The sequence below is a fragment of the Vibrio sp. 10N.239.312.C11 genome (genome assembly GCF_041466065.1).
Classification (GTDB): Bacteria; Pseudomonadota; Gammaproteobacteria; order Enterobacterales; family Vibrionaceae; genus Vibrio; species Vibrio tasmaniensis_A.
Genome location: NZ_JBFSRZ010000017.1, coordinates 1 through 57,671 on the forward strand (window position 1 = coordinate 1; position 57,671 = coordinate 57,671).

47 protein-coding genes (1 of these 47 running past the window's edge) are annotated in these 57,671 nt (G+C 43.2%); 21 read left to right on the forward strand and 26 right to left on the reverse strand.

All coding sequences use genetic code 11. The features are described 5' to 3' along the window. Positions 1-256: 256 nt before the first annotated feature. Both yciH and AB6D07_RS09630 read right to left on the reverse strand, forming a co-directional pair. Positions 257-568 carry a stress response translation initiation inhibitor YciH gene (gene yciH, locus AB6D07_RS09625; protein ID WP_009845368.1) on the reverse strand — a complete coding sequence of 104 codons (312 nt, stop codon included), beginning with the start codon at positions 566-568 and terminating at the stop codon, positions 257-259. Between the two features lie 4 nt (positions 569-572). Further along, positions 573-944, reverse strand: a complete 372-nt coding sequence (locus AB6D07_RS09630; RefSeq protein ID WP_029222765.1) for a DUF3319 domain-containing protein — start codon at positions 942-944, stop codon at positions 573-575. 100 nt (positions 945-1,044) lie between these two features. On the opposite strand from AB6D07_RS09630, the gene AB6D07_RS09635 reads away from it, so the two are divergent. Next, positions 1,045-2,013, forward strand: coding sequence for a tyrosine-type recombinase/integrase (locus tag AB6D07_RS09635; RefSeq protein WP_017102133.1), 969 nt, complete (start codon positions 1,045-1,047; stop codon positions 2,011-2,013). A gap of 199 nt (positions 2,014-2,212) precedes the next feature. Here the strand turns inward: AB6D07_RS09635 and AB6D07_RS09640 are convergent, their stop codons facing one another. Together AB6D07_RS09640 and AB6D07_RS09645 are read right to left on the reverse strand one after the other, a co-directional pair. Then, entirely contained in the window at positions 2,213-3,208 is a 996-nt protein-coding gene (locus AB6D07_RS09640) for a D-alanine--D-alanine ligase (protein ID WP_017102134.1), read from the reverse strand. A 179-nt stretch (positions 3,209-3,387) separates the two neighbouring features. Further along, positions 3,388-3,951, reverse strand: coding sequence for an SPOR domain-containing protein (locus AB6D07_RS09645; protein ID WP_009845372.1), 564 nt, complete (start codon positions 3,949-3,951; stop codon positions 3,388-3,390). Between the two features lie 216 nt (positions 3,952-4,167). On the opposite strand from AB6D07_RS09645, the gene AB6D07_RS09650 reads away from it, so the two are divergent. Next, positions 4,168-6,849 carry a bifunctional acetate--CoA ligase family protein/GNAT family N-acetyltransferase gene (locus tag AB6D07_RS09650; protein WP_017102135.1) on the forward strand — a complete coding sequence of 894 codons (2,682 nt, stop codon included), beginning with the start codon at positions 4,168-4,170 and terminating at the stop codon, positions 6,847-6,849. On the opposite strand, the gene AB6D07_RS09655 is transcribed toward AB6D07_RS09650, so the two are convergent. Beyond that, on the reverse strand, positions 6,841-7,728 hold the full coding sequence (locus tag AB6D07_RS09655; RefSeq protein WP_017102136.1) for a LysR family transcriptional regulator: 888 nt from the start codon (positions 7,726-7,728) through the stop codon (positions 6,841-6,843). The genes AB6D07_RS09650 and AB6D07_RS09655 overlap by 9 nt on opposite strands. A gap of 224 nt (positions 7,729-7,952) precedes the next feature. Between AB6D07_RS09655 and AB6D07_RS09660 the strand changes: the two genes are divergently transcribed. Beyond that, on the forward strand, positions 7,953-10,091 hold the full coding sequence (locus AB6D07_RS09660) for a TonB-dependent hemoglobin/transferrin/lactoferrin family receptor (RefSeq protein WP_017102137.1): 2,139 nt from the start codon (positions 7,953-7,955) through the stop codon (positions 10,089-10,091). A gap of 424 nt (positions 10,092-10,515) precedes the next feature. Here AB6D07_RS09660 and galE read toward each other — a convergent pair whose 3' ends face one another. Beyond that, positions 10,516-11,529 (reverse strand): UDP-glucose 4-epimerase GalE, encoded by a 1,014-nt coding sequence (gene galE / locus AB6D07_RS09665; RefSeq protein WP_017102138.1) that lies wholly within the window; start codon positions 11,527-11,529, stop codon positions 10,516-10,518. Positions 11,530-11,990: 461 nt separating this feature from the next. Between galE and AB6D07_RS09670 the strand changes: the two genes are divergently transcribed. The 3 genes from AB6D07_RS09670 to AB6D07_RS09680 all read left to right on the forward strand — a co-directional run bounded on the left by AB6D07_RS09670 (position 11,991) and on the right by AB6D07_RS09680 (position 14,606). Next, positions 11,991-12,734, forward strand: a complete 744-nt coding sequence (locus tag AB6D07_RS09670) for a 5-oxoprolinase subunit PxpA (RefSeq protein WP_029222766.1) — start codon at positions 11,991-11,993, stop codon at positions 12,732-12,734. A gap of 152 nt (positions 12,735-12,886) precedes the next feature. Continuing rightward, entirely contained in the window at positions 12,887-13,663 is a 777-nt protein-coding gene (locus AB6D07_RS09675) for an allophanate hydrolase subunit 1 (RefSeq protein WP_017100551.1), read from the forward strand. Beyond that, entirely contained in the window at positions 13,656-14,606 is a 951-nt protein-coding gene (locus AB6D07_RS09680) for a biotin-dependent carboxyltransferase family protein (RefSeq protein WP_029222767.1), read from the forward strand. Before AB6D07_RS09675 ends, AB6D07_RS09680 begins: the two co-directional genes overlap by 8 nt. A gap of 146 nt (positions 14,607-14,752) precedes the next feature. Here the strand turns inward: AB6D07_RS09680 and AB6D07_RS09685 are convergent, their stop codons facing one another. From AB6D07_RS09685 to AB6D07_RS09695, 3 genes are all read right to left on the reverse strand, one after another. After that, positions 14,753-16,207 carry an FAD-dependent oxidoreductase gene (locus AB6D07_RS09685; protein ID WP_017100549.1) on the reverse strand — a complete coding sequence of 485 codons (1,455 nt, stop codon included), beginning with the start codon at positions 16,205-16,207 and terminating at the stop codon, positions 14,753-14,755. A 531-nt stretch (positions 16,208-16,738) separates the two neighbouring features. Then, on the reverse strand, positions 16,739-19,177 hold the full coding sequence (locus AB6D07_RS09690; RefSeq protein ID WP_017100548.1) for an ABC transporter permease: 2,439 nt from the start codon (positions 19,175-19,177) through the stop codon (positions 16,739-16,741). Between the two features lies 1 nt (position 19,178). After that, positions 19,179-19,853 (reverse strand): ABC transporter ATP-binding protein, encoded by a 675-nt coding sequence (locus tag AB6D07_RS09695; RefSeq protein ID WP_009845334.1) that lies wholly within the window; start codon positions 19,851-19,853, stop codon positions 19,179-19,181. Here AB6D07_RS09695 and AB6D07_RS09700 point away from each other — a divergent pair. The 5 genes from AB6D07_RS09700 (at position 19,852) to mrdA (ending at position 27,770) form a co-directional block, all read left to right on the forward strand. Continuing rightward, positions 19,852-20,469, forward strand: a complete 618-nt coding sequence (locus AB6D07_RS09700; RefSeq protein WP_009845333.1) for an arylesterase — start codon at positions 19,852-19,854, stop codon at positions 20,467-20,469. The two genes, AB6D07_RS09695 and AB6D07_RS09700, sit on opposite strands and share 2 nt — an antisense overlap. An 81-nt stretch (positions 20,470-20,550) precedes the next feature. Next, entirely contained in the window at positions 20,551-21,750 is a 1,200-nt protein-coding gene (gene fabV / locus AB6D07_RS09705; protein ID WP_017097928.1) for an enoyl-ACP reductase FabV, read from the forward strand. Between the two features lie 178 nt (positions 21,751-21,928). Beyond that, positions 21,929-23,836 (forward strand): GGDEF and EAL domain-containing protein, encoded by a 1,908-nt coding sequence (locus AB6D07_RS09710; RefSeq protein WP_017100546.1) that lies wholly within the window; start codon positions 21,929-21,931, stop codon positions 23,834-23,836. Between the two features lie 118 nt (positions 23,837-23,954). Beyond that, positions 23,955-25,628 carry an ABC-ATPase domain-containing protein gene (locus AB6D07_RS09715; protein WP_017102140.1) on the forward strand — a complete coding sequence of 558 codons (1,674 nt, stop codon included), beginning with the start codon at positions 23,955-23,957 and terminating at the stop codon, positions 25,626-25,628. A gap of 243 nt (positions 25,629-25,871) precedes the next feature. Beyond that, entirely contained in the window at positions 25,872-27,770 is a 1,899-nt protein-coding gene (gene mrdA, locus AB6D07_RS09720; RefSeq protein WP_017102141.1) for a penicillin-binding protein 2, read from the forward strand. Between the two features lie 165 nt (positions 27,771-27,935). On the opposite strand, the gene AB6D07_RS09725 is transcribed toward mrdA, so the two are convergent. Continuing rightward, on the reverse strand, positions 27,936-28,556 hold the full coding sequence (locus tag AB6D07_RS09725) for a DNA-J related domain-containing protein (RefSeq protein ID WP_017102142.1): 621 nt from the start codon (positions 28,554-28,556) through the stop codon (positions 27,936-27,938). A gap of 289 nt (positions 28,557-28,845) precedes the next feature. Next, positions 28,846-29,685, reverse strand: a complete 840-nt coding sequence (locus AB6D07_RS09730; protein ID WP_029222768.1) for an isopenicillin N synthase family oxygenase — start codon at positions 29,683-29,685, stop codon at positions 28,846-28,848. A gap of 200 nt (positions 29,686-29,885) precedes the next feature. Between AB6D07_RS09730 and AB6D07_RS09735 the strand changes: the two genes are divergently transcribed. Next, positions 29,886-30,494: a DUF2238 domain-containing protein gene (locus AB6D07_RS09735; RefSeq protein ID WP_029222769.1), complete on the forward strand. Its 609-nt coding sequence runs from the start codon at positions 29,886-29,888 to the stop codon at positions 30,492-30,494. Positions 30,495-30,572: 78 nt separating this feature from the next. On the opposite strand, the gene AB6D07_RS09740 is transcribed toward AB6D07_RS09735, so the two are convergent. The 5 genes from AB6D07_RS09740 to AB6D07_RS09760 all read right to left on the reverse strand — a co-directional run bounded on the left by AB6D07_RS09740 (position 30,573) and on the right by AB6D07_RS09760 (position 34,362). Then, entirely contained in the window at positions 30,573-30,824 is a 252-nt protein-coding gene (locus AB6D07_RS09740; protein WP_009845325.1) for a hypothetical protein, read from the reverse strand. A gap of 21 nt (positions 30,825-30,845) precedes the next feature. Further along, positions 30,846-31,754, reverse strand: coding sequence for a DMT family transporter (locus AB6D07_RS09745; protein WP_017102144.1), 909 nt, complete (start codon positions 31,752-31,754; stop codon positions 30,846-30,848). 30 nt (positions 31,755-31,784) lie between these two features. Next, the gene (locus AB6D07_RS09750) at positions 31,785-33,476 is read right to left on the reverse strand and encodes an SgrR family transcriptional regulator (RefSeq protein ID WP_017102145.1); all 1,692 of its coding nucleotides are present in this window, start codon (positions 33,474-33,476) and stop codon (positions 31,785-31,787) included. 153 nt (positions 33,477-33,629) lie between these two features. Then, positions 33,630-33,863: a DUF3389 domain-containing protein gene (locus AB6D07_RS09755; RefSeq protein ID WP_017102146.1), complete on the reverse strand. Its 234-nt coding sequence runs from the start codon at positions 33,861-33,863 to the stop codon at positions 33,630-33,632. A gap of 73 nt (positions 33,864-33,936) precedes the next feature. Then, positions 33,937-34,362: a hotdog fold thioesterase gene (locus AB6D07_RS09760; RefSeq protein ID WP_017097935.1), complete on the reverse strand. Its 426-nt coding sequence runs from the start codon at positions 34,360-34,362 to the stop codon at positions 33,937-33,939. A gap of 184 nt (positions 34,363-34,546) precedes the next feature. Here AB6D07_RS09760 and AB6D07_RS09765 point away from each other — a divergent pair, with 184 nt between their 5' ends. Next, the gene (locus AB6D07_RS09765; RefSeq protein ID WP_017102147.1) at positions 34,547-35,335 is read left to right on the forward strand and encodes a M48 family metallopeptidase; all 789 of its coding nucleotides are present in this window, start codon (positions 34,547-34,549) and stop codon (positions 35,333-35,335) included. A gap of 84 nt (positions 35,336-35,419) precedes the next feature. On the opposite strand, the gene AB6D07_RS09770 is transcribed toward AB6D07_RS09765, so the two are convergent. Then, positions 35,420-36,502 (reverse strand): site-2 protease family protein, encoded by a 1,083-nt coding sequence (locus tag AB6D07_RS09770; RefSeq protein WP_029222770.1) that lies wholly within the window; start codon positions 36,500-36,502, stop codon positions 35,420-35,422. Between the two features lie 357 nt (positions 36,503-36,859). Here AB6D07_RS09770 and AB6D07_RS09775 point away from each other — a divergent pair, with 357 nt between their 5' ends. The 3 genes from AB6D07_RS09775 to AB6D07_RS09785 all read left to right on the forward strand — a co-directional run bounded on the left by AB6D07_RS09775 (position 36,860) and on the right by AB6D07_RS09785 (position 41,349). Beyond that, positions 36,860-38,119 carry an outer membrane protein transport protein gene (locus AB6D07_RS09775; protein ID WP_017102148.1) on the forward strand — a complete coding sequence of 420 codons (1,260 nt, stop codon included), beginning with the start codon at positions 36,860-36,862 and terminating at the stop codon, positions 38,117-38,119. 13 nt (positions 38,120-38,132) lie between these two features. Then, positions 38,133-40,571 carry a VolA/Pla-1 family phospholipase gene (locus AB6D07_RS09780; RefSeq protein ID WP_017102149.1) on the forward strand — a complete coding sequence of 813 codons (2,439 nt, stop codon included), beginning with the start codon at positions 38,133-38,135 and terminating at the stop codon, positions 40,569-40,571. 220 nt (positions 40,572-40,791) lie between these two features. Next, the gene (locus tag AB6D07_RS09785; RefSeq protein ID WP_009845316.1) at positions 40,792-41,349 is read left to right on the forward strand and encodes a PhnA domain-containing protein; all 558 of its coding nucleotides are present in this window, start codon (positions 40,792-40,794) and stop codon (positions 41,347-41,349) included. Positions 41,350-41,420: 71 nt separating this feature from the next. On the opposite strand, the gene AB6D07_RS09790 is transcribed toward AB6D07_RS09785, so the two are convergent. Further along, entirely contained in the window at positions 41,421-42,335 is a 915-nt protein-coding gene (locus tag AB6D07_RS09790) for a LysR family transcriptional regulator (protein ID WP_017100536.1), read from the reverse strand. 237 nt (positions 42,336-42,572) lie between these two features. On the opposite strand from AB6D07_RS09790, the gene AB6D07_RS09795 reads away from it, so the two are divergent. The 3 genes from AB6D07_RS09795 to AB6D07_RS09805 are packed head-to-tail and all read left to right on the forward strand — an operon-like array spanning position 42,573 to position 45,025. Then, positions 42,573-42,785, forward strand: a complete 213-nt coding sequence (locus AB6D07_RS09795) for a DUF1656 domain-containing protein (protein ID WP_004730923.1) — start codon at positions 42,573-42,575, stop codon at positions 42,783-42,785. 10 nt (positions 42,786-42,795) lie between these two features. Then, positions 42,796-43,656 (forward strand): HlyD family secretion protein, encoded by an 861-nt coding sequence (locus tag AB6D07_RS09800; protein WP_017100535.1) that lies wholly within the window; start codon positions 42,796-42,798, stop codon positions 43,654-43,656. Between the two features lie 13 nt (positions 43,657-43,669). Continuing rightward, positions 43,670-45,025 carry an FUSC family protein gene (locus tag AB6D07_RS09805; RefSeq protein WP_017102150.1) on the forward strand — a complete coding sequence of 452 codons (1,356 nt, stop codon included), beginning with the start codon at positions 43,670-43,672 and terminating at the stop codon, positions 45,023-45,025. 90 nt (positions 45,026-45,115) lie between these two features. On the opposite strand, the gene AB6D07_RS09810 is transcribed toward AB6D07_RS09805, so the two are convergent. The 5 genes from AB6D07_RS09810 to AB6D07_RS09830 form a co-directional block, all read right to left on the reverse strand. Continuing rightward, entirely contained in the window at positions 45,116-46,402 is a 1,287-nt protein-coding gene (locus AB6D07_RS09810; RefSeq protein WP_029222771.1) for a DEAD/DEAH box helicase, read from the reverse strand. Positions 46,403-46,543: 141 nt separating this feature from the next. After that, positions 46,544-47,284 carry a DUF1223 domain-containing protein gene (locus AB6D07_RS09815; RefSeq protein WP_029222772.1) on the reverse strand — a complete coding sequence of 247 codons (741 nt, stop codon included), beginning with the start codon at positions 47,282-47,284 and terminating at the stop codon, positions 46,544-46,546. Between the two features lie 211 nt (positions 47,285-47,495). Beyond that, complete coding sequence (locus AB6D07_RS09820; RefSeq protein ID WP_009845310.1) at positions 47,496-47,684, reverse strand: hypothetical protein; 189 nt, start codon at positions 47,682-47,684, stop codon at positions 47,496-47,498. Positions 47,685-47,997: 313 nt separating this feature from the next. Continuing rightward, complete coding sequence (locus AB6D07_RS09825) at positions 47,998-48,999, reverse strand: TerC/Alx family metal homeostasis membrane protein (protein ID WP_029222773.1); 1,002 nt, start codon at positions 48,997-48,999, stop codon at positions 47,998-48,000. Positions 49,000-49,608: 609 nt separating this feature from the next. After that, positions 49,609-51,348 carry a bifunctional UDP-sugar hydrolase/5'-nucleotidase gene (locus AB6D07_RS09830; protein ID WP_029222774.1) on the reverse strand — a complete coding sequence of 580 codons (1,740 nt, stop codon included), beginning with the start codon at positions 51,346-51,348 and terminating at the stop codon, positions 49,609-49,611. A gap of 238 nt (positions 51,349-51,586) precedes the next feature. Here AB6D07_RS09830 and AB6D07_RS09835 point away from each other — a divergent pair, with 238 nt between their 5' ends. Continuing rightward, positions 51,587-53,353, forward strand: a complete 1,767-nt coding sequence (locus AB6D07_RS09835; RefSeq protein ID WP_017100531.1) for an ATP-dependent endonuclease — start codon at positions 51,587-51,589, stop codon at positions 53,351-53,353. Between the two features lie 97 nt (positions 53,354-53,450). On the opposite strand, the gene AB6D07_RS09840 is transcribed toward AB6D07_RS09835, so the two are convergent. From AB6D07_RS09840 to AB6D07_RS09850, 3 genes are all read right to left on the reverse strand, one after another. Further along, positions 53,451-54,688 (reverse strand): IS3 family transposase gene (locus AB6D07_RS09840; RefSeq protein WP_139137516.1). Its coding sequence is split into 2 segments (ribosomal slippage): positions 53,451-54,316 and positions 54,316-54,688, totalling 1,239 coding nucleotides; the frame shifts between segments, so codons are not numbered across the junction. A 171-nt stretch (positions 54,689-54,859) separates the two neighbouring features. Next, positions 54,860-55,354 (reverse strand): DUF1097 domain-containing protein, encoded by a 495-nt coding sequence (locus AB6D07_RS09845; RefSeq protein ID WP_017102152.1) that lies wholly within the window; start codon positions 55,352-55,354, stop codon positions 54,860-54,862. Positions 55,355-55,821: 467 nt separating this feature from the next. Beyond that, positions 55,822-56,727 carry a LysR substrate-binding domain-containing protein gene (locus tag AB6D07_RS09850; RefSeq protein ID WP_009845304.1) on the reverse strand — a complete coding sequence of 302 codons (906 nt, stop codon included), beginning with the start codon at positions 56,725-56,727 and terminating at the stop codon, positions 55,822-55,824. A 272-nt stretch (positions 56,728-56,999) separates the two neighbouring features. Between AB6D07_RS09850 and focA the strand changes: the two genes are divergently transcribed. Then, positions 57,000-57,671, forward strand: the beginning of a protein-coding gene (focA, locus tag AB6D07_RS09855) for a formate transporter FocA (RefSeq protein WP_017102153.1). The gene runs 780 nt beyond the window's last position; the window shows 672 of its 1,452 coding nt (coding positions 1-672); the start codon lies at positions 57,000-57,002; its stop codon lies off the right edge, out of view.

A 57,671-nucleotide genomic window follows, 5' to 3' on the forward strand; every position in this document is an offset into this window, starting at 1 on the left:
AAAAAAGAGACATTTTAACTTTGCTAAAAAGTGACATTACAACTTTGCGCCTACAGCGCTAGTGCGTATTATGTACGTTATGTTAAATTGATTTCGGTGTTTATAAGGCAGGTATCTTTATGCGATGCCCTGCCTTTATGTTGTATCGGTACTCTCTGAATTCTACTGTGTATTTAACCAGAGTGGCTATTTACCATAAAATACCTAATAACCAGTGATAATAATCTTCGATTTTACCCCTAGCATTAGTTAGAGCTTAACCGCCAGCAAATTTAACTTTGTAGCCTTTCTTTTCAAGATGCGCTTTGAGCTTGTCACGAGCGTCGCCTTGAATCTCGATGTTGCCATCTTTTACTGAGCCGCCACAACCACATACTTTTTTGAGTTCCGCAGCCATGAGTTTTAATGGTGCGTCATCTAGGTCTAAGCCTGTTACGATAGAAACGCCTTTGCCTTTACGGCCTTTGGTTTCTTTTTGGATTCGAACAATACCATCACCTTTAGGGCGCTGGACTTTCTCTTCTTCAGGTTTAATACGACCTGTTTCAGTTGAATATACTAGGCTCATAATTTTACTTCTTTTGCTGTGCTGCTTTTTGTTTTGCGAGTAAGAAAGCCTCTATATGACGCTGGATTGCAATCTTGCCACCTTTAATTAGGCGCCCGTTAAACATGCAATACCAAGCGTTAGGCTCACCGCTATCATTTTTAATTTGGTAACCATGGAAGTTTTCAGCTAAGCCACCACCAGACGCTCTCGACTTGTTTAACGCTGTGAATTCTTTCGGGTCAATAAGGGTCGCAGTATCAATCCACCAATCAATACTCTTTTTCACAGCAGGTAAATTGCCTTGAATAATGTTGTTTTTTAGCTTGGCACGCCAAACGGTGTTGTTTGCATCCGCTGATTGTAGAGGAACGCCTCGGTAAACTGAATTTGCCATATCCATTGATCATCGTTTTGTTTTCATTACGTTAATCATAAGTATACTTCTAATGATATCAAGCATAATATGGCAAAAACACCTGTTGAGGTACGGTAATTTGAGAAAAAAAGTCCCTATTTTATCGGACTCTGTGATAATTAATTCATTTGTTGAAAAATTAAACAGCCACGCGACAATTGAAATTATAGATGAGTTAACAGGATATCAGTACTCTCGAAACTCCTTGTTGGGTATCTACAGTGATTGGAATCGCTACCATGCGTTCTGTACTAAAAATCGTATCAACACACTCCCAGCATCCATCACTGCTGTTCGGCGTTTTCTTGAGACTGAATCCAGTGAAAGAAAATTCTCGTCTTTGAAACGTTACACTGCAACACTTAGCTTGTTGCATACTGTGTTGAGCTTTGCTAACCCAATCAAGCATAGGCAAGTTCGTTTTACCCTGCTCCACTTGCAATCTCGAATGTCTGGCGACTCTAAACAAACCAATGCCATGACATCCGCACACCTTACTGAGTTAAACACGTTACTTTCCCATGAGAAATCGAGCTTAAAAGAGATCAGAGATATCGCGATTTATAATGTGATGTTCGAGTGTGCTTTAAAGCGATCTGAACTAAGGGCGTTGTCGATGGATAATGTGGAGAGCGTTGAGAATGAGTACCAGATTACAATAAAAAATTCAGTGTATAGGCTATCGCGAGTAGCAAGCGCCGCACTTGAGCGTTGGTTTTCGTTTACTGGAACACAAGACGAGTTGCCTGTATTTCGTGCGATAGACAAACATGAAAATATCAGTCTGCAACCTTTAGATGATTCGTCGATCTACAGAATATTGAGAAGAGCAAGTGACTTACTTCAATTGGCTGACAACCACCATTTCTCCGGGAACTCTATTCGTGTAGGTGCCGCACAAGAACTGTCGAAACAAGGCCTTAAGGTGAGAGAAATCCAAGATTTTGGTCGTTGGCTCAGCCCTGCAATGCCTGCACAATATGTGGGTTATTCGGGTACCTCTGAGAGTGAGAAGATGAAGTTTAAAGCACTAATCCCTTGGCAATGAGCTGATGGCTTTGTTAAGAGGCGGCTTGTTTATCTACGGTTTTTTATAGGCAGATTGTTAATAAACTGCTTAGTCAATCAACTGACTTTGCAAACCAAAAACTTCCGACTTAAAAACAAATAGCGCCTTGGCAGGTAAGCTCAAGGCGCTATTTGTTATCTAATGAGTTATATAAAACGGCTAAGATATTTTGGGTGAACTAAGAAAGGCTCGTTCTCACGCAGTTCTCTAAGAACTGGCTGAATTTGTGGCCGTCATGTTCAACCATTTTTGGGAACATGGAAATTGGCGTCATACCTGGGAAGGTATTCACCTCGTTCAGGTAGATCTCATTGTCTTGTGTTAAGAAGAAATCGATACGAGACAAGTGACGAAGCTTCATCTGCGTGAATACCTTGCGGGCGCTGTCTGCAATCAATTCACGCTGTTCATCGGTTAAGTTAGTTGCTTCAACTTCAGTAATTGAGTGGCTGTCTGCACTGTACTTCTCTTCGTAAGAGTAAAATGCGCCATTAGGTGCAATCACCTCGCCTGGCTTGCTTATCTGTAGTTCGCCATCAATTTCATAAGCGGCAACTTCTAGCTCTCTTGGCACCACGGATTTCTCAATAAGCACTTGATCAGAGAAGGTAAATGCCTTGTTGATTGCTTCACTTAATTCTTCTGCTTGATTGACTTGGTAACAGCCAACGGAAGATCCCTGACGAGCCGCTTTGACGAACACTTTTCCCCAACTTTCAAAGGCTTGTGTCGCCTGCGCATGAGCTTGTTCAGTGTTGTCGGATAAGAACAGATAAGGCGTATTTGGGATACCCAGAGCGTCGTACCAAAGTTTTGATGTGATTTTATTGAAGCTGTTGTTGCTTGCTTCAGAACCACAACCTAGGTACGGAATCTTAGCCATTTCAAACAGTGATTGAATGTCACCTGTTTCGCCCGGGAAACCATGAATACATGGAACAATGAAATCGACTTTTGATTCTAAGTTGTCGCCACGTAAGGTTTGATCGTTAATATCAAGATAAACCAACTCACCAGAATCAAGACACCAGCCTTCGTTTTTAATTTCAACTCTCACAACGTTAAAATCTGCAACGCTATTAAGTTGTTCAAAAAGGTAATTGGCTGAAACGATCGACACTTCATGCTCTGAAGATCCACCGCCGCAAAGTAGAAGGATGTTTGTGGTGTTCATGGGTAAATTCGGTCCTTGAAACTAGGAATACTGACTTCAATGATAAACAAAAGTCGAAATAGGTACAGTGTTTTGAATGCTAAAATCGTCATCTAAGGAGTGAGCGATTAACTATTAAACAAAACTAACCGTCATAAAACAAAAGAAGGAGCATTTGCTCCTTCTTTATGATTTAAAACTTAGTTTAACTTGTTAAGCGTTGGGTATTCAGAGTTCTTGATATCATCAATGCTCTTAACGAATGGCTTTAAGTTTTGAAAACTGCTCGGCAAAGATGAAATCGCCTTTTTAGCGTCTAAGCGTGTCGCGTAGTCACCGTAAAGTACAGTGAACCACTTCGTGCCGTTAACCATTTTGTAGTTTTCCCAAATTGGCTGGGAAGTGGTTGGTAGCATTTTTACAAAAGAATCGACTTTGGCTTGGCTGCCGACAGCAACAACTTGAACTGTGTAACCAAAGCGTTGGTTCATGTCTTGTTGCTTCTTGGTTGGAGCTGTAATTGTTGCAACCGGCTTAGCTCTAGTCGTGTGAGTGATTTTTTGTTCTACAGGTGTGGTTCTGACAACGTTGACCACGTTCTCTTCAACAACGGCAGTCTGCTCAGATTGAGATACAACTGGAGCTTCAACTTTAGCCGTTTTGAACTCTTCTTGATAGCTATCTGACGTTACATTGGTAACGTAGTTGTCAGATACACATGCAGCCAAGAGCAGTGGCAAAGTCACAATTGCAAGTTTTTTCATGGAAAGCTCTATATCCTTAATAATAATTACTATAAATCATGCCGATACGTCGGTTTAGAATCAAGTTAACTTTGAGATTATACACCATTAGTGGGTGACCTATTTCACAAACTTTATGCAGTGTCTGCTTATTCATCTTAATTCGGTGAATTTGCCATCAACCCGTGAATGAAAAGTAAGTTACGATGAACTTACGTGCATTGCTAGGATATGTCTATGAATCATCTTGATCCCCTACTTAAACCCCGTTCAATCGCTGTTGTTGGTGCATCTCAACGAGAAACGCGTGCAGGATATATCGTCATGAACAATTTGTTGCACGGGGATTTTAAAGGTGCGGTGATGCCGGTAACACCAAAATACGATTCTGTCGCAGGCGTCCTCTCTTACAAAAACATCTTGTCGCTACCTATCGTGCCTGACCTTGCTATTTTGTGCACTAATGCGACACGCAATGTGGCTATTTTTGAAGAGTTGGCCGAGAAAGGCATCGCTTCCGTTATTGTGCTCTCCTCAGACATGCAACAGCAAAGTGATAACAGTGAAACGTTTGATGAGAGATGTATTGCAATCGCCAAAGCAAACAATATTCGGGTACTTGGTTCCAATAGCTTGGGAGTTATTGTCCCGTGGTTAAATTTGAATGCCTCTTTTTCTCCGGTGACGGCGCTGCCAGGTAAAATCGCCTTTGTTTCTCAATCCGCTGCAGTGTGTACAACGATTCTAGATTGGGCGAACGATAAAGAGATCGGCTTCTCGGCGTTTATCTCGATAGGTAATGGCAGTGACATAGAATTCTCGGAGCTGTTGGATTATCTGAGTACCGACTCTCACACCGAAGCAATATTGCTTTATGTTGATAGTATTAAAGATGCGAGGCGCTTTATCTCTGCTGCCCGTGCTGCGTCACGTAATAGACGAATTCTAGTGTTAAAAGGCGGGCGAACCGCTAAAGGCCGGGCGGCGGCCATGCTACATACTGGCGGTGCCGATACGTTAGATATTATCTATGACTCAGCGATCCGACGCAGCGGCATGTTGCGAGTTAAGAACTTACATGAACTGTTTGCAGCGGTAGAGACTCTGACTCATTCAGTACCACTACGTGGAGAGCGCTTGGCTATTGTGACCAATGGGGGCGGCCCAGCGATCATGGCGGTGGATACCCTTTTTGACCGTGGTGGTAAACTTGCCGAGTTTTCTGAAGATACGCTAGAGAAACTCAATAAGGTTTTGCCATTGAGTTGGTCTCAGAGTAATCCAATCGATATAGTTGGTGACGCCGGTGAGCAACGTTATATCGATACGATAAACATCTTGTTAGATGGTGATGAAGCGGATGCGATTCTTATCATGCACAGCCCTTCTGCGATCGCACATTCAGCTAAAACAGCTGAACGAATTATTGAAGCCATTAAAAAGCATCCTCGCCACAAGCGATTTAACATTCTAACGAATTGGTCTGGTGAGCTAACAGCAAAGCCAGCACGAAAGTTGTTTACCGAAGCGGGTTTCCCAACCTATCGAACACCTGAAAGTTCAGTAGTCGCATTCATGCACTTGGTCGAGTACAGGCGTAACCAGCGTCAGTTAATGGAAACGCCAACCACGGCAGAAAAAGTCCATATTGAAGATCTAGCAGATGCAAAAAATTGGATAGAACGACAACTACTGGATAAAGATACAGTCAGCCTTGATACGCATCAAAATAGCCAATTTTTCAAGCACTTCAACCTAGATGTATTACCAACTTGGATAGCTTCTGACCCAAGTGAAGCGGTACATATTGCTGAAACGATTGGTTACCCAGTCGCAGTTAAACTACGCTCGCCAGACATTGCACACAAGTCGGACGTGCAAGGAGTCATGCTTAATTTAAGAAACAGCAATGAAGTCGCCAATGCGGCTCAGGCGATTCTCGATCGCTCTCAACTGTCGTTCCCTACTGCGCATATTCATGGATTGTTAATTCAAGGAATGGCCAAACTCGCCGGCGGGCAGGAGCTACGTGTAAAAGTGACAACGGACGAAACCTTTGGTCCTATCATTTTACTTGGTCAAGGAGGTTCTGAATGGGATGAATCCATTGACGCTGCTGCAGCCTTTCCACCACTCAATATGACACTGGCGCGTTACTTGATCATTCGAGCGATAAAAAGCGGCAAGATTCGTCTGCAAAAACTACCTAACCCGATTGATATTGAAGGTCTCTCTGAATTGTTGGTGCGTATATCTCAGATGGTAGTAGATTGCCCTGAAATACATGATTTGGATATCCATCCAGTACTGGCCAATGGTGACAAGTTCACGATATTAGATGCCGATATCATCTTGAAAGCATACCAAGGCGATCCTCAAGAACGTCTTGCGATTCGCCCTTATCCAGTCGAATTGGAAGAGAATATCGTACTTAAGGACGGCACTGAGGTGTTGTTACGCCCGATCCTTCCTGAAGACGAGCCGCTTCATGCTGATTTTATTCATCGTGTATCCAAAGAAGACCTTTACAAGCGTTTCTTTAGTGATGTGGGTGAATTCAATCATGAGGCGTTGGCTAACTTTACTCAGATTGACTTTGATAGAGAAATTGCATTTGTGGTCGTTCGAAAGGAACAAGGCGTACCCGCGATTATTGGCGTATCGAGAGCGTTGATTAACCCAGAGAACACCGATGCAGAGTTCGCTATTCTGATACGTTCCGATCTGAAAGGCGTCGGATTAGGCCGCATTTTGATGACTAAGGTTATTGACTACTGTCGTACAAAGCAGACCAAGCAGATGTCGGGCATGACGATGCCGACCAACCGAGGGATGCTGACACTAGCCCAGAAGCTGGGCTTTGAGCTAGATATCAGTTTTGAAGACGGCACTGCAGATATGGTGTTGCCGTTACTTTAACGCCCATGTTTTTTTTAGGTGTTGAATACACCAAGACTTGGCGTCGCCCATTTTGTTACGTCGCCAAGCCATTACGATGTCGATAGGCTGTGGTTCGGTACCCGAAATTTGTTGTAGAACGCCAGATTCAATCAAAGGTTTAGCTACACTATTCGGTAAGGTGCCGATCCCTAACCCTGCAGTTAGAGCCTCTACCTTGGCTGGGAAGCTTGTTACGGTTAAACGTGGCTGCTTTTCTAGAATATTGATGCTTAATGCAGGTTGGTCACGCGCTGTATCTGCAATTGCGATAACCCTGTAACTTTCTCTCGCCTTTTGGTCGAAATTACCAGATCGCTTATGAACATAGTGATTCGATGCTGCAACCCATACCATTTCCATCTTACCGATAATGTCACTTTTCATATCGTTTGGTATGGTGTCAACCTTTGGGCACACCAATAAATCAGCTCGGCCGTCTGAAAGAGATTCCCAACATCCAGCTAGAATCTCTTCTTGTAATCGAACCCTAGTTTTACTTATTTTTCCGAGTTCATCGACTAATGGGAAGAAATTAGCAATCGGAATAATGCCATCAAAGGCAATCGTTAAATCCAACTCCCAGCCATTAGCAAGAATACTCGCGTCATTAACGAGCTGTTCAGTGGCACCAAGAATGATCCTTCCTTGCTCTAATATTAACTGCCCCGCTTCCGTGAAATTTGCACGGTGGCCTGAGCGATCAAAAATCATAATATCTAAGTCTTGTTCTAGCTTCTGGATTTGATAACTCAATGAAGAAGGTGCTCGGTCCATTTCATTAGCCGCTGCCGCAAAGCTTCCACGACGATCAATGGCATCTAATATGTGTAAGGCTTCAAGTGTTATTGGGCTATGCATAACTTTCCTACTTTGTAAGTGAGAACTAAATCACAAAAAGAGAAGCATTCACATGGTGAATGGAACTGAAAAACTCTTTTTAATACATGTGTTTAATAACGCTAATTATGAATTAGTTGATAATATTGAAAATTATTTAAATGCAAATAACAGTAATTATCATTTAGATCCAATATCATCTTTCGCAAATCAAGATGATATTATGGAACTAAGGTAACTATCAGATGTATAAGCAATCCCTACTCTCTGCTTCAATCGTTTTAGCGCTTTCATCAACATCAGCCTTTGCTGAAGATTATGCCCTATTTGACGAGGTTGTTGTATCAGCAACGCGTACCGAACAAAACAAAGAAGACGTTTCAAGCTCAATTGAGTCTGTCTCTGCAAAAGACATAGATAATCAAATGTCTAGCGACATAAAGCAAGCTCTTCAATACACGCCAGGAGTAGAAGCTCAAGGCGGTGGCCGTTTTGGTATTTCAGGCTTTAACATCCGCGGTGTTGAAGGTGATCGCGTTAAACTTATGGTAGATGGAGTTCAACAACCTACACCATATAACCCTGGCGCTTCTGAGCAACGTAAATATTCGAATGCGATCGAAGTCGATACATTAAGTGTCATAGAGGTGAATAAAGGCCCTGCTTCTACGCTTTACGGTTCAGATGCCATTGGTGGTGCAGTACTGCTAAGAACTAAAAATCCAGAGGATATGCTTAGAACTGACGGGGATGAAAACCGTTTTGGCATCAAATCTACCTATACATCTGCAGATGAACAGTTCAAGAACACAGTTTCTTGGGCGATGCGTAAAGATAAGTTAGAAACGATCGTTATGGCGACATACGCTCAAGGCCACGAGACAGAAACTCATTCATCAGGAAGCGAAGTTCAAGGTCCTGATCGTGGTGCAGAGAACCCGGCAGATACGGAATTAAGTAATATCCTAGCGAAAGCATTCTACAATGTATCAGATTCAAATAAGGTTGGTATTACGGTTGAGCATTACCAACGTCAATATGATGAAGATGAGCTAAACTACAATGGCTATCAGCTTATGCCAGGCTTTGTATATACTGATAATTACAACAAAGACACCAACAAACGTTTTCGTGCAACATTGGAACAACAGCTTAAACTAAGCTCTTCAATTGCTGACTCTTTAGACTGGTCTCTAAGTTACCAAGACTCAAGTTCTCTGAATAAAAACTACGATACAACTCGCTTCAACGGACGCCGACTTCGTGAGCGTGATGCATCAGATGTAAACATGCAGCTTGATACACAGCTTTCTAAGTTAGTGAATATCGATGGTGCGGATCACGAATTCACATATGGTTTCACATACCTGCAGAATGACTTTGAACTAGAAAATTACGACCATAAGTTTGACCGAGGCACTGTTACACCGGGTAGCACTGGTATCCCTGATGCAGAAATAACGCAATGGGGTGTGTTTGTTCAAGACCAAGCATTTTTCATGGAAGACAAGTTGATTGTAACTGGCGGTCTTCGTTATGACTCATTTGTTGCTGACCCATCAACGGATGAAGGCTACAAGACTCAATATGAGAAGAATAAAGATGACGCCGTCACAGCTAAGCTAGGTTCAGTTTACCACATCAATGATAACCTATCGGTATTTGGTCAAGTTGGGCAAGGGTTTAAAGCACCTTCAGTTTACGACCTCTACTACTTCTATACTCGAGGTGCCATCATTGAAGCTAACCCTAACTTGAAAGCCGAAAGAAGTATCTCTTACGAGCTTGGTCTTCGTGGCAATAATGAACATGCTCGCTTTGAACTAAGCACTTTCTACACTGATTACTCTGATTTCATTAACCAGACGAAAACGGGCAAACAAGGCGGTAAAGACGTATACACCAAAGAGAACTTAGATAAAGTAACTATCTATGGTGCAGAGCTTTCTTCAACGATTAATCTAGACACTTTGTTAGACGCACCATTTGGAACCTACACTCGTTTAGCGGTCGCTTATGCTGATGGTGAAGATAAATCTACGGGTAAATCCATTGATTCTGTAGCACCACTAACGGGTACGCTAGGTCTTGGAATCGAGCGCGAGACTTTTGGTTCTGCTTTAAATGTTAAGATGGTTGCTGCGAAAGATGAGTGGAACTCCGATGACAACGTAAACGTGGCTGGATACACAGTTGTTGATTTGACTGCTTATTACCGCCCTGTCACGGATTTAACCTTACGAGCGGGTCTATTCAACGCATTAGACAAAAAATATTGGCTGTACAATGACATGTCAGGCCGTGGGCACGATTCTAAGTTCAACACCGATATTAAGTCTCAACCGGGTCGTAACTGGGGTATATCTGCAAACTACGAGTTCTAACTGGTTAGAAATCTAGTTCGTTGTTGAGCTAAGTTTATTAAAGGCCTAGGTCATTAAAGATCTAGGTCGTTCCAAAATAAAGCCATACAAAAAAATACTGTAGAAACTAAAAAGCCAGCTTACGATAAGCTGGCTTTTGTTATTTCACTAAAAGTTGTATCAAAAAGGGGTAAAGTGAAATTATTTCTCTGCCATTTCTTTCTTAACCATTACTGCAGCAGCAATGATGAAAGTGATGATTAGGCCTAGTTCCATGATTAACTCCAAAGAAAATTAACATTAAACATATAATTCGCGAGCATGATAACAACAACCGATACAGAATGATACTTTTTAACCACCAAATCACTTTTTATTCGATTTAGATCAAAAAAGATGCCCTAGAGCATCTTTTTGTACGTTAACTATTCATGAAATCACTCAATCAACCAGGGAAACCATCAGGATTTGTTGATTGCCAGCGCCATGTATCTTCAGTCATTTCAGCCAGTGTGCGTGTCGCATTCCACCCCAGTTCTTTCTGAGCTTTCGCTGGGTCGGCCCAACACTCTGCAATATCTCCGGGACGACGCTCAACGAGTTTATAAGGTATCGCTTGGCCGCTCGCTTTCTCGAAGGCTTTAACCATATCTAATACACTTGAACCGTTGCCAGTACCTAGGTTATAGATGTGAAGACCGTCTTTACGCCCTACTTTCTCAAGTGCTGCAATGTGTCCATCAGACAGATCCATAACGTGGATGTAATCACGAACACCAGTGCCATCCTTTGTTGGGTAATCACTACCAAATACAGATAGGAATTCACGTCGGCCAACTGCAACTTGAGATACAAATGGCATTAGGTTGTTTGGAATACCACTTGGGTCTTCACCGAGTTCACCACTTGGGTGTGAACCTACGGGGTTAAAGTAACGTAATAACGTAATGCTCCAATCGGGGTTAGCCTTTTGGAAGTCAGTTAAGCACTCTTCAACCATGAGCTTGCTACGACCGTAAGGATTGGTTGCGCTTGTGGGAAAATCTTCTGTGATAGGAACACTAGCAGGATCGCCATAAACCGTTGCTGAAGAGCTGAATACTAATGTTTTTACGTCAGCGTCACGCATTGCATCGACAAGGACTAACGTGCCATTTACATTGTTATCGTAGTATTCGAGAGGTTTGGCAACAGATTCGCCAACCGCTTTCAGGCCCGCAAAATGAATAACAGCTTCAATATTGTGTTGCTTCATAGTTTCAGTTAAAAGCGCTTTATCACGAATGTCACCTTCAATGAAATCAGGACGAACGCCAGATACTTTTTCGATACGTTCTAAAACGCTTGGTTTACTGTTGTATAAGTTATCGAAAAGCACAGGTGTCATACCTGCGTTAATCATCTGGATACTTGTGTGGCTACCAATGTAACCCATGCCACCTGTAACTAAAACATTCATGTTTAGCGGACCTTTTAATTAAAAACACTCAACCTACCTCTTATGATACAACAGCTTAGGGTTGAGTCACAAACGCCTATGGCAGATACACCGCACGAGAGAACGAAAACTGACCTTTACCTTGAATTTCACTTAGACGTACACCTCACCGCCAACCTTCAGAATTACATTAATGTCGCCATATGAATCATCACCTTACGTTTGCTCCCTAAACCGGAAACAAAATAGATGAAGCGCTGTTTGTCGAACACTTGTTTTTCAATTATCTTTAACCATAGTTTCTATACGTTATTGATGAAAGGAAGCATTGTTCACAATCCGTTCTTTGGCGGGTTTGAGACATGCCGTGACCTTTATAGTAAATGCAGTTTTTAGTGTCGAAAACTTGAATTAGGTCACTGTTTATTTATGGTGTTTATAAGACCGTCATTACTCACCTCAACGTAAAGGGTTAGCACCACGTGACAACGAAGATTTTGCTTAATTGCGACATGGGAGAAAGTTTCGGCAACTGGAAGATGGGCGATGATGAGTCGATCATGGAATGGGTCGATATGGCAAACATCGCTTGTGGCTTTCACGCGTCTGATCCGCACGTTATGTCTAAGACCATAAAACTAGCGCAGTACTATCACACCCAAATTGGTGCCCACCCTGGTTATCAAGATTTAGTCGGGTTTGGTCGCCGTTCTATTCCACATACCATGGACGAGATCAGTGAGCTGGTTTGCTATCAAGTTGGCGCACTACAGGCTCTTTGCCGCTATCACCACACCTCTGTTGGTTATGTGAAACCTCATGGTGCCCTTTACAACGATATGATGGCGAACATTGATGTGTTTAATGCCGTTGCCCAAGCCGTTGCTGAATTTAACATCCCCCTAATGATCCTCTCTTCGTCAGACAATCAGCAGTATTTAGATATTGCTGACGATCATGACTTACCCCTCTTGTTTGAAGCGTTTGCTGACCGTGCATACTTGAATAATGGGCAGTTATCGCCGCGAACTCAAAAAGGCTCGGTTTACGTCAACCAAGACGACATCTACAACCAAGTCATGCAAATCATTAACTATGGCTCTGTTACGACTTTAGAGGGCGAAAGACTGCCTATTGAAGCCGATACCATCTGTGTTCATGGTGATAACCCCCAATCCATCGCATTAATTAGAAAAATCAGACAAGACCTCAACGCTTTTAATTAGTATTGCGAAAGCTAGAAAGCGGTTAGCTAAAAGAAAGCGATAAGATAAGACCACAAAACAAGAAACCATGGCCAATTACCAAAGCTCATTACGCTGTGATTGGCACGAATGGTACTTTAAAGCGTATTTCTTCGTATCAGTATGGAAGCGAAATGAAGATGAACAAGATTGAATTCAATATCGACCCTGTCGCAGAGTGCAGTGTTCTCGTTACATTAACTTCAAGCGTGACGCAAAGTGTAGAGCACAGTTCAAGTGCAGATGATTCTCGATACATGGCCCACTTTTCTGAGGCCATTCGACAACATTTCGCGTCAGTATTAATGAACGTGACACCGGCTTATCACACAATATTGGTGGATTACCTACCTTATCGAATTTCAGAACATCAGCTCATTGAACAACTCAACTCTTTGTTGAGTCATGCTATTTCGTCCTTCTCTAGTGTTAGTAACACGCGTAACACTATCGAGCTTCCCGCTTATTACTCACCAGAAACAGCACTCGATTTAGACCGATATCAAGCCAAAGGCATGTCGCTCGACGATATTATTCAATATCACACCTCACAGACATACAGCGTCAGTGCGATTGGATTTACCCCTGGCTTTGCGTTTATGTCTGATGTGGTCAACGAGCTTGCTTTGCCTCGTCATTCAACCCCTCGCTTAAGAGTACCGAAAGGCAGCATCGCCATCGCGGATACGAAAACGGCGGTGTATCCTTCGGACTCACCGGGCGGTTGGAATATTATTGGCAATTGCCCGCTAGCACTGTTTGATCACAGCCAATTGAAGAACGCTGATACCACGCAAACGCCGCTGTCTCGACTTAATGTCGGTGACACAGTCCGTTTCATCGCGATTTCAAAACAAGAATTTGTTGAGCTTAGTTTTATGGAGATTAGTGGAGATGTCGCTAATGGTTAATACAATAGCTAAACCAACACTAACAGTGATTAAACCCGGCCCGTTGAGTTTGATTCAAGACTTCGGACGATTTGGTGTCGCTCATCTCGGGTTGACACAAGGTGGCCCTGTTGATGATTACTCGTATAGCTGGGCCAATCACCTGCTCGGAAACCCAGTCAACCAAGCAGTGTTGGAAATCACGCTTGGGCAATGCGCGTTACGAATCGATTTTGATTGTGAGATGGCATTATGTGGTGGCGATTTACAAGCGCAGCTCGATGGTAAACCACTGTCGAACTGGCGTACTTTTCAAGCTTTCTCAGGGCAAGTCCTCTCATTTGGTTTACCTAAAAATGGTCTAAGGGCGTATTTAGCCGTTAAGGGTGGCTTCGATGTTCCATCAACTCTTCATAGCTGTTCTACGGTGACTCGTGAAAAGATTGGTGGATTAACGCAAGATGGACAGCCATGCCAGCAAGGGCAACACATTGCTTTTACCCAACACCAACTCTCTCGCCCGTTTAAAGCGTTGAGTGTCACCTTCCGATACACGCCTAATTACAACCTACCAGTGAACCTGCGAGTGATTGAAGGCTATCAAAGCGAGCTGTTCTCAGAGTCAGCAAAAGCGACTTTGTATAACGTACAGTATCACGTTGACCAAAATTCTAATCGCATGGGTTATCGACTGAGTGGCGAATCGGTTGATTCACCTGATATTTCGCTATTGTCAGAAGGCATTGCCTTAGGTGCGATTCAAATCCCCCAAGATGGGCAACCTATCGTGTTGCTTAATGACAGACAGACCATTGGTGGCTATCCGAAGATTGGATGTGTTGCCAGAATCGATTTACCGCGCTTAGCACAAGCCAAACCTGGACATAAAGTCTCGTTTAGTAAAGGCGATCGCTTAGGATTACAAGATGTTTGGTGCCAATGGGCTCAGTTTTTCGGCTATTAGTTCTTGCTCTGTAGCTAAAAGTAATTGCCTAAAGATGTAGTTCGGTTGGTTTTCGGTATATTAGCTGGCGTTTGAATGAAGGTTCGGCTTACCTGTCAAAGTAAGCCGAATTGAAGATGTTTAGCGTAGTAGATTATGACTGAGTATTAAGCGTGATCTTGGCCTGATACCTTTGCAAGGGCTTCTGGGTATCCGCGTTCTTGTGTCAAATCTATCGCTTTATTCTCAATATTCTTTAGATTAAGTGACATTGTCACTGAGTGTGTATTTTCAATCGATACTGACTCTGCGACATCAAACCAATGCTCAGCGACCTTTTGCGCTGCCTCTAAGGTTGAAGATGCTTTGACTACTTCAAGTCGAGCATAGCGATCACCACAGAATGACACGTCTGAAGCTCTTAAGCTCGGATCGGTTCCCGGAATCTGCTGTGCACCGAACAAAGGCTTACCACCTACCAGTGCAGAGCTAAAACTTGGGATGAACTGAGACATATGCGTTATCGCAGCGCGAGTTCTTAATTCGAGCTGCTCTTCACTCCAACCTGATACGATTTTCTTAAGAAGCTTAGAAGGCAACTGAGGCTGTGATGAATCTGTTGATGATGAAACAAGCCCACCCTCAAATAGAGTAATCCCTTCTGTCATACCGTGAAGTTGGAATACACCATCAGCGTACGGTGTTAACTGAGCCATGCCTTGCGGTGTGCCTCTCGGGCCATGGAAGATAACCTCTGGCCACTCTTCCTTACATTCTTGCGAATACGGCCACTGCGTAACGTATGCGGCTTTGAACTCAACAAGCCTTTGTTGCTTAGAACCGACAAAGTCATCCACGATGCCCGTTTCAAAGCCACTTGCATTAATCAAGTAGTCGGTCGTTAGGTGACAGCTTTGGTTCTCAGCGTCTGTATAAGTCAAAGACCAACCTTGCTCTAACGATTCAACAGATTGTAATCGGCTGTTGGTTAACACGGTACAATTAGATTGTTGCCCCAAAGAGAGTTGAGCGGTTGCTGATAAGCGGAATACGCTCCAGCCATACTCTTGAACCATAGCAACAGGATACTTAAGGGTTTCTAGATCCGTATGTTTAGCGAAAGGAATACACCATTCATCAAGCGATGTTGGTTTCAGAGGCTGTGTTTGAGCAGCAAGTGCTAGTAACTCTTCTTTACTATACAGCTTGTAATACTCTTCCGGTTTACCAAGCACTTGGTTGCTTTTATCTTGATTAACAAGCTCAGCATAAGCGTTCTTGATTATCTTTAGGCGCGGAAGAAGATCCAACGGCTCTCCACCATCACTGTGTGGAACAGCGATAATTGTCGGACGAATATTGATCGTATGGGGAAACAAGCGGACGGTATCAATTGACTGAGTGAGCAACTGAAGACACTGCTCTACAGAAATATCTCGATACAAATTGCCACCAGCATGCAGATGGCAAATTGGTGGACCATTAACCAAACTCGGTCCTTTTTCCAAAATAGTGACCTTATAACCCAACTCACTAAAATGAATTGCGCTCGTCGTTCCGGCAATACCACCACCAACAATGGCAATAGAAGGCTGATTTGTATCCGTTTTGTTGTGGTTCATCGTGTTCTGTAGAATATGATTAACTGCCGCTATTCTACTTTTGTTCTGCTACGAATTAAAACACATTTTTATCAAGGTCTTAGATAGGCAGTATTTAATATCTATGTAAAAAACCTAAATAATCTCTTGACTCAATAACTCCAGATTGAGTTTTAAAGGTTATTATAACCGTCACATTTGTCCTAAGTGACGCCACATAAAGGCTGCCTCAGTACTCTTAAAACATAGATGTTAACTTATCCCTAAAGTTATCCACCGTTTTTGTGGATAACTGTTGATAACGTTCTTGCTAAGTTGCGCAAACCCTTTGTTTACAGGGACCAACCGCTGTTCATTAAATCGGCATTATTGCGCAATTAATTTTAAAAAATACTAAAAAAACGGGAAATTAAGGTGCGATGTTCGTAACTTGTGCTACGCATTGGTCAAATAAAAAGCGGTCTAAAGAGACGTCTTATAAATAGTGAACGACTAAGTATAAGTAATGTCACTTTTAGACCGTTTTAAGCATTTGTGAGATCTCGCTAGCGACTAGCCAAAATCCTTGTTTACTGGTGCCAACAAACGTTTGATTAAGCTATTCACTACCGCGGCCAATGTGATAAACGTCAGCACGGGTAGCGCTATCCACAGTATTGGGTGGAGTGAAGGTTCTAACTCAAAGCCAAAGTTCATTACCCCTGCAACACTGAGTTCAGAACCTAGCGCAGCAATTGAGCCAGCTACTAACGCCATCACCCCGTATTCACACCAAATAGTGTTAAGAATACGCTTCTTACTCGCGCCTAAGGTTCGGTACAAGCGTATCTCTTGTTGTCTTTGAGATAAGCTCAGTCGCAACAGAGTGAAGATAAGCAATAGCCCCGCCACTACACCTAACGCGGCAAGTACGGTTATCGACCAAACAATCTGTTTGAGCAACTCTTGGATCTTGCTACCCATTTTACGAATGTCCATCAAACTCACGGTCGGGTGATTTCGAGATAATTCGTTGAGCATTTGGTTGTGTTGCTCTTCTAATCTGAAGCTCACCAACCAAGTAGAAGGAATAGCGCTCAAAACATCGGGAGTAAAAATGAAATAGAAGTTTGGCTTCATTTCACGCCATTCTACTTTTCGGATGCTGTTCACCTTGGCAGAGACGTTCTGGCTGTTGATTGTGAATGAAAGATCATCGCCAATTTTCAAACCAAGTTGCTCTGCGACATCGGATTCCACAGATACGCCCTGCTCTTGTGTCCAGCTGCCTTCTAATACTTCATTGTACTCAGGCAGGCTATCTCCCCAAGTGAAGTTGATCTCACGACTTAGTGCATCTGTTTCTTCTGAGGTCTCGCTGTATTTCGCCGCCTCAACGCCGTTAATGGTTGTGAGCCTTCCTCGTATAATTGGAAACGCTTGAGTACGCTCTACTTCGTTTGCATCAATCGTCTCGAGATAACTGTCTTTCTCATAGCTCGCAATATTCAGCGCAAACGCATTTGGCGCGTTTTCAGGCAAAGTTTGCTGCCAATCTGACAACAAGTCACTTCTCACTAGCCATATGATCGATAACAGCATCAAAGACAGCGCTAAAGAACCAAATTGAATCCCTGTTGCTAATGGTGTGCGATTAATTCGGCTCAATGCCAAGCGCATAGATGTCGACGTCGGCAGTTGACCCACCAAACGCAGAACAAACGTACTGACAATCGCGAGTACTAAGAACAGGCAAGCGATACCCGCTAGAACTATCCATACCAACAGATTGTCACCGTACATCAGCATCATTGGAATAATAGGTACTAGCAACAACAGGTATTTCTTGTAGCTTTCATTAGACTGGTGACTTGATTGAATCACGCTGATTGCCGAAGTGCTTACCAAGCCAATTAACGGAATACCAAGAGCAGGCACACCAATGAGAATGCTTGATAAAATCGCCAAAATGACAGGTTCAATACCATAGCTAGGAAGTGGTGTTGGTAATAAGTCGCCCAGAGGTATACGAAGCAAAAATTCTAAGCCGATACCGATGGTAATTCCCAGTACTGCACCAATAACCACCAACAGAGACACCTGTATAGACAACCATTTAATGATCCATTGTTTGCTTGCCCCTAAACTCTTAAGCATCGCAATGGTTTTACGACGACTCGCAACATAATGTTGGCAAGTGAGTACCAAAGTGGTCGCAGCCATGATCACAACGATAGCAACCGTTAGCGATAAGTATTGAGTCGTACTTTCGAACATCTCGTTGGTACGACTGGCTGAGTCTTGTGTACGCCAGCGATCACTTGGTGTCAGTTCGATACTGTCTTGTGCTGCTTTGAGTTTCGATTCATCACCATTTAAAAACAACCTAAAGCTAACGCGGCTACCTGGTTGGATTGCGCCTGTCGCTTCAACATCATTATTGTGAATCAGAACAGCAGGCATTTGTTGGAAAGGGTTAAAACTCAGGCCCGGTTCTTGCGCGATACGCCCTGTAATTCTTAAATCGGCATCGCCAATAGTGACATTGTCACCAATTTCAACCTCTAGCTGCGCAAATATACGCTCATCAAGCCACAATTCACCCGGTTCAACATGATTGCTTACCGCGCTATCTGCTCCTTGCAGTATCATTTCGCCGCGTAAAGGATAATTGCTCTCTACGGCTTTAACGGTAACCAACTGCATCGAGTTATCACTGAATGCCATGGTTGAGAAGCGAGTTAACTGAGAGCTTTCTAACTGTTCAACCTGAGTCAGATCTAACAAAGGTTGTGGGATTGGGTTTGCCGATACAAATACACTGTCGGCGGTTAACGCATCTTTGCCCTGCTTTACGATCACTTGTTCCATACGCTCAGCTAAAGCTGAAAGCGCGAACACACAAGCTATAATGAGCGTTAGAGCGATGGATACCGGCCATAGCTGACCATGTCGAATCTCTTCGATACTCCATGAAAACAGTCGTTTGTTCAGTCCGTGTGATGAATTCAATTTACACTTCCTCTATGTGACCGACATGCATTTTCAAGGTTCGTTGGCAACGCTGTGCGAGCTTAGGGTCATGCGTGACGAGAACAAGCGTTGTACCGTGCGATGAATTAAGTTCGAACAACAGCTCGACGATTTTCGCTGCCGTTTGTTGGTCTAAGTTGCCTGTAGGTTCATCAGCAAAAAGGATTTTTGGCTTGATCATAAACGCGCGAGCTAAAGCGACTCTTTGTTGTTCACCGCCTGATAGCTGAGATGGCAGGTGATCAAGCCTGTCTTTCAAGCCCACTGATTCAAGCAAAGCCGTCGCGCGTTCGATGTCTTCGTCTTCACCTTTCAACAAACAAGGCAGCGTGACGTTTTGCAGGGCAGAAAGGCTTGGGATCAATAAGAAGCTTTGGAAAACAAACCCAACGGATTCACTGCGGATTTTGGCTCTCGCTTCGTCATCAAGCTGTGATAGAGGTTGGCCTAACAAACTGATTTCGCCAGAAGTTGGCACATCGAGTCCTGCAAGCAGTGTCATTAACGTGGATTTACCAGCACCTGAAGTACCGACGATCGCAACCGTTTCACCCTCACGAATATCGATATCAACATGCTCTAAGATTGTTAAATGTTCTTGATTAGTAGACACTGTCTTCGAAACAGCTTCTGCTTTAATGATGGATGTATGCATGACTCGACTAATTTCCTTTTTATTCTTAATTATATTTTCAACCGCTTCTTTGGCTCAAGATACCGAGTTAGATTCTAAGTTACTGGTGCTTGGTGATAGCTTGAGTGCTGGTTATAACATGGACATCAAACAGAGTTGGCCAAGCCTGTTACCAGACGCGTTAGCAAAGCATGACAAAACGGTAACCGTGGTCAACGGAAGTATTTCTGGTGACACAACTGGCAATGGCTTAGCTCGTTTACCACAATTGCTTGAAGAACACGCCCCAGACACTGTTCTTATCGAACTCGGTGCGAATGATGGTCTTCGTGGATTCCCACCTAAGCTGATGTCTGCGAATCTTGATCAAATCATTAAGCAGATAAAAGCTGCGGGCGCGAAACCTATTATGATGAAGATTAAAATCCCACCGAATTACGGTAAGCGTTACAACCAACAGTTTGAGTACGTTTTTGCAGCGCTTGCTGATCAACAAAACGTGCCACTTTTGCCGTTTTTCCTAGAGCATATCATCCTCAAACCGGAGTGGATGATGAACGATGGACTGCATCCAAAACCAGAAGCTCAGCCTTGGATTGCTGAATTTGTCGCCAAAGAATTATATCAGTATCTTTAGGTTTTAATGGTCTAGCTCAATAAATTTTACACAGCTTTACGTTAGCCTGAGTGCATATCACCGTTAACTGTAAGGTTATTTATGCTGATCGAACCTATTATCAAGGGTGTGGTAGCCAAAAGCGCTCACCCTCTAGGCTGTCAAGAAGCCGTAAAGCAACAAATCAAGTTTGTTAAGAGTGCGCCGCAGATCAAAGATGGCCCTAAGCGAGTACTGATTATCGGTGCTTCCTCTGGCTTTGGACTTGCCGCTCGCATTGCCCTCACCTTTGGCGGTGCAAAAGCTGACACCATCGGCGTCTCATTCGAGCGCGGTCCTAACGAAAAATCCCTAGGCAGCGCTGGTTGGTACAACAACATTTATTTCAAGAAAGAAGCCGAACGAGAGCAACGCACTGCTATCAACATTGTTGGCGACGCATTTTCACAAGAAACACGTTCACAAGTTGTCGAAGCCATTGAAACCTACTTCGAAGGTGAAGTGGATCTAATTATCTATAGCTTAGCCGCTGGCGTAAGACCCAAACCAAATACCGAAGAATTCTGGCGCTCTGCCATTAAGCCAATCGGTGAAAGCGTGACTGGTGCGACTATCTCACTAGAGCACGACAACTGGGTGACCAACACACTTGATGCTGCAACGGAAGAAGAAGCCGAAAGCACACTCAAAGTCATGGGCGGCGAAGATTGGGAACAGTGGATAGATGAGCTGATCAATGCTGAATCTATTGCCCCAGGTTGCAAAACCATTGCTTTTTCTTACGTTGGTCCAGAAGTCACGCACCCTATCTACTTAGACGGTACTTTGGGCCGCGCTAAAATAGACCTTCATCAAACAAGTCACGCACTTAACCTTGAACTAGCTAACTTTGGCGGTAATGCTTACGCGACCGTGTGTAAAGCATTAGTGACCAAAGCGAGTGTGTTCATTCCGGGGCTAAGCCCTTACCTACTCGCTTTATATAGAGTGATGAAAGAAAAAGAGACCCACGAAGGTTGTATCCAACAAATGCAACGCTTATTCAGCAGTAAGCTGTATGGACAAACCAAAGTACCACTTGATGGCGAGCGCCTAATTCGGATGGATGAATGGGAACTCGACCCAGAAACCCAAGCTCATGTGACTGAACTACTTGAAGCTATGGATGAAAACAACTTCCAATCAATCGGTGACTATCAAGGTTTTAAAGAAGAGTTTTTACAGTTGAACGGTTTTGCTCAACCATCGGTAGACTATAAAGAGAAACTTAACACTGATGATTTTATAAAGTTAAAGCCTTAATCGAAACTTATCTCATTACTGAGACCCAGATTCACATTTGAAAACCTCCGCAAAATTGCGGAGGTTTTTTTGTGCAACATTTCTTATACTTAGTTAATGTAATATTCACAGTTTATTTGGTTCATCTTAATTAACACAGGATGTGTTGATGCATTTAGCATAATTGACTCGGAGTCATATGAAGAAGATAAAAACGATAGACTTAGATATCCCTGACGATATGGCCTCCAGCTGGCAAAATATTGTCGACCTCTTAGCTCAAATCACTCAAGTGCCTGCTGCACTTATCATGCGTGTTCATACCAACTACATTGAAGTTTTCTCTACCAGCCACAGTCAGGATAACCCTTATAACAAAGGCGATTCTGAAACATTAGGAAATGGCCTTTACTGCGAAACAGTGATGGAGTCTCAGCAGCAGCTTTTAGTACCCAATGCGCTTGCCGATGCTGATTGGAAAAACAACCCCGACACAAAGCTTGGCTTAATCTCTTATTGTGGCATTCCGCTATTTTGGCCTAACGGCGAATTGTTCGGCACCATTTGTATCTTGGACTCGAAAGAAAATCACTACACGCCTACCTATATTAAGCTATTAGAAAGCTTTCGCACCTCTATAGAATCTCAATTAAAAACCTTGTTTCAACACGCTAAGCTCACTCAAATGAATCGTGACTTAAAAAGCCGAGTTGCGACTCGCACTAAAGATCTCGCGAGTCTTAATTATTCATTAAACCAAGAGATTGATAAGCGCAGAGCGGCAGAACAAGAGATCAATTTCCAAAAAAATCACGATCTCGGCACGGGTTTTTTGAACCGAAGTGCTTTTGAGTCGCGCTTAGATCAGAAGTTGTTGTCACAACAAAGGTTTACTGGTGGCTCACTCGCAGTAATCCATATTGGATTTACTAATGGCAGGCGCATTCAAGCTCGATATGGCTACAACGCGTTAGACCAAGTGCTTGTTGAATACCGACAACGCATCGACAGTATCTCTGATGTCGAGGTATTAACTGCGCGCCCTACTTCGGTTGACCTTGTGTTGGCGTTCAGCGTTAAAGATTTGCACCAACGTATCGAAGAACTATGCCAGACACTGGTAAAAGTCGGTCATTCAGAATTTGACATTGGTAGTGACAAAATTCATCTGCATGCCTTTATAGGGATTGCGATTACTGAGCACGACGATGGTGCTGACAGTATTATCCAAAAATCTTCAGAAGCGATGTTGGCATGTAAAGATTCCGGACAGAAGTTCGCTTACTATTCTCAGTCTCATGCTGAAGAACAAAGTCATATTAATAAGATTGAAGGTTATTTACTCCAAGCGGTTCGTAATGATGACCTTATGCTCTATTTTCAGCCTAAAGTATGCCCGTTGACTCATCGCTGGGTTGGTGCAGAGGCTCTACTGCGTTGGCGACACCCCGTTCTGGGAGACATATCTAACGAAACTTTAATACACATGGCCGAGCAAAACGGATTGATTTTCGAAGTGGGAAATTTTGCTCTGCGCAACGCTATAGAGCAAGCGAAAGAGTGGTCCGAATACGTTGAAGATTTCAAAATAGCCGTAAACGTATCTGCTATTCAATTGAAGAATGTTGATTTCGCAGACCAAATTATTCACCTGTTGGAAACCTATCACCTAGAACCTCATTTCTTAGAACTTGAAGTCACGGAAAGTTGCCTCATTGCAGATGAAGTCGTCGCGAAAAATACATTGGAATCGTTACACAATATTGGCGTTACATTGTCACTGGATGACTTTGGGACGGGCTATGCCTCATTTAGTTACCTTAAGAAATTCCCATTCGATACGATTAAAATTGATAAGAGCTTCATCGACCAAATGCTCAACTCACAGGAAGACTCGGAGATCGTTCGGTCCATAGTCCAAATCGCGAAAAAGCTCGACTTAAAAGTCACAATTGAAGGCATAGAATCGGAAGTTCAAGAGCAATTTATCATCAATGAAGGCTGTGATGTGGGACAAGGTTACCTTTATGGCAAGCCAATGCCGAGCCAAGAATTCGAACACAGCTTAATCAATCAAAACTATTTGGGGACAACTCGTTACGCTTAAGGCGAAAAAGAGCACTTTGTTTTGGATTTAGGCCTACTTTCTCTTTACTCTATAGGTGGTGATTTTTATAATCGCCGCCTTTCTGTTTTATCTTCCCTTTATATAGGCATTCCTCGTTATGGATCAGTTGACTGCAAAGCTTAAAAAGCTCGAAAAACAAAACTTCCGCGCATATCAACAAATTAAAGGTCAATACGACTTTGCTGATTTCGAATTACACATCGACCACGTTCAAGGTGACCCGTATGCATCATCTTCACGTTTTCGCGCAACACGCGCTTGGTCGTTAACAGGGTTAGATTGGCTTAAAGAAAAATCTTACGAATACCAAGTAGCAGCACGTGACTTCATTGCACGTAGCTTCTCTGAATTTGCTAAGCAAGAAGTGACCGTGTCTATCGCACTAACCGGCCAAACTGTTTTGGATAACACATCTGTGGTTTTCACCGAGCACGGTATCGAAATTCGTTTTCGTATCAACCTACCCGCTGATGGTCGTAGTATTCTTGCAAAGAAAGCAATCAACATCATTACATTCTATTTGCCTAAGTTTATTCGTCGCGCAACGCTTGAACGCGAACTCAATATTGAAGCGATGATTAAGCATTGTGAAGCTGTTGAAGACCAAGACGCATTGCGTGCTCAATTGGAAGAAAACAACCTAGCGGCATTCGTAGCAAATGGCAGCGTATTACCTCGTATTGCAGGTAACTGCGACCTGCCAATGAAAGGCGCGGTTCCTTTCCTAGCACCAGAGTCTTTAAGTGTGACGCTAAACGCGCCAAACCAAGGTGATGTGACTGGCCTAGGCATTCCAAAAGGTATCACGCTAATCGTTGGTGGTGGTTTCCATGGTAAATCTACGCTGTTGAACGCTGTTGAACGTTCTATCTACAACCATATTCCTGGTGACGGTCGTGAAGGTATCGTGACGGCGACTGATACGATGAAGATCCGCGCTGAAGATGGCCGCTGTGTTCACAACTTGAACTTATCAAATTACATCAACCATTTGCCGATGCAAAAAGACACATCTGATTTCAGTACACAAGATGCATCAGGTTCTACATCGCAAGCGGCTTGGCTACAAGAATCGATTGAAGCAGGCGTTCAAACACTACTTATTGATGAAGATACGTCAGCGACTAACTTCATGATTCGTGACGAACGTATGCAAGCGCTAGTATCAAAAGGTGCTGAGCCAATCACTCCACTTGTTGACCGTATTGGCCAACTACGTCAAGAAATGGATATCTCTACCATCGTTGTAATGGGTGGATCTGGCGATTACCTAGACGTGGCTGACACTGTGATTCAAATGCACGACTACCAAGCAGTAGACGTAACTGATAAAGCACAAGAAGTGATAGCTCAACACCCTACTCAACGAACTAACGAATGTGAGACCGCATTAGAAACGTTTGTTCCTCGCTCGTTAAACCGCGCTGCATTGATGAACATTCTTACTGACGGCAAATTCCGAGTTAACGCGAAAGGCAAAGAGTCACTGCGTTTTGGTAAGGAATTCGCGGACCTTTCTGCATTAGAGCAGTTAGAATCAACGTCAGAAGTGAACGCGATTGGTTGGGCCTGGTTCCAGTTTGCACAAACTCCAGGTTGGTCAAACAACCCAGCTAAAGAGTTTAGCGCTATCTTAAGCGATGAATGGCATGTGAACATGCCAAACTACGGTGACTTAGCGAAACCAAGAGTTTTAGATGTAATGGCTGCTCTAAACAGAATGCGTAAATCTCAGTTCAAACCTTCGAACTCGAACTCCAACTCGAACTAATATGTCGCGTTAAGTTAACCTTATCTCGTATTACGGCTCTCATTTATGAGAGCCGTTTTTTTGCGTTCAATTCCTATATTTCTATCTGATTCGGCCACTCTTTACGTGACTACATTGTTGGTCAGCGCTTTAATCATAGAAATCCCAAAAATCATGACATAGCTTTTACAAAACTATGGCGATATTCAGATAAAGTTCCGACTCGATAGGTGTAACTAAATGTAACAGACTCTTGAGGCTTCAATGAATCATAAACGCGTTAAGATGCGTGACCATAAAATCGAAGTAAACCTATTCAAAAACCGTGTAATTGTGGCGTTTTGTGGGATCTTACTGTTCACTCTCGTCTTAGTCGCCAACCTGTACCGACTTCAAGTCGACAATTTTGAAAGCTATCAAACTCGTGCTGATGGCAACAGAATCAAAGTATTGCCTATCGCGCCTACTCGCGGGCTAATTTACGATCGTAATGGTGTGTTGCTTGCCGAGAACAAGCTTGTATTTAATCTAACGATGATTCCCGAGCAAACAGATGATGTCGATACCATGCTCGCCAAGTTAGACAAATACATCCCGCGTGATGTTGAGCAGATCGCTCGATTCAAAAAACGTTATCACAACACGCGCCGTTTCAAATCTGTCACTATATTAGAGAACCTAAGTGAAGAAGAGATTGCTAAGTTCTCAGTGCACCAGTACCAATTCCCCGGCTTATCGATTGATACGAACTTAAAGCGCTTTTACCCAAATGGAGAGGTGCTGACACATGTCTTAGGGTATGTGGCACACATCAATGATAGTGACCTAAAGAAGCTAGAAGAAAAAGGCATCGAAGCGAATTATCAAGCGACGACCATTATCGGTAAGCTCGGTGTCGAACGCTATTACGAAGATATCCTACACGGAACCAAAGGCTATCAAGAAGTTGAAGTAAACAGTCGTGGCCGTGTTGTTCGGACTATTGAGTACGTGCCGCCAGTTGCAGGCAAAGACATAGTATTAAATATTGACCTTGAACTGCAAAAATATGTATTTGAGCAACTTGATCACCGAACCGGAAGTGCGGTTATCCTCGATCCAAAAGACAACAGTGTACTGGCGATGGCATCTAGCCCAAGTTATGACCCTAATCTATTTGTCGACGGCATTTCGAGTAAGAACTACCGACGTCTATTGAATGACCCTGCTCACCCGTTGGTGAATCGCACCACACTGGGCGTTTACCCCCCAGCATCCACCATCAAACCATTTATGGCCGTTGCTGGATTACAAGAGCATGTTATATCAGAAAACACCATTCGTGATGATCACGGTTCATGGCAAATTCCCGGTTCCAAACGCAACTCTAAATCATGGCGAGACTGGAAACGCTGGGGTCACGGTCCTGTTGACGTAACTCAAGCGATTGAAGAGTCGGTGGATTCATTCTTCTATCAAACCGCCTTTGATTTAGGTATTGACCGCATCTCAAGTTGGATGAATCGCTTTGGTTTTGGTGAACCTACGGGCATCGATATCTATGAAGAAAGCACCGCCAACATGCCAACTCGAGAATGGAAGATGATGCGTTATCGTACACCTTGGTATCAAGGTGACACCGTCCCTATTGGTATTGGCCAAGGGTATTGGACATCCACGCCAATGCAACTTGCCAAAGCAACCTCGGTACTGGTTAACCATGGGAAGGTAATGTCACCTCATATCTTGAGAGCTACCTTAGATCACGGTGAAGATTTTGATACGCAAAAACTTGTTGAACCTGAGCCGATGCTGTCGATCACTGAAGTACCAGACGAGATATGGGATGTACCTATTAATGCGATGCGACTCGTAAACCACGGCAGTCGAGGTAGCGGCAGACGTGCATTTAAAGGAACTGACTACACTAGTGGCGGTAAATCGGGAACAGCCCAAGTATTTGATCTTGCAAAAGATCAGGTCTATAACTCCAAGAAACTGGCTCGGCATTTACTAGACCATGCGCTTTACACGGCCTTCGCACCTTACGAACACCCTGAATATGTCGCGACTGTGGTCATCGAGCACGGTAATGGTGGTTCCAAGGTCGGTGCTCCTTATATCCGTAAAGTACTCGACTATGCATTCGAACATAAGAGTGGCGAAAGTAAAGATCACTCATAGCATAATAAATGAAGTTGTAACGACGCTTAACCTAGTAACAATACAAGCGTAATGACGACAAAGCCCCACTTGTGTCACTCACAACATGGTGCTTTTCAATTTTATATATAGGGCTTAAATTTCACTCTAAAGAGTCAATAAACAGCGCAGTAAGAGTTACGTCGATCATGAACTTCGTAATACATGCCACGCTTCACAAAGCGTCTGGAATTTTGCCGTATTGCCCTCGTCTCTATCGGGATGCCACCGCAACGCCAGCTGTCGCCAACGCTTTCTTATTTCCTTATGCGTTGCGTCTACAGGGAGATCAAATAACTTCAATGCACGGTTTTTATCTAAATTGAGCGTATCAACGCCAACAAACTTTCTGTACCGAGTCCAAAACTCGTTCAGCAGCCTTTTGACTTCACCTTCATCCGCTTCATAGTTAGTCCAATTAGTGTAGTAGTCTCGAAGTGGCTCTTGGTGATCAATGCTGTGGCTATTTCCATGATAGCTTCCATTCATCAATTCAATATCCATTGCTTGAACTTGAAGCCAACCATCAGGGTGCAACGTTTCTTGAAGCTGATACAGCGCATTCATGATGAGAAAGTTCTTTTTAAATAACTCCTTCTCGGCTGCTGCATCTAATACAGGCATAAACCCAAGGTCGTTTAGATGAGCCGCCAGTGTGTGTACTTTCCATCCACTTGGTTTTCGCTTAAGCACTTCCATAATGGGCCAGAGCAAAGGGTTCTCCATATGGCTATGAAAGCTCGCTCTCACACCTTGATTATTCGACATAGTTGGCTCATTTGGGTTATTAAGTTGTTAGCTTGTTAGGCATGATGAATTGCCCTAGGTCAGTGGGCTGACTTCTCTTAATTGAAAGCGATTTTCTACGATTTGTCGAGCTTAATGGAACACCACATTCAATTGCTTGGCTCAAGAGCCCGTTATCCATCAAAATTACGCAGCTAAGGTGACCAGTAATTGGCTATGATTGGTTTAGCTCTTTGGAAAAACAAAAAAAGGCCAGCAATTTTGCTGACCTCTGATATCTATACCAATTTTAGCACAAGGAACTAGTTAATTAGATAACACCAAGCTCTCTTAGACGTTCCATTAGGTATTCATTTGCGGTGTACTTCTCAGACAGTACAACTTCCGGTTTTGGGTGAAGGAATAGTGGCAAAGAGATACGAGATTTCTCTTGGCGTTCACCTGATGGGTTAATTACACGGTGAGTTGTCGATGGGAAGTAACCACCTGATGCTTCTTGAAGCATGTCACCAATATTAATGATCATATTACCGAAGTCACATGGAACATCTAACCACTCGTCATTCTGAGCTTTAACTTGAAGGCCCGGCTCATTTGCTGCAGGAAGAACAGTCAGTAAGTTGATGTCTTCGTGAGCGGCTGCGCGGATAGCACCTGGCTCTTCATCGCCTTGCATTGGTGGGTAATGAAGAACGCGAAGCAGTGTTTGTTCGCTGCCATTAATCATTTCAGAAAGCGCGATTGAGAACTTCTCTTGTACTTCTTGAGGCGCATGTGCTTCAACCCAACCTAATAGTTCTTGAGCAAAAGCATTAGCACGTTGGTAGTAATCTAGAATCTGTTCTTTTAACTGTTCAGGAATCTGACCCCAAGGGTATACGTGAAAGTATTCTTTGATGTCTTTTACAGTGTGGCCCTTAGCAACTTCAGAAACTGAAGGTGGAAAATATCCATCTTGTGTTTCAACATTGAAGTGGAAGTTCTCTTTCTCTTCAGAAATGAAGAATTGGTACCAGTTCTCGTAAATTGACTCAACAAGCTCTTTTGGGATGGGGTGATTCTTAAGAACACCAAAACCCGTTTCACGTAGAGATTGAACAAATTGTTCTGCTGCGTCGTCAGCAAGGTAATCGACAGTTTCCAGTTTCATGACTTTTCTTTCTTGTTATGTAGTAATGCAATGATTTTAAGGATCGCTTTGTTGTAAATCAAACTTTTGTGAAACTCCGCCAACCGTTTGTCTAGATACTGGGCGATAACACTACTTTTCAACAAATCTAGTGATTAGAACGCAATTGAACACCGTTCATTATTGTGTAACTATACAAAAAACTTATAAAGGATCTGATGATGACAATTACACCACTTGCTCAAAATAGACCTCTACTCTCACTAACTGCTGTCTATCTTGTTATCTTTCTCTTTTCAGCCTTTGCGCCATCTTCAAGAGCCGTTTGGATCGCTGAGATCGTCCCTGCTCTCGGTATTCTTATCGGGATATGGTGGCTATCCACCAAGCTCACCTTTTCTAAGACAGCTTATGCTCTGATGTTTATCTGGCTTATTTTGCACACGATAGGCGCAAAATATACCTTCGCAGAAGTGCCATTTGAATGGTTCAATAACCTTATCGGCTCTGAGCGCAATAACTTTGACCGAGTAGCCCATTTCTCTATTGGTCTTTATGCCTATCCACTCGCAGAGTATTTGATTCGTAAGAAATTGGCTCAGCCGATACCAGCCTGTTTCTTTGCCCTATTTGCGATCATGAGTGTTGCAGCAGGTTATGAAATTATTGAGTGGTGGTATGCAGAGATTGCAGGTGGTGATGAAGGTATCGCGTTCCTTGGCTCACAAGGTGATATTTGGGATGCACAGAAAGACATGCTGTGTGATACAACGGGTGCCATTGTCTCGCTATTACTGTTGCAACTTCAAGGACGAGTTAGAGCTCATTAAGCGCTAACCTTTCTTCTGAATATAAAAAACAATGTCAAATGCCACACGCATGATGTGTTGCGGCATTTTTTTTCTGTACTACTTCATAGTTACCTTGCCCCCCACAAACTTGTAGGCAGGCGTACCTCGAACCAAGGTATCTCGCGCAAATTCAATTCCGCATTCAGGGCACACACAAGGGTCTTTTGTGAAATCTTCGACTATACGTTCCTTAAAACACTTTACGAGCGCCCCTTTGCCGCCTTTCCGATATTTAAAAAGTTGCGTTTTGCATTTCGCACAGAAAATCTGAACCGTTTTAGTCGGTTGTTTTTTGTTTGGTTTAGCCATAGAAGTTAATGATTGAACCCTTTATTTCTTAAGTTTAGGTGCGACAAGAACCAAGCTTATCCCAAGTAAGATAACAGTCGATGAGATAATAAATTGCATAGTAACAGGTTCAGATAACAACAAAACGCCACCAAGTGTCGCGATAACGGGAACAGAAAGCTGTGCAATGGATGCGACCACTGTATCCAGTTTTTTCACCACGTAATACCACAAACTATAACCCACACCAGAAGCCACTGAGCCCGACAATATTGCGTAAATCAAGCCTTGTTCTGTGATGGATATTTGCGATGCCACATTAGGGATGACAAGTAACAGGCTTACTAACACAAGGATCACTAACGAGCTAAATGCAAAGTTGCAAGTAGTGGATTGCAACGCGTTCGTGGATTTCTTACCCGCAAGTGTATAAATTCCCCAACCTACTCCAGCCAGAGCTATCAATATGATGGAGGTTATATCGGGCGAACTTGTCGAATCCGTCGGCATGAGTAAGTAAACGAGCCCAGAAACTGACAACAAACAACCACACCACTCTAACAATGACATTCTATTGCCAGCTAACAGGTGTGCGGCAATCATCGTAAATTGAACCGCGACAAACAGAACCAAAGCACCGAGACCTGCACCAAGCTCTAAGTAAGCAAACGAGAAACCAAACATATAAACGAGGAGTGACAATATTGATGTGAATTGAAACGGTAATTTGAGCTTTGTCTCTACCGACTTGTCGTTGTTTACTAGCTCCTCTCTAGACTTAGAGTGGGAAGACAAAGTTAATAAAATCAGAAGTGTAAGGGCACCCGATATGATACGAACGATCGAGAAACTCAAAGGATCAATGGTTTGATCCATCAAAGCCCAACGACACAACACTGAATTGGCAGCAAACGCCACCAGCGTTATAAATGTGATCATCACCGTTTGCATCGTGTTGTCCTAATCAAGTTATCTCTGGTCTTAGTCAACGTCCGGTTTTACCCAAACTTGGCTAAAGTCGAACCAACCGAGTGCATTACACTTTGCGTTCTGCAGCGTACCGCATTGATCTTTGTTAACGCCTAACCAACAGTGGAACATTGGAATCAATTGATTGCTTTGCACCAATTGTTTACCTAACTGTCTTGCTGGGAATTGCTCGAATTCGCCCGAGCGCCAACGATCGATCATGTGACACCATTGATCGAAGTCTTCTGCCGGGCTAGATTCATCGAGAAAGCTGTAATCCATCAACCAGCCCGCTAACGCGTCATCTCTATTGTTAGCGATACCCATTGGATTAATCCAAATATCGACATTATCGGCGTGTGGAGGATCGGTTTCGTAACCATAAAGTTCAACGTCGACGTCATATTGCTTCAACACTGTAACAATAGCCTTCGCAAGTGTTGGAAACATTGGGTGTTGGCATTGGTAAGCCAATCTAATGGTTGGTTTCGCATTCGCTGGTGGACAAACCGGCGTGTTCAACTTGATGTCATACCAACCGGGCTTTATCCCATAAGCGTGTAACACTCCCAAATCGATAACAGTTTCTTTCGGAATGTGTACAAACAGATCGGCCGCATTCAAAGTATTAGATAAAAATTGCGCCCATGCAGGATCTTGTGCGATGCCCTTTTTCCGATTCAACAGTAGATAGGTACAGCCGGGATCAAGTTCGACTTCGTCGCTATCGCCGCGATCCGCCATTACAGGCTTAGAAAGGCTTGGGTAAACCATTGAAGAGTAAGCCTCATCAACAACCCAAACCTCAACACGATCAATCAATGGCCTAAAACCAAAATATCCGTTGAAAGCCGTTAATACGAGTTGTTTATCATCATTCTTTTCAATGCGATACGGGCCTGTACCAATCGGTCGAATATCGTAGTCTTCACCACGTAAAATCATCGGTAAGGTGACTTTGGCAACGGATTCAGTCAGAGCGAGTGGGAAGTGTTTATCTGGTCGCGTTAAAAAGACATCAACCACACAGTTTGCCGGAGAAGAGACGTCTTTTATATGTGAGAACATATTGAGAGGTTCGAATGCTAGCAGCGTATCCACAACATGATTAGTTAACAAAGGCTCTCCGTTATGAAAACGGACTCCGGGTCTCAAGAAGAATCGCCATTGATAATCGCTGATTTTTTGCCATGAATGAGCAAGATCGGGCTGTAATTGATCGTTCTCATCCAAACGTGTTAACCCACTGAATACCTGACAGGTAATATGCTGCTCAGATCGTCGCATCGACTTTGTCGGGTTAAGCATAGAAAGCGGTCGGTAATAAGGCAAACGAATAACCTGCTCACCTTCCTGGTATTGCACACCCAAGTAATTTTGAATAACTTGAGTCAGCTTGGCTGCATTGTGATCAAGCACTGACAGCGCTTGTCCAATTTTACCTTCTTGTAAGTAGCGTCTTGCTAAGTTTTCACTGACATCGCAACGATTCTGCTTAAAAATAAGTTGAGATAACTTACCTCGCCCAGCCGCAGGTAACCACTCAACCCATCCTTCTTCTTCAAGCTTATTGAGTACCATCCGGGCATTACGACGGGTACAACAAAGTACATCCGTGATGTCGTCGAGCTGAACATCAGAATCTTTACCATCGAAGTATTCAAACAGGGTTTCAAATTGAACGCGAAGTCTTGGGCTGCTCATAAAGAGGAAAACTTATTCAAAGGACATTGAATTCAGTTTCCCTATTTTAAGACTTAAAATCAATCTTACTGATGTGATTTTCTTGCGATTTATTAGGTATGGTGTCCTAATATTTGATTCAAATAGAAGGTCTAAGTCTTTTGCAGTATACGATTACATCACATCGCAGCCGATTTCATTGGCAATATCTCGAAGCTGCTGTTCGTTGTCTAATTTAATCGACCACTTGCATTCAGAACCATTGGCTGAAATGACATTTGCCCCTTTTCCTATCAGTTGGATTGCATCAACTTGAGCTTGTAGCGTTGCTCTGTGCTCACCATCCAAACGAACGACAAGCTCATGTGCGGTTGCGATGATTTTCCCACTTTTAAACGTTATGACCATGGATTTCTCGGACTATTTTTAAATACAGATTACTTCTTATAAATACAAACACAGCTAACTAATGCTTAGCCTATTATCGCTTATGTTTCTTCACAGCAATAGTTAAACGACTTGTACAGACTAAGCGTTGACGCTCATCCGTGATGTTTATCTGCCATACTTGGGTAGATACACCTAAGTGAATAGGCTCAGCAGTACCGACAACATGACCTTCGCGCATGGATCTAACGTGGTTTGCGTTGATATCTAGCCCAACGCAATAGTAGCCTTCTGGAACGCAAAAATTAGCAGCCAATGAGCCAAGCGTTTCTGCTAACACAACCGATGCGCCGCCATGGAGCATACCTAAAGGTTGGTGGGTAAAATGACAAACCGGCATGGTTGCCACCAAAGAGTTGTCGTTGACCTCGGTGTATACAATATTGAGGTGTTCAATTAAGGTATTTTTTGAGGTCGCGTTGAAGATCTCTAGGTCAACGGGCTTTTTCCAAATACTCATGTAGGTTCCTTAATTATTGGCTTTGTTATCGCGTGTGCAGTTTTATCATCGTTAATTGGTTGATAAAACCGATAACGTTAGCATTACTGCTGGGATTATTACCGAAATAGTTATCTTACTGCTACTAGCTATTACACAAGTTGATGTTAACATGCATAAAAACCGAATACACAGAGGATATTGTATGACGTCATGGATGAAGTTTGCCTCGCTTCTTACACTCGCTGGGCTAAGTGCATGCAGCGCTTCCCCAACAGGCAGAAACCAATTACTGCTTTTTTCAGATAAAGATATGTCTCAGCTTGGAGCACAGTCTTTTGAACAAATGAAGAAAGAACAACCCATCAGCAAAGATGCAAAAACGAACGCTTATGTACAGTGCGTTGCAAACAGCATCACGCAATACATTCCTAAACAAGGTTTTAGTGAATGGGAAGTTGTTGTCTTTGACAGTGACCAAGTAAACGCATTCGCCCTACCAGGCGGAAAAATTGGCGTATATACCGGGTTGCTTAAGGTAGCGGTTAATCAAGACCAACTCGCAACAGTTATCGGACACGAAGTGGCGCACGTTTTAGCAGACCACAGTAACGAGCGCCTATCTCAGTCTCAAATCGCTAACACTGGCTTATCGGTTACTAGCATCGCATTAGGCGCATCAGAATACAGCCAATATCAAGGTATGACGATGGCTGCTTTAGGTTTAGGCGTTCAGTACGGCGTTATTCTACCGTATGGGCGAACTCAAGAGTCTGAAGCCGATGTTGTTGGCCTAGAGTATATGGCTAGAGCTGGATTTGATCCTAACCAAAGTGTCGACCTATGGCAAAACATGGCGAAGGCATCGGGTGGTAATCAGCCCCCAGAACTGCTTTCTACACACCCTTCGCACAGTACGCGTATCAAAGATCAGCAAGCGACGATCAAAACGCTTCCCCAATCGGGTTCTCCAAGACCAAATTGCAAAGCGTAATTTTACATTTGTCTAGACGCTAAACTTCGAATACAAAAATGCCCTATCCATATTGGCTAGGGCATTTTTTTGTTTTGGTTCTTGTTAAGTACCAAGAATTTGCAATGGTAGGCTTAATAGCTGATCACCAGTAGATGCAAAATACCAGATAACACCAATCAAACTACTCACTAAACCCACATACCAAACAAACGACACGACTTGACCGTATTTGTCTAATGGCAACAAGTGACTGTGGTGACGCCCTTTCCATTCGAAAAGTATTTCCACACTACCCATAATCAATAAGAAACCAAACAAGGTCAGATTCAACTGATAACTCAGTACCACACCAGCAACAGCGGCTGCGATACACAATACAATACCAAGCACGCTGTTCATTGAGAAACTGATACTTTTCAGTACATGTCCGCCATCGAGAGGCAAAATTGGCAATAGATTAAACAAGTTCAATAGCGCGTTGAATACTGCAAGCCCAGCAAAGAACATCTCGCCAGTGATCCAGTACAACACCATAAACACCAAAGACAATATCAATCCGAACAATGGCCCCATGATTGAGATAACTACATCTTGCCAGCGCGTATTGATCTTCTCATCGGATAACGCTAAACCACCAAGGAATGGTATCAAATAGATGCCTTTGGTCTTCATACCAAAGTATTTCATCGCTCTGATATGGCCGTATTCATGGAACATAAGGCAAGCGATTAGAGCTAAAGCAAATTGAATTGAAAACAGCCATGAATACGCAGCCAAGCTCGCTGAGGCAAGTACGACTTTGATTAGCTTGGCACTTTTTAATGCTTTCATACCAAGCGACACTAATCCAATTAAGCTAAAACGCTTCTCAGGTTTAGGTGCTACAACGGGAGTTTGTTGCTCGATGTCTTTAGTGTCGCGGTTACCTTCGGCAATCGTTTGACCATTGACGGAGGCTTTGTAGTACATCTCAAATGGCTGCCATTGAACTGACGCTTTGACGTGACACTGCAACGTATCTTCGCCAGATTGCAACATGAATGAGTGAGTTCGAGCATTATCTTGCTCAGAGGTCGCATCCAGTTGAGACACAAGTGTATTGTCCCAGAACAGCTGTTGCCAACCAGCCATTGAACCTTCTAAACGAAGCGGTTTTCCAAGAAACTCTATCGCGAGTAATTCCAAACTTAAATTCCAATTTAATGCCATCGTAAATGAAACCGTATTATGCCGATTTAGCGATTAACGGTAAACACAAACGAAGTTGTTACATATTTAAGCAATTGAACACTATTTATTCCGATAATGCGCATAAACATTCTGGTCACACCTCCAACCACGAATAAACCATTGATTGTATGCATATTATAAATGTTAAAGTCCCGCCCCTTAAAATTATAACTTCACAAAATGATAACTCATTCTTTGACTTTACATGAAACATGAATTTAACATGTCATTTACATTGGAGCATCACTAATAAGAATGCTCAGTGTGTTTTCAACAATAAGAATGAGATTTGATGCCCTAGGAGGGTCAAGGATGAAAACAATACAACGCTCTCTCGTTTCGCTTTCTGTACTATTTGCATGTAATTCACTTGCGGCTGGTTTCCAAGTTGCTGAGCACTCAGCCTCAGGCCTTGGACGCGCATTCTCAGGTGAAGGTGCAGTTGCCGATAACGCGAGTGTACTTGCGAGAAACCCCGCTGCAATGACCCTATTTGATACAGCCCAATTTTCAGGCGCGGTTTCTGTCGTTGATCCAGAAGTAGACATTACTCAAAACAATGTTCCAGGTTCTGGCGGACAAAGTCAGACATCTAAAGACGTCGCTCCCCTTCAAATTGTACCTGGTGCTTACTACATTAGCCCAATCAATGAGCAATGGGCTTGGGGCATTGGTATGTTTTCCAACTACGGTGTTGCTACCGATTACCCAGATGATATCTACGCGGGTGATCTAGCTGGTGATACATCACTAATGTCTGTCAATTTAAATCCAAACGTAGCGTATAGAATCGACGACCAATTCAGCATTGGTGCTGGCGTAAACCTTGTTTATGCAGAAGCTGAACTCAACCGACACCAAGGTGCTATTTCAAATGTTACTGGTGATCCTTCGTCGACGAAGTTAATCAGTATGACTGGCGAAACATTCGCATTTGGTTGGAATGTGGGTGGCTTATATGAATTGAATGAAAACAATCGATTTTCTATCGCTTATCGTTCGGAAGTTGACCTTGATTTTGACGATGGTGATTTCAAAGATTACACCGGTGGAATCGTACAAGGTAGCGCAACTGCAACGACTGGCCGCTTAAAAATTACCTTACCTTCAATTATTGAAATATCGGCTTTCCACCAACTGACCGATCAGTGGGCTATCCACTACGGTTGGCAACAAACGGGTTGGAGCAGTTTTAAAGAACTTAAAGCCACCAGTCCAGATTGTAAAGATGGTGTGTGTTTTAAAAAGACAGAACACTACGAGGATAACAACCGCTACTCGTTGGGTGCGACTTATCAGTTGAATCAAGAGTGGACACTAAGGGCGGGTCTTGCCTATGACGAGCAAGCTGGTCAAGCAACGTTAAGTATCCCAGATAGCGATCGTTACTGGTACAGCACTGGCTTGACTTACCAATACAGCCCAGATCTTTCTATTGATGCTGGTTTTTCACTTGTACAAAGTAAAGATGGTGATTTCACGGAAACTAACGAACTGGGTCAAAAGCTTGAGTTTTCAGGTGATGCAGTAGCTTACCTATCTGCAATTCAATTGAACTACACCTTTAACTAAACGGAATTCAAACATGAAAAAGTTATTTAGTGTTTCGCTGCTTGCTTCGGCGATATTTCTTGCAGGTTGTGGTGATGACTCTTCGAGTTCAGGTGCCTCAACTGCCGTTAAATATGAGCAGTACATTCAAGATTCACTGGCTCGCACAACGAGTATTAAGTTTCATCTAAGTGGTGCGAACAAAGCGGTTCCACTGCCAAGCTTTGCTCTGATGGACACGACGGATGGCACTCTAGGATTACCAACGGGTGGTAAAGATTCGTTAACGAATCCAATTGCGGCAATGAATACCATGGATGGCTGGTCTACTTCGATGCCAATCGTTATGAATTTCGAAGGTACCGGTCTTGCCGACGGTGTCGCGACCGGCGGCGTTTACATTCTAAAACTTAGCAGTTCACTCACATCCACAACACCACCAACGGTTACAGGCGTGTTGACTCTAGGTACGCACTTTAATGTGTTATCTAGCGCTGCAACGGATGCCTTTACTATTGTATTTAAAGATTCACTCGATGCTTCAAGCGAATACGTGTTGGCACTGTCGAATGAACTGAACGATGTTAATGGCGAACCGGTAGGTATGTCGTCAAGCTATGCGGCTCTGAAATCAAGTTCAGTAACCTATACTGACGGCAGCTTAGCTCAGGCACAAAAAGTAACTCAGGGTGTAGAGCAAATCTTTGCAGGGGCAAATGCCGCTGGCAAAGTTAGCCTTGATACCAAAGACATCATCTACTCGACGTGGTTTACCACCGAATCGGTTGGCGGTTCCCTTTTCGCAACAAAAGCAGCAACAGCGACTGGGTTGGCTTCTGCGAACCTAAACGGTGTATGGAAAGGCAGTGCAAACCCTAATTCGGTTGACCTAAAAGCCGCTTACACTATGTCGTTTCTTCCTGCAGTAACATTCAAAACAGCATTAGCAAATGACACTGATTTTGATAAATACATTGGTGGCGGCGACTCGACTAAGATTGCTAAAGCCAAATTTGCTATTGGGGCGAGGTACGATGCATCAAGTGCAGATGTCAATGTAAGTCAAGGGTCGGTTAAGTTACCTCACTACTTAGAAACAAGCAGCAGCAAATGGAATACTCAGCCGTTTGAATCCGCTATGCCTAGCCTAGCTAAGGTTTCAAATGCTCTAAGTAATAGTGCAGAAAAGGCGAACATGGCCGCTCAGCTTATTGCTGCTGGTATTGATGCAAGTATATTAGCGACAAGTCAAACAGAGCAGCTTAAACTCATTGGTTTAAATTTGACTCTTAAAGATGGTTCAGCACTTGATAGCGAGCGAGTCATCACCAAATACTCACCTGTTCCTCAAGTTAAATCATTAGAAGACGTCGAACTCTTACTGTTTACGCCAAATGGTTCTGATCCTACTAATGTTGTGATCTACCAACACGGTATCACCTCAGCGAAAGAAAACGCTTATGCTTTCGCTTACAACCTTGCAAAAGCAGGTGTAGCTGTATTGGCGATTGACTTACCGCTCCATGGTACACGTAGTTTAGATGATACTCGTTCGGCAAACGCTGACGTGTTAGCTTATCTGAACTTGGCGAACTTACCCGTCGCTCGCGATAACGTGCGTCAAAGTGCGCTTGATGTTATGGGCTTACGCGCATCTTTAGCCGTTTCATTAAAAGCTGGGGCACTCACAACGCCTCCATTGAAGGCATTTAATCTAACTACTGGCTCACAAGTGAAGTTCTTAGGCCACTCGCTAGGTGGTATTGTTGGAACAACAGCAGTTGCAGCCTCTAACCGTACTCTCGGTAGTGTCGCAGCTAATTCGCTTTACTCATTCAGTTCAGCAGCAATTGAAAACTCAGGGGGACAAATATCTAACCTTCTGCTTGGTTCTACAGAGTTTGGCCCTCAAGTTAAGCACAGCGTTGCATTGAGCGCTTCAACTGAGTACGCAGGCTTCGCAACCGCTAACTGTGGAAGTCTTACTAGCAAACAGTGCTACACAACGTTTGAAGCAAACGCGACCGCTGCGCAAAAAGCTACCATGACGGCCGCTTTTCAGCAGTTCGCTTATGCTGCACAAACTGTGTTGGATACTGTGGATCCGTTTACCAATGCTTCTTACCTAGTTGCTTCTGGTTCACCTCTTTTGCCTATTTATATGGCTCAAGTGCAAAGTGACGATACAGTACCAAACTCTGTCGCAAACGCTCCGTTCGCGGGAACGACACCGTTAGCAACTAAGTTAGGCCTCAAGGTGGTTGATTCGAGTAACACAAGCCCTGATGGTGCGAAGGACTTTGTTAAGTTCAGCGATGTTGCTGCGCACAGTACGTTTGTAGTTCCGCAAGATAAGACGACACCGACACCTTTGGATGAAGATCATCATGTCAGTATGCAGGCACAAGCTGTAGATTTCCTAATTGACAACGCGCTAACTTCAGCATCAATAACAGGTTCCTTCTTAGAATAAAAAACGTTGCTACTAAACAAATGCCAGCCTAACCGCTGGCATTTTTGTTTCTGCGGCCAATCAACCTTCTCTAGCTAACCGTTTGCATACAACGTTAAAACACAAATGGTTGATCTCGGCTAAAATTAATCAAGACAGAATACCGTACGACCTCTTTCTTTATTGAAAATAAAGTGGATAATAGCCCCCGTAATTAATACCTAATAAATGTGAGTCCATTATGTCTTCTGAAGCTACTATGCTAGAACGCTGCCAATCTAAATGTGAACTATGTGGTTCTGATTCTTCTCTTACTGCGTACGCAGTGCCGCCACACAGCCACGTAACAGTGGATCACGGCATTATGGTATGTGACAAATGCCTTGGTGAGATTGACGAGCCTAAAGATATCAACCACTGGCGCTGCCTAAGCGACAGCATGTGGAGTCAAGAGGCACCAGTTCAAGTAACGGCATGGCGTCAACTTACTCGTCTGAACACTGAAAGCTGGGCTCAAGACGCACTAGACATGATGTACCTTGAAGAAGAAACATCAGTTTGGGCACAAATCGGCATGTCTGCTGATGACAAGCCTCTTGATGTGAACGGCGTTGAGCTTAAAAAAGGTGACGACGTAACAGTAATCAAAGACCTTCCAATCAAAGGTACTAACCAAGTGATTAAGCAAGGTACTGTTATCCGTGGCATCAGCGTTGGTGACGACCCTAAGCTTGTTTCTGGTAAAACAAACGGCGGTCAATCAATGTACGTAATCGCTGAGTTCTGCCGTAAGAAGTAATTCTTCTCTTAGCTGAACAAAATCTCAAAGGCGCTAATGAATAATTAGCGCCTTTTTAATATCTCAAATTTTCACGACTTAAAACTATCAATAAGTTGCTCGCGGTACTCTTTAATAACAGACACCAAAGAGCCTTTGATACCACTGACTTGCTTCGAGTGCGGGCACCACAAAGCGAATCCAAATTTGAATCCTTCCACCATTTGCGCAGAATGAATGGGCTCAATTGAATGTTTTGAAAACTCAGAGTCGGTAAAAAAAGCCTTAGGAAGAAGTGCCCATCCAAAACCCTCTTCAAGCATTTTGATCATTAACGAAAGCTGATCGATCTCTTCATAGTCAGAGCTCACGATAATCTTTTCAGACATACCTTCGTCAATCAGAGACTTCAATACGAACTGTTTAGAGTTCCTAAGTGCGACTAATACTTCGTCTTTATCGATATGTGAGAGTTCTCCCCCTTTTTGTCCGAATGGATAGAACTCAAAATGCCCAAGGAAAGTAGAATCAAAACTATGCATCGCTCGGCTATTGTGAGCATTCACAAGTCCAAAGTGATATTCCCCACTTTGTATTCCTTGTTTAATTTCGTTCTTATTCCTAACCAGAAAGTTCACTCGCATCATTGGGAAATCGTGCTTAAGTCGTTTTCGTATATCTACCAAAACACGTTGTGGAACGAAACTAGAATACGCGATTGTTATTTTCTCTAGCCCACCATAAGAGAGGCTCAACGCCACTTTGTCAAAAGTACGAGCTTGCTCAATCGTCTGTTTTGCGTAGTGATAAAGGAGGTGCCCGTCCTCCGTTGGTTCTACAGAGCGGCCGACCCTTTCAAAAAGATGCACAGCAAGGTGGTCTTCCAAATTTGTAATAACCTGGCCGACGGTCGTTCTGTGCTTGTTGAGTTTTACTGCTGCTTTGCTGAATGACCGTTGTTCATAAACGGTCACAAACGCGAGAAGTTGTTCAATACTAAAGTTCATTTTGATGTGCTTACTTTCTTAGTCATGCATATGAAATAGAAAAATATCTACTGCATCAGAATAATAATGATAAAAAGACGGAGCTAAATAGCTAATGATTTGTGCCTTTTGCTAACTCTTCTTTCTAGTATATACCTAAACCTACCTAAGTTTGATGGATCCGATCCTCTATATACGATTATTAACATTGCCATAGTTCCTTTATCGTGACCTTCTTCAAACGATAGAGACAGACCCATGAACACAATGCCACATGAACTCGTGTGGGGTGAGATCTACTTCCCTCCTTTGCTATTGGTTATCGCGTTAGCTTATGTATTGACGATATTGACTGGCTCAATCGCGACAAAACTTGGGCTACATAAATATGTCGCTTTTCCTGCAATTGCCGAATTAAGCCTAATCGTGATTTTCGTCGGCGTTATCGGTCAATTCATTACCATCTTCTGAGGAATTCACCTTGATTAAACGTTATCTCATCACGCTACTACTGGTCGTTGCCGCAAGCTCTGTGGTTTATAGCTATTACCAATCTTATTCGAGTAATCCCTGGACTCGAGATGGTCAGGTCAGCGCTTACATAGTTTCTATTACCCCTCGAGTCACCGGGCAAGTAACTAAAGTCCATATTGAAGACAACTCACAGGTAGTTAAAGGGGATCTACTGTTTGAGATCGACCCAAGTATTTATCAAGCGGCCTACAATAAAGCACTCGCGACACAGAAACAGGCTCGCGCGCTCTTAGCAAAAGCTAAAAACGAAGAGCAACGCGCGTTGAACTTAGAAAAAAGAACGCCTGGCGCGCTGCCAGTGCTGACCTTGAATAACCTGAACAACGCGGTTGAGACAAATGCAGCTAACGTTGCACTAGCAAAGGCCAATGTTGAAGAGGCACATTTAAATCTCAAATACACCAAGGTTTACGCTCCAACGAATGGCTTCATCACGAACTTAAACCTACGAGAAGGCTCTCAAGTCGTCGCTAATACACCGGTAGTTGCGCTGATCGATGAAGACAGTTTCTGGATCGAAGGCTATTTCAAAGAGACTGATCTTGTGAACGTTGCACCAAACGACAAAGCTATCGTCACGCTCATGACGCGCAATGATGTTCAATTAAAAGGCCATATTAAAAGCATTGGCTTTGGCATTGCGACACAAGATGGCAGTACTGGTAATGACCTTCTTCCCAACGTGAACCCAAATTTTCAATGGATTCGCCTCGCTCAGCGTATACCAATTAAAGTAGTACTCGATAACGTGCCTGAAGACTTGCAACTTCGTGTCGGCATGACAGCTTCAATCAAAATAATCAAATAGTTGGATGGCATTTATGTTCAGTGCATCGACCAAAGAAGCAATTAAGGCTTCTCTCGCGATTGTTATCTCTATCTGCCTTGCGTTGTGGTTTCAGTGGGAAAAACCCTATTGGGCGGCAATTGCGGTTGCTGTCATGGCATTGAACGAGAGTTTTGCCCATTCAATAAACAAAGGCCATAACCGATTAATGGGAACCTTGTTAGGGACGGGTTATGCCTTTTTCTTGATTGCGATGTTTTCGCAAGACCGCTTTCTGTTTTTGATGTTTTTCACTTTATTTCTCGGTACATGCATCTTCATGTCGAGTGATGAAAAGTACGGTTATGTCTTTTCTATAGGCTTTGCTGTCTGTTCCATCATCTCTTGTATGGGGGGATTCGATAACCAAATTACATTCTATTTTGCGGTGCTACGAATACAAGAAACTTTGCTAGGCGTTATCACCTTCTCGATTGTTTATCGTCTAATCTGGCCGGTAAACACTGAACAAAACTTCGAACAACGATTTGAAACAAGCAGAGAAACGCTGATAACAGCAATGAGCGATACCAATAACCTTGATATAGAAGCCTTAGAGTCCAATACCGCTAATATTAAAAAGCTTTATCAACTGTTGGATTTACCGCTCACTGGCAGTTATCACCTAAAGCAAAATATCCAAGCGTGGCGTTTACGTGTCCGTGAAATTGCTCATATTCAAGATCGTCTGCTTGAACTCGCCTCGGATGAACTTACTCAACCTATTGATTGGCCAATTCTCACAGAAAAACTGGAAAAACTAGAGTTAATGGCGCCACACTTGTCATTGATTGATGATGTGCCGTTTGTGAAGAGTGAGAAGAAAAACGTTTCTTGGCACCATGAGCACCGTACCTTTGTTCAACACCTGGATGAAGATGGGAGAAAAGTCTTACAAGGAGTCTCGATGTTCGTCACGTCGCTACTGGTTTGGATATATCTACCTGTGCCGGGCGGTTTTATTTTTCCGATGATTGCAGGCGTATTTTCTTCCATGTTACCGACGATGCCACCAAGTGTTATCAAAGATGCGTTTTTCGGGGTGATAGGCACTGGTACCGTTATTTTACTTCAATACATCTTTATCATGCCGATGATGACTGAGTTGTGGCAATTAGCACTGTTCTATTTCATTAATAGCATGGTGATATGGAAAGTGTTCGCAACGCCTAAACTGATGGTGCACCGAATACTTGGCATTAACCTGCTGGTCGTACTGACGTCTGGCGCGCTTAATCTAACACCGGTTTATCAGATTCAAACACCATTACTGATGTTAACCACACTGCTCGTCATTTTGATGATCGGCAAATTATTTACTGACCTCTTTAGAGTCAAGAGTGTCGTTTAATCTCGTTACGCGGATTTGCTAAACTTAGGGCTAAAAATAAAAAAGGCGCAATTAAGCGCCTTTAGAAATTCTATTTTTACTGACTCAATATCAGTTATTTCTCAACCAAACATCTTGGTTTTTAGGTGCTTTCTTCTTTTTCTTCTTGCCTGTACCAGCCGGTGGCGCAACCGGTTTTAATGCAGCAACAAGTGCAGCGGTTGCTTCTTCATCCACTTCAAAGCCTTCGATTTGCTCACGCTCAAGACGAATTTTGTTCTTCTTCTCGATGATTGTGAAGTGATGGTAGTCTTCGTGATCGATCAAAGATAATGCTAAACCAACCTCACCTGCACGACCGCTTCGGCCAATACGGTGCATGTAGTCTGATGGACTACGTGGTAAATCAAAGTTGATAACTACAGGAAGCTTTTCAATATCCAGACCACGAGCTGCGATGTCTGTCGCGATCAGAACGTCAATCTCGCCAGATTTAAAATCTTCTAGGATACGAGTACGTGAACCCTGACCTTTATCACCGTGGAATACTTCCGCAATGATACCGCGCTTGTATAGCTTGTCTGCCAAATGTTCACAGCTGTTCTTCGCATTCACGAAGATCAGAGCTTGGCGCCATTCGTGTTGCTGAATCAGGTGCGCTAACAAAGCTGTCTTACGACCTTTCTCTACTTCGAATACTCGCTGAACTAGCGTGCTCGCATTGGCACTTTGAAGTTGGACTTCAATTGGGTCGTTCAGTAATTCGTGAGTCAACGTTTTAACTTGCTCAGGGAAAGTCGCAGAGAACAACAGAGTTTGCTTCTTGCTTGGCAGCAGCTTCAAGATCGCGTCGAGCTCTTCTGTAAAGCCAAGGCTCAACATTCGGTCAGCTTCATCAAGCACTAACGTTTTTACTTTATCGAGTTTGATAGCGTTGCTTGAGATCAGATCAAGCAAACGACCCGGTGTTGCCACCAAGATGTCTGTGCCGCCACGTAACGCTTGCATCTGAGTGTTCACCGATACACCACCGAATACACAAACAGTTTTGATTGCACCGTTGAAATGTACTGCGTAAGACTTAACGCTATCGGCAACTTGCTTAGCAAGCTCACGTGTAGGAACCAAGATAAGGCCGGAAACATAGTTACCTTTGCCTGAACGACGGTCTAGAGGTGCATCTTCATGGATTTGTTGTAACAGTGGAAGTGCAAAGGCTGCGGTTTTACCTGAACCTGTATTTGCGCCTGCAATTAGGTCGCGTCCTGCTAACACACTTGGAATAACTTGCGCTTGGATAGGCGTTGGCTGTTGGTATTCAAGCTCGGTAAGACGAGCCATCAAAGGAGAGATTAAGCCAAGATCAGAGAAGTTGGTTGGTGTTGTGGTGTTAGTCATTAATTGCAGGAACTCAAAGCTAAAATAATAGCGCGCTATATTAACGTATTTCAGCAGTATTACGTAACTAAATCGCCCCTTTCTCTCGTGTTTTAGCAATGAGCCCCACTACAACACATCCAGTATCAAGTTATGGCAAGTTTAATTCAGCCACCCTGCTACCGTTTGTTCCGGTGTATACGAGTTAGGTTCGGTTAACCACACGGCTACAGCATCTGGCGTTGCGACTAATGGATCAAAATCGACATTGAATTGCCATTCAGACTCACCACGTCGATAGCCGTCATAAACCACGACAAAATCGTGCTCAAGTTTCTTACCTCTGTTCTCGCCCGCTTTAACGCTGGTGACTTCGTTCATCGCCAACAAGGTAATATGAGCGACATAATCACCTTTGCCTTCGTAATGCACGCTGAACGTATCGCCTTTATGGTTCACTGTTAATTTAGGATTAATTTGTTGTTGGAGCGATGGCAAGGTTCTGTCTAGCCAATTAAAGTAACCACGCCACTCTTTTCCATCGACGATAAAGCCCGGGGTATAAACACCACTTGTTACCCCATAAGCTTTGTACAAGCGTTGCTTCTGACTGAATGCCTTGCTCGCGAACTTATCTCCCCACCCTAGGTAGTCCCAGTAATCGACGTGATAGGCGAGAGGAATGACTTGTGTCCAAAGATTAGGGTCGTCTTCAAAAGTACTAAGGTAGGCATCAGCAGGCGGACAACTTGAACAACCTTCAGAGGTGAACAGTTCGATAACCTGCGCAGGTTGACCTTCATTACTCCAGGTTTGTGCAATCGACACAGAAGAGTAAAAGCCGATCGGTAAGGCAAGTAAACAGAGTTTAATCAATGGTGAGTTGCAGCTGGCGTGTGACATACCGTGATCCTTGTACGAAGCGAATTTACTGGCGCTCAAATACAGACCGTTATGCCTAAGTCTTTCTTTCAGGTGATGAGTTTTCAGGTGCTTAGTTTATTTTAAATGCTTAGTTTCTTTGAGATACACAGCTTATTGCAGATACAAAAACGCCAGCTTCAGAAGCTGGCGTTTTCTTAAAATTCTATATTTTTACATGTTAACGCGGAGATTAACGGTTGATACCGATATCGCGTTGCATGTGACCAGATAGGTCGCTTGAGTAGTAACTACGTGGAGAGTTGTCTACAAAAAGAATATCGAAAATGTGTGCAATCAATCCTTTGAAGTTAACCGAGTAGGTCTTCTTATCCATAGAGTTAGGAACAGCGATAGTATTCATTTGCATTGCTTGAGCCATGATTGCCTCTCTATAAATTTGTTTAAGTGGTTCGTTCTGATGACAAGAATAATAGGTGATTTTTTACACGTTAAAAAATGACTAAATTTGGGCATTCAGATTAGTTTTTCTAATAAAACAAACCATTAACAACGCATGAAAATACATATTCACAAATGGTGACTATAAATTCACAATGGCGTTAAAATCATGCATTTAGTACAAGTACCCTTCAAATCATAGTGGCCAATGTCACAGAAATTTTACATAAATAATTTTTCCACTTCATCGACCACATACCGATTATAAACTTTTCGATAAGTTATATTTGTTTCTAATTCACTTGTTCAATGTCTGGCTTCTTAGCATAAATCGACGCTATAACCGCAACCGTCATGGTAGAAATCAGCACCGCCAACGACCAATACGTCGGTATAGCCCATTCGCTATCAACCAGTAGCATTTTTACACCAATAAAGACCATGATGAATGCCAGCGCAGGCTTCAAGTAAATGAACTTATCCATCATGCCTTGCAGTACAAAGTACAAAGAACGGAGACCAAGTAACGCAAATACGTTTGCAGCAAGTACTAAGAAAGGTTCTTGTGTTACCGCAAAGATCGCAGGAATAGAATCCAATGCAAACATCACATCCATAACTGCAATCGCACCGATCACCAACATCATTGGAGTGAATGCCCATTTAGCACCCTGTTTAACCATTAATGCAGGGCCATGGAAATCTTCGGTTACCGGCATCACTTTACGAAGTAGCTTTTCAGGCAGTGTATTCACGCTTTCCTCTTCGCCCTTGTCTAACGCCAGTTTAATACCAGTACCAATCAAGAACGCAGCGAACACGTAAAGTACCCAGTGGTATTCCGCCAATAGCTGTGCGCCTAGTGCGATCATAATTGCACGAAGTACCAATGCACCAATTACGCCCCAAAGAAGCGCACGTGGTCTTAGATGCTCAGGAACTTGGTATTGAGCAAAGATCATCGCGAAAACAAATAGGTTGTCTACACTGAGTGATTTTTCTAGCAAGTAACCCGTAATGAATGACACGGTTGCTTTTTGCGCTGTGTAGTCACTATTTGGTGCATAAATGTCCCAGAATAAGTAAATAGAACCAGCAAACAAAAATGCAAGTACAAACCAAAAAACGCTCCAGATTGCCGCTTTTTTAATTGTGACGTTCCCACCACGAGTCTGATAGATATCAATAGAGACGAGAATCACTGTTAGCAGGAAAAAACCCGCATAAGTCGTCATGATTGGCGATGAAAAAAAGGATTCACTATTTGTAGATAATAGAGATTGAGTTGAGTTCATTATTCCTCCGGGCGGAAGAACTTTACAAAGACCTTCCGCAAACAAAACATATCAAGTTCCACGACGGATCTTGATTGTGATTGCGTTGGTCTCGTTGAAGTGAAATATGGGATTTCACCTTTACATACCGGATAGGCTCTTAGCCTAACGAGATGACGACATGTAAACTTGCGCTAACTACTCCCCAAACGCGTGGATAATATTCCCCTATTTGTGTTTCGTCTATTAAAATTTGCACTAGAAATACAAAAAAGGAGCAAATGCTCCTTTCTTATTGATGCCACCCTGTCAAATAGATACTCGAATTGATTCTAAGAATAAATCCGCTAACCAAATTCACGATGGCACTGCGTAGTTACACTGCAAAACGATCAAGTAATAATTCTGCGTAAATTACTATCTTGCGTAAATTACAATCCTGCAGTCGGTATCAAATACACTAACGCAGACCAAACCGATACCCAACCAACCACCGCTACTGCATCTAACCAATCTTTCTTATCCATGCTTATCTCCACAAGAAGTGTGACCTGCAGGAATAAAGCATAAACAATGCCAAATTTATAAACAGCTAGAACTAATAATGTTAAGTGCAAGCATTGACGCTGGCTATCTAAAACACTCCATGCAATTCAGCGGTTCATTGTGTTTAAGAGATTCTGGGTATTCTTGCAAGAACTCAATAAAACAGTCTGCCATAGAATCGGTCGTCACCACGCCATCACCTATCATATCTAAGACGGCGTTATAGCCCTCTTTTCCTTTCATGGTGTAGGCTGACGACGCGCCTCGGTAAATTCGGTCGCGAGACACAGGCTGCCAACCGGATGTTTCAGAGTGTATTTCTAGATGATGAATCCTATGTCCTAAGGGTGCTTCTTTGTGATAACAAAATCTCAAGTTATGAGTATAAGGAAAGCTACCTGAACCCGTGCCCACAACACCATTATCGAGCGCGTTGTTAATTGCCCCTTCGAGCATGCCTGCGATCGTTTCACCTTTTACGTCATACACACCAATGGGTACGGCAAACGGTAGTAGTTTTCCGGCAATATCGGCAACGGATACATCACCACTATTGAGTGAATTTCGCACTCCACCAGAGTTGTGAATCGCAAATTCAACCTGATGCCCTTTTTTGTTCATTAGGTAGTGAAATGATTGAGCAACCAAGGGCGCAAGCTGACTTGGACCTTTCTCATCCGGGATCCGAATATGGCGCAGTGTTGTGTCTGCATGAGCAATCACTTGTTGCTGAAGCTTTCGAACTCTCGGCTGGTATTTATCCGTCAGAATGCTCTGCAGCTCAGGATCTTTCTTACACACTGCAATATTAGGGTGATTATTCAAAAACTCACACGCCATATCATGAGCGTCGTCTTGCCCTACTTCACTTAGCTTTGCATCTATAAACAGTCGACGGCCTAACAGCAGTTCGTTTTTACCGTTAAAGTGAGTCACTTTGCCTTCAGCATCGAACTCGATTTCGCAGTGTCCTAAGCTCATGGCGTGGAAACCCGCTTGCACAACATAGGTGTCACCGACTTTCACACCGTAGTCATCGTCTTTGACTAAGCCAATATCAGAGAAATCACCTTGTAAGCGATGACTATGGCCACCAACAATGACGCCAATACCTGTTACGTTGGCTGCTAACTCTAAATCAGCTTCGTAACCAAGATGGCTAAGTAACACAATCTTGTTGATACCAGCTTTATGAATCTGCTCAATGGTCGCTTTTGCTGTTTCTAAAGCATTTTCAAATGGTGTATCGATATCTGGATTAGCAATGCCTGCCATCTTGTCGATGCTTAAGCCGAATATTGCAACCTTCTCGCTATCAAACTCTTTCGTTATAAAAGAAGCACTTCGCGTTGCAGTCAGATAAGGCTTAACAATTTCGTTGTCCGCTAAGGTATGAGTTTTATTGATATCCTCATTCGATAGATTCCAGTTACCGGCCAACAGTGGGAATTTGATTCTTTTAGCGAAAATCGCAACGGGCTCATTACCCATGTCTAGCTCGTGATTGCCGAGCGTCATGGCATCTATATTAAGGGCGTTCAACAAATCGGCGTTGGCTTTTCCCTTGAATAAAGAAAAGTACAAAGTGCCCTGGAAGCAGTCACCAGCATGCAGGAACAGGGTTCCAACCTTCTGACGCTGGGCATCTTGTTCTATTTGTTTGAAGCGTGTTGAAATTCGAGCAAAGCCACCAGTACTGACATAAGGTTCAATGATGTGGTTGTTCATTTTAAGTGATAGCTGTAACGAGGTTGGTTCAAAGTATGAGTGGGTGTCGTTGATGTGTGCCAACACTATTTTTGTCGGCTTATTCTTTTTAGTCATATTTTCTTCTCTCTTTGTCCCTTCATACTAGGTCGAGAATCATGACAGAATCGTGAATTTTATGAAACTGCACTGCAAAAAAATACTCGAGATAGATCGAAAATCTCATTTTGCACCGTATAAATAAACAACGGGTTTTGTGACAGGTGAGCATACCAGATTTGTGTTTTTCGATTATGATTAAAGATATCTGTTAGCTTTCAAACAATTAGCAGAGCCTTCCGTTAGGAGTAAGCCTATGCAACTAGAAAGAATCGAGATTTCTGGCTTTCGAGGTATTAAGCGCATGTCTCTTGCGTTTGATGAGCTAACCACGCTTATTGGTGAAAATACTTGGGGTAAGTCTTCATTATTGGATGCCCTTTCCGTCGTTCTCCCTTCAGACGGAGTTCCATATCACTTCGAAATGACCGATTTCCATGTCGATTACTCAGTTTCACATCCACAGTCTCAACACCTTCAAATTGTTCTCGCGTTAAAAGCCAACGATAAAAGTGAGCTAAATGCAGGACGTTATCGCAAACTCAAGCCGGTGTGGGTTCAAGACGAGTTTGGTGTTTTTCGTATCTATTATCGAATCAGTGCCACGTTAGAACAGTATGAAACGACAACACACTATGCATTTTTGGGGTTGGACGGAAACCCTCTCAAGCTTCATCACTCAGAAAAGCTCGCTCAAGAATTAATGACGTTACACCCTGTAATTCGTTTAAGAGATGCAAGACACTTCGATCGCCCTTTCAACGGCAACTCACTTAACCATAATGCTCACCTACCAGCCAATGTTCATGCTAGCAACGGTCACGCTAATAATGTGAACGGAAATAGTAACGGCCAGAGTCAAACAACCAATGGTAATGGCAGCAATGGAAACGGCAATAACGGAAATGGGCGTCAGGCAAGGATAGAAAAGCGCATCGACAACACCTGCCGTCGCCTTATGGCAATACCCGGACATGTTAATAAAGGTGAAATGCGCAGTAGTCTTGAGTCGATGCAAAGCTTAATAGAACACTACTTCTCATTTAAGAGTGTCTCACGTAAAAATCCGAGAAAACCGCGTGATGGGTTACTTTACTCAGCTGGTGCGAACGACAAGAGCATTCATCAATTGGTCGAAGAGACCAAAAACAAACAAACTCGCTTATTATTCATGGGGTTGCTTAATGCCTATTTGCAAGCAAAAGGGCCAAATGACTTAAGAAGATGTGCTCGCCCTCTTTTGATCCTTGAAGATCCAGAAGGTCGATTGCACCCAACGCACTTGGCAAGGGCTTGGAGCTTGATGCAAAAGCTGCCCATGCAAAAAATCCTGACCACCAACAGTGGCGATCTACTTGCTGCTGTGCCGCTTCAATCGATTCGTCGTTTAGTACGTCAGTCAGATAAAACCATTGCCAACCAACTCAATGTGAACCACTTCAGCAAAGATGAACTTCGTCGAATTGGTTTTCATATTCGTTTTCACCGGTCCGGCGCTCTGTACGCTCGCTGCTGGTTGTTAGTAGAAGGTGAAACCGAAGTCTGGTTGTTTAACGAGTTAGCCAACCAATGTGGGTATAACCTTGCTGCGGAAGGCGTTCAAATTATTGAGTTCGCGCAGTCTGGTCTTAAAGCGCTCATTAAAGTAGCGCAAGAGTTTGGTATCGATTGGCATGTAGTAACTGATGGTGATGCAGCCGGAAAAAAATATGCGGCGACTGTGCTATCTAAACTTGGTAATGATCAAGAACGACATCGCCTCACAGAACTGCCTGATAGAGACATCGAGCACTACTTGTACATGAATGGGTTTGAGAACTTTTTCAGAGACATGGTTAAGATTCCTTATGATCACCCTATTCCAGCGAAAAAAGTTGTGGCTAAAGTTCTCAAGAAACACGCAAAACCAGACCTGGCTTTAGCGATCGTGTCTCATTGTGAGAATCAAGGACAAGACTGTATTCCATTGTTGTTGAGATGGACTTTGAAACGCGTGATCACCATGGCAAACGGAAATACCTAGCTTCTTGCTTATCTGATAAGTGCTATTAGTTCTTCTGTTGATAATTTCTTGAATTGATTAAGATGTCTCGTCCTAAAATACGTTGACAGTTTTTCTACTAAGCCAACAGCGTCAGCTGTTGGCTTTTTTCATGCACCTCATTTGGAGTTTTCATCCTGAGACTAAGGTGCGGCCTCATGTTGTTATAGGTACTTATAGACTCTTTTACTAGTTGTTTAAGCTCTCCGAGGTTTTTACACTTATCAAGTAAGAACTCTTGTTTCAGGATTCCATTTATCCTCTCTGCCAAGGCATTTTGGTAGCAGTCATAACCATCTGTCATCGAAGGCATTATGCCGCTACTTTTCAACTTATCTTGATAAACACCTGAGCAATACTGCAGACCACGATCTGAATGATGGATACAAGGACGATGATATCGACGCCCTTTGATAGCCATATCCAGCGCTTTCACGACATCCGTCGCTTTCATTTCATTGCTCAGCTCATAGCCCATTATTTTTCGACTAAACGCATCCGTAACCAATGATAGGTAGTGAACCCCTTCATCAGATTGAACATAGGTTATGTCGCTCACCAACACACTCTCCGGACTACATGGTTGGTAGTCCTTTAATAAATTCGGGTGTTTCTTCATCCAATGTCTACTATTGGTCGTTTTTGTAAAACTACGTTTAGGTCTTACCAATAATCGTTCATCGCGTAAGTAGTTGAAAAGCGCATCTCGACCTAACTTGATACCTTGTTCTTGTAGTTTGGGTTTAAGCAAAAAATAGAGCTTTCTAGTACCAACCCGAGGCATATAACGCCTAATATCCAACACCATTTTTTTAATCGGTTTAAGCTCTAACTGACGATGATGAATTCGCTTCTCTCGTTGATAAACACTCTGCCTCGTTATACCGCATAGCTTACATATTCGAACTAAACTTATTCCTTCCTGTTTTTGAAGGCTTCTTGCTCCTTGGCTAGATACTTTTTTCTGAGACTGGTTCCGTGCTCAGCATCAAGAATATCAACCACTCTATTTAAAAAGAGATTCTTGATTTTTTCGTCTTCTAACTCTTTCTCAAGACGTTTTATTTTCTGTGCAGGTGATTCTTTAGGCTTAGGTGATTGGTGCATGGCATTCATCCTTGGATTTTGCGCCCAATCCATCTTACCGTGCTTTCGAAGCCAGGTTAAAACGGTTGAGCGGCCTTGGATACCATAAATGGTTTGGGCTTGTTTATATGTCATATCGCCTCTTTCTACAGCAGCGACAATCTGTAATTTAAAGCCTAGTGTGTAATCACGCTGAGTGCGCTTAACATAGGTCCTATTTGAAGTAGTCATAATTCGTCCTCAATGTGTAAACACATTTCAGGACGGGACAAGAAACCAAAAAAGGCACACCAAGTGGTGTGCCTGTATAAATCGATATACAAATTAATTGGGGGTTATCTTGCAAGAGTTCACAGTGACTAAACTAAGGTTAGGTTAACGAATTAAGGTTAGGTTAACGAATTAAGCCTTGGCTTGTTTAGCGTGTTGTTCAACCGCTTCCGAAGATTGAGTCGATTTTTCGTGAAGCCAAAGCCCCGTTGCTTTCATCAAGTATCCAAAGACACCACCAAGCAGTAAAGATGGCACGACAAGTTGCCAATCGCCGCCTGCTGCAAACGTCGCGCAGCAACCAATGAAGGTTCCTGGGATATAACCTAGCCACGCTTGTTTGGCTTGAATACACATAAAGAAAGCGACAATAGCGGTAATCATATAGCCTAAAACCTCTAACCCTGCGAAGGTCGAGCTTTCGATAATCACCATTGCCCAGAATACGCCAGTCATGTTGGTCAATAAGCTACCTGCTAGTCCTTTGACGCCGCCTGTTGGCGAAGCAAAATAACTGGTGCAACCTAAGAAACCGGCCCATGACAGCAAGCCGAAAGAGATAGCTATCCATCCCCATAGACCTGACAAAATACCTGTTGTTAATGAAATCGCGACTAATGTACTCATACTATTTCTAAAGCCTAATTACGAAATTCATCGCACCGGATTTAGCCTCACTTAAAATCAAGTAAGCATATTATGGGAAGAACGCCTTCTTTTAGCCGATCATGATCACATTAATAATGTACGCGAATATGCATTTATCACCAGATAGAGACCGGAATCGCTTATTCAACACATTAGGTTATAAGGAGCTGTTAACCTTTCGAGCTTTATTTTGCAGCTCTTGTGGGAAATTTATACAAGGCAGAGGCTTTGATGTGTAGTTAGCCTACATGAAAAGGCGATAACGCAGTAGAAATGAACCACAAGGACTGCCCGAAGGGTTCGGTTAAAATCGCTTTATGCTTTGTTGAAGAATATTTGCTTAAAATGACTAGGCTACATACTCTTCGCCGCGCCTAAAACGATTTTACCTCGAACAAAACTTAACCACGAAAGGTCAACAGCCCCTAGCCTTTATCAAATTACCGTTATAGAACCGACGGCTTACCTTTCATCATGCGCTTGCCTTCTCGCTTAATACATTCAGCAAGTGGGTTTTCTGCCATATCCGCACGCCAAATAAACGAAAGCGTACGTTCCATTTCAAGCTCAGGAACATTCAAAGTAACGAGCTGGCCAGATTCAACAAACTGCTCGACATCGAGATAAGGTAAACACGTTAAATATGGGCCGTTTGCTACCAAACTTCTTAAAACAGGAACGTGTTCATATTCTCGCCAAACATCAAGATCACCAATTAAATGATGAATAGAGCTATCAAAAACTTTGCGAGTACCTGAACCATGTTCACGCAATACCCACTTCGCTTGTTCTAGTTGCGCCAAACTGACACGTTCACGCTTTGCAAATGGGTGATGAGCCGATGCAACCACCGTTAAGTGGTCGGTACACCACACTTCTTGATGAACTCGGTTATCGTCGCAGCGACCTTCGATAACGCCAAGGTCATATTGGTAATCTAATACGCCATCTATAACCGCATCGGTACTTTGTACACCAAGCGAGATTCGCATCTCAGGAAAGTCGTTATCAATAATACTGATGAGGTCTGGAACCAGGTGTTCTGCCGGGGTTTGGCTCGCACCGAGTTTGAGCTCTCCACTCAATAAATGCTGCTCGTAAAAGCCCATTTCAATTTGCTGTGCATCTTGCAGTAAACGCTTCGCTTTTGGCCTAAGCCACATGCCCCAATGAGTGAGCGCCATTTGCTTGCCCTGCCTTTCAAACAAAGGCCTGCCGAGCATTTTTTCCAACTGTGCAAGAGACATACTTGTCGCCGACTGAGTCAATGCAAGCCTATCAGCTGCCTGACTTACGCTTCCCGAATCTGCTACCGCGTCAAAGACGGCGAGTTGCTTTAATGAATAACGCAAAATCTATCCTTAATTCTTTTAATAACTTATGTCCTGCTGCTCGTTTTTGTTAAGCCGATGAGCAATCAATTTCATTCTACGCCTAACCAAATCTATATCAATATTTTTGATGTGGTTTCTAAAAATTATCAATTTTACCTCTACCCCTCAACCCCCTAATCTGGAATGGCAGGACACAACGAGCCCTGCAAAACATTACTGATTAACCATTACGGATTAACCAAGTCATTAACACTAGGAATTACACATGACGGATTGTTCAAGGGGGGGATATGGCAACCAGCACTTCTGAAAATCAGCAACTGTTCTCGCCAACAGAAATGATGGCGGAAGCCGAGAAATTTGCATTAAGCAAAGCAAATAAAACCAGCAGCATGACATTGAGTTTGGCAATCATGGCTGGCGCATTCATCGGGCTTGCTTTTTTATTCTACATCACGGTGACCACAGGTAGCGCTGATGCAGGATGGGGATTAAGTCGCTTAGCCGGTGGTCTTGCATTCAGCATGGGGTTAATCCTGATTGTTATTTGTGGTGGCGAGCTATTTACCAGTTCGGTGTTATCAAGCATTTCATGGGCTAATAAGCAGATAACCTTCACCAAGATGCTGTCTATCTGGGGCAAGGTATATGTAGGCAACTTTATCGGTGCCATGTTCCTACTGGCTTTGGTAAGTGCAGCAGGCTTATATCAACTGGATGGCGGGCAATGGGGCTTAAACGCTCTAAACATTGCTCAACACAAGCTACACCACAGCCCTGTTCAAGCTTTCGCTTTGGGTGTGCTTTGTAACTTACTAGTGTGTTTAGCAATTTGGTTAACGTTCAGCTCAGCTAACGCCATGACTAAAGCAATGATGACCGTATTACCCGTTGCAATGTTCGTTAGCTCAGGCTTTGAACACTGTGTGGCGAATATGTTTATGGTTCCATTAGGCATCACA

Coding starts and splice junctions, on each gene's coding strand:
- yciH (WP_009845368.1), bottom strand. CDS start 568: ATGAGCCTAGTATATTCAACTGAAACAGGTCGTATTAAACCTGAAGAA.
- AB6D07_RS09630 (WP_029222765.1), bottom strand. CDS start 944: ATGGCAAATTCAGTTTACCGAGGCGTTCCTCTACAATCAGCGGATGCA.
- AB6D07_RS09640 (WP_017102134.1), bottom strand. CDS start 3,208: ATGAACACCACAAACATCCTTCTACTTTGCGGCGGTGGATCTTCAGAG.
- AB6D07_RS09645 (WP_009845372.1), bottom strand. CDS start 3,951: ATGAAAAAACTTGCAATTGTGACTTTGCCACTGCTCTTGGCTGCATGT.
- AB6D07_RS09650 (WP_017102135.1), top strand. CDS start 4,168: ATGAATCATCTTGATCCCCTACTTAAACCCCGTTCAATCGCTGTTGTT.
- AB6D07_RS09655 (WP_017102136.1), bottom strand. CDS start 7,728: ATGCATAGCCCAATAACACTTGAAGCCTTACACATATTAGATGCCATT.
- AB6D07_RS09660 (WP_017102137.1), top strand. CDS start 7,953: ATGTATAAGCAATCCCTACTCTCTGCTTCAATCGTTTTAGCGCTTTCA.
- galE (WP_017102138.1), bottom strand. CDS start 11,529: ATGAATGTTTTAGTTACAGGTGGCATGGGTTACATTGGTAGCCACACA.
- AB6D07_RS09675 (WP_017100551.1), top strand. CDS start 12,887: ATGAAGATGAACAAGATTGAATTCAATATCGACCCTGTCGCAGAGTGC.
- AB6D07_RS09680 (WP_029222767.1), top strand. CDS start 13,656: ATGGTTAATACAATAGCTAAACCAACACTAACAGTGATTAAACCCGGC.
- AB6D07_RS09685 (WP_017100549.1), bottom strand. CDS start 16,207: ATGAACCACAACAAAACGGATACAAATCAGCCTTCTATTGCCATTGTT.
- AB6D07_RS09700 (WP_009845333.1), top strand. CDS start 19,852: ATGACTCGACTAATTTCCTTTTTATTCTTAATTATATTTTCAACCGCT.
- AB6D07_RS09695 (WP_009845334.1), bottom strand. CDS start 19,853: ATGCATACATCCATCATTAAAGCAGAAGCTGTTTCGAAGACAGTGTCT.
- fabV (WP_017097928.1), top strand. CDS start 20,551: ATGCTGATCGAACCTATTATCAAGGGTGTGGTAGCCAAAAGCGCTCAC.
- AB6D07_RS09710 (WP_017100546.1), top strand. CDS start 21,929: ATGAAGAAGATAAAAACGATAGACTTAGATATCCCTGACGATATGGCC.
- AB6D07_RS09715 (WP_017102140.1), top strand. CDS start 23,955: ATGGATCAGTTGACTGCAAAGCTTAAAAAGCTCGAAAAACAAAACTTC.
- mrdA (WP_017102141.1), top strand. CDS start 25,872: ATGAATCATAAACGCGTTAAGATGCGTGACCATAAAATCGAAGTAAAC.
- AB6D07_RS09725 (WP_017102142.1), bottom strand. CDS start 28,556: ATGTCGAATAATCAAGGTGTGAGAGCGAGCTTTCATAGCCATATGGAG.
- AB6D07_RS09730 (WP_029222768.1), bottom strand. CDS start 29,685: ATGAAACTGGAAACTGTCGATTACCTTGCTGACGACGCAGCAGAACAA.
- AB6D07_RS09735 (WP_029222769.1), top strand. CDS start 29,886: ATGACAATTACACCACTTGCTCAAAATAGACCTCTACTCTCACTAACT.
- AB6D07_RS09740 (WP_009845325.1), bottom strand. CDS start 30,824: ATGGCTAAACCAAACAAAAAACAACCGACTAAAACGGTTCAGATTTTC.
- AB6D07_RS09745 (WP_017102144.1), bottom strand. CDS start 31,754: ATGCAAACGGTGATGATCACATTTATAACGCTGGTGGCGTTTGCTGCC.
- AB6D07_RS09750 (WP_017102145.1), bottom strand. CDS start 33,476: ATGAGCAGCCCAAGACTTCGCGTTCAATTTGAAACCCTGTTTGAATAC.
- AB6D07_RS09755 (WP_017102146.1), bottom strand. CDS start 33,863: ATGGTCATAACGTTTAAAAGTGGGAAAATCATCGCAACCGCACATGAG.
- AB6D07_RS09760 (WP_017097935.1), bottom strand. CDS start 34,362: ATGAGTATTTGGAAAAAGCCCGTTGACCTAGAGATCTTCAACGCGACC.
- AB6D07_RS09765 (WP_017102147.1), top strand. CDS start 34,547: ATGACGTCATGGATGAAGTTTGCCTCGCTTCTTACACTCGCTGGGCTA.
- AB6D07_RS09775 (WP_017102148.1), top strand. CDS start 36,860: ATGAAAACAATACAACGCTCTCTCGTTTCGCTTTCTGTACTATTTGCA.
- AB6D07_RS09780 (WP_017102149.1), top strand. CDS start 38,133: ATGAAAAAGTTATTTAGTGTTTCGCTGCTTGCTTCGGCGATATTTCTT.
- AB6D07_RS09785 (WP_009845316.1), top strand. CDS start 40,792: ATGTCTTCTGAAGCTACTATGCTAGAACGCTGCCAATCTAAATGTGAA.
- AB6D07_RS09790 (WP_017100536.1), bottom strand. CDS start 42,335: ATGAACTTTAGTATTGAACAACTTCTCGCGTTTGTGACCGTTTATGAA.
- AB6D07_RS09795 (WP_004730923.1), top strand. CDS start 42,573: ATGAACACAATGCCACATGAACTCGTGTGGGGTGAGATCTACTTCCCT.
- AB6D07_RS09805 (WP_017102150.1), top strand. CDS start 43,670: ATGTTCAGTGCATCGACCAAAGAAGCAATTAAGGCTTCTCTCGCGATT.
- AB6D07_RS09810 (WP_029222771.1), bottom strand. CDS start 46,402: ATGACTAACACCACAACACCAACCAACTTCTCTGATCTTGGCTTAATC.
- AB6D07_RS09815 (WP_029222772.1), bottom strand. CDS start 47,284: ATGTCACACGCCAGCTGCAACTCACCATTGATTAAACTCTGTTTACTT.
- AB6D07_RS09820 (WP_009845310.1), bottom strand. CDS start 47,684: ATGGCTCAAGCAATGCAAATGAATACTATCGCTGTTCCTAACTCTATG.
- AB6D07_RS09825 (WP_029222773.1), bottom strand. CDS start 48,999: ATGAACTCAACTCAATCTCTATTATCTACAAATAGTGAATCCTTTTTT.
- AB6D07_RS09830 (WP_029222774.1), bottom strand. CDS start 51,348: ATGACTAAAAAGAATAAGCCGACAAAAATAGTGTTGGCACACATCAAC.
- AB6D07_RS09835 (WP_017100531.1), top strand. CDS start 51,587: ATGCAACTAGAAAGAATCGAGATTTCTGGCTTTCGAGGTATTAAGCGC.
- AB6D07_RS09845 (WP_017102152.1), bottom strand. CDS start 55,354: ATGAGTACATTAGTCGCGATTTCATTAACAACAGGTATTTTGTCAGGT.